General features: G+C 43.4%; 62 protein-coding genes and 1 other RNA gene (1 of these 63 running past the window's edge). 15 read left to right on the plus strand and 48 right to left on the minus strand.

The features are described from left to right. The 6 genes from P6N53_RS11520 to P6N53_RS11545 form a co-directional block, all read right to left on the minus strand. A partial coding sequence (locus P6N53_RS11520; protein WP_304543276.1) for a hypothetical protein occupies nt 1–631 on the minus strand: 631 nt, incomplete at its 3' end. A 300-nt stretch (nt 632–931) separates the two neighbouring features. Then, nucleotides 932–1,816 (minus strand): hypothetical protein, encoded by an 885-nt coding sequence (locus tag P6N53_RS11525; RefSeq protein WP_304543277.1) that lies wholly within the window; start codon nt 1,814–1,816, stop codon nt 932–934. Continuing rightward, the gene (locus P6N53_RS11530; RefSeq protein ID WP_304543278.1) at nt 1,813–2,949 is read right to left on the minus strand and encodes an AAA family ATPase; all 1,137 of its coding nucleotides are present in this window, start codon (nt 2,947–2,949) and stop codon (nt 1,813–1,815) included. Before P6N53_RS11530 ends, P6N53_RS11525 begins: the two co-directional genes overlap by 4 nt. Beyond that, entirely contained in the window at nt 2,942–4,132 is a 1,191-nt protein-coding gene (locus P6N53_RS11535) for a DUF262 domain-containing protein (protein WP_304543280.1), read from the minus strand. Before P6N53_RS11535 ends, P6N53_RS11530 begins: the two co-directional genes overlap by 8 nt. Nucleotides 4,133–4,732: 600 nt before the next feature. Further along, the gene (locus P6N53_RS11540; protein WP_304543282.1) at nt 4,733–5,002 is read right to left on the minus strand and encodes a hypothetical protein; all 270 of its coding nucleotides are present in this window, start codon (nt 5,000–5,002) and stop codon (nt 4,733–4,735) included. Nucleotides 5,003–5,217: 215 nt separating this feature from the next. Beyond that, on the minus strand, nt 5,218–5,637 hold the full coding sequence (locus P6N53_RS11545; RefSeq protein WP_304543284.1) for an SWIM zinc finger family protein: 420 nt from the start codon (nt 5,635–5,637) through the stop codon (nt 5,218–5,220). A gap of 25 nt (nt 5,638–5,662) precedes the next feature. Between P6N53_RS11545 and P6N53_RS11550 the strand changes: the two genes are divergently transcribed. Continuing rightward, a complete protein-coding gene (locus P6N53_RS11550) occupies nt 5,663–5,902 on the plus strand; it encodes a hypothetical protein (protein WP_304543286.1) in 240 nt (79 codons plus the stop codon). Between the two features lie 171 nt (nt 5,903–6,073). Here P6N53_RS11550 and P6N53_RS11555 read toward each other — a convergent pair whose 3' ends face one another. The 7 genes from P6N53_RS11555 to P6N53_RS11585 all read right to left on the minus strand — a co-directional run bounded on the left by P6N53_RS11555 (nt 6,074) and on the right by P6N53_RS11585 (nt 19,234). Continuing rightward, nucleotides 6,074–6,223: a hypothetical protein gene (locus tag P6N53_RS11555; RefSeq protein WP_304543288.1), complete on the minus strand. Its 150-nt coding sequence runs from the start codon at nt 6,221–6,223 to the stop codon at nt 6,074–6,076. 376 nt (nt 6,224–6,599) lie between these two features. Beyond that, nucleotides 6,600–7,730, minus strand: a complete 1,131-nt coding sequence (locus tag P6N53_RS11560; RefSeq protein WP_304543289.1) for a competence protein CoiA — start codon at nt 7,728–7,730, stop codon at nt 6,600–6,602. A 224-nt stretch (nt 7,731–7,954) separates the two neighbouring features. Continuing rightward, nucleotides 7,955–9,106: an XRE family transcriptional regulator gene (locus P6N53_RS11565; RefSeq protein WP_304543292.1), complete on the minus strand. Its 1,152-nt coding sequence runs from the start codon at nt 9,104–9,106 to the stop codon at nt 7,955–7,957. Next, nucleotides 9,096–9,734, minus strand: a complete 639-nt coding sequence (locus P6N53_RS11570; RefSeq protein WP_304543293.1) for a hypothetical protein — start codon at nt 9,732–9,734, stop codon at nt 9,096–9,098. The genes P6N53_RS11565 and P6N53_RS11570 overlap by 11 nt, the downstream gene beginning before the upstream one ends. Nucleotides 9,735–10,025: 291 nt before the next feature. Further along, the gene (locus tag P6N53_RS11575; RefSeq protein ID WP_304543295.1) at nt 10,026–13,193 is read right to left on the minus strand and encodes a DEAD/DEAH box helicase family protein; all 3,168 of its coding nucleotides are present in this window, start codon (nt 13,191–13,193) and stop codon (nt 10,026–10,028) included. An 11-nt stretch (nt 13,194–13,204) separates the two neighbouring features. Next, the gene (locus tag P6N53_RS11580; protein ID WP_304543297.1) at nt 13,205–16,324 is read right to left on the minus strand and encodes a site-specific DNA-methyltransferase; all 3,120 of its coding nucleotides are present in this window, start codon (nt 16,322–16,324) and stop codon (nt 13,205–13,207) included. A 51-nt stretch (nt 16,325–16,375) separates the two neighbouring features. Continuing rightward, complete coding sequence (locus tag P6N53_RS11585) at nt 16,376–19,234, minus strand: SNF2-related protein (RefSeq protein WP_304543298.1); 2,859 nt, start codon at nt 19,232–19,234, stop codon at nt 16,376–16,378. Nucleotides 19,235–19,676: 442 nt separating this feature from the next. Here P6N53_RS11585 and P6N53_RS11590 point away from each other — a divergent pair, with 442 nt between their 5' ends. The 8 genes from P6N53_RS11590 to P6N53_RS11625 all read left to right on the plus strand — a co-directional run bounded on the left by P6N53_RS11590 (nt 19,677) and on the right by P6N53_RS11625 (nt 24,924). Continuing rightward, a complete protein-coding gene (locus P6N53_RS11590) occupies nt 19,677–19,898 on the plus strand; it encodes a DUF1659 domain-containing protein (protein ID WP_304543301.1) in 222 nt (73 codons plus the stop codon). A gap of 47 nt (nt 19,899–19,945) precedes the next feature. After that, nucleotides 19,946–20,167 carry a DUF2922 domain-containing protein gene (locus tag P6N53_RS11595; protein WP_304543303.1) on the plus strand — a complete coding sequence of 74 codons (222 nt, stop codon included), beginning with the start codon at nt 19,946–19,948 and terminating at the stop codon, nt 20,165–20,167. A 70-nt stretch (nt 20,168–20,237) separates the two neighbouring features. Then, nucleotides 20,238–20,423, plus strand: coding sequence for a YvrJ family protein (locus P6N53_RS11600; RefSeq protein ID WP_304543305.1), 186 nt, complete (start codon nt 20,238–20,240; stop codon nt 20,421–20,423). 2 nt (nt 20,424–20,425) lie between these two features. Then, complete coding sequence (locus P6N53_RS11605; RefSeq protein ID WP_304543307.1) at nt 20,426–20,797, plus strand: YcbK family protein; 372 nt, start codon at nt 20,426–20,428, stop codon at nt 20,795–20,797. Between the two features lie 296 nt (nt 20,798–21,093). Beyond that, the gene (locus tag P6N53_RS11610; protein ID WP_304543309.1) at nt 21,094–22,887 is read left to right on the plus strand and encodes a DUF4365 domain-containing protein; all 1,794 of its coding nucleotides are present in this window, start codon (nt 21,094–21,096) and stop codon (nt 22,885–22,887) included. A gap of 67 nt (nt 22,888–22,954) precedes the next feature. After that, nucleotides 22,955–23,632 carry a hypothetical protein gene (locus P6N53_RS11615; protein ID WP_304543310.1) on the plus strand — a complete coding sequence of 226 codons (678 nt, stop codon included), beginning with the start codon at nt 22,955–22,957 and terminating at the stop codon, nt 23,630–23,632. Between the two features lie 420 nt (nt 23,633–24,052). After that, entirely contained in the window at nt 24,053–24,364 is a 312-nt protein-coding gene (locus tag P6N53_RS11620; protein WP_304543312.1) for a hypothetical protein, read from the plus strand. 242 nt (nt 24,365–24,606) lie between these two features. After that, a complete protein-coding gene (locus P6N53_RS11625) occupies nt 24,607–24,924 on the plus strand; it encodes an SWIM zinc finger family protein (RefSeq protein ID WP_304543314.1) in 318 nt (105 codons plus the stop codon). A gap of 378 nt (nt 24,925–25,302) precedes the next feature. Here P6N53_RS11625 and P6N53_RS11630 read toward each other — a convergent pair whose 3' ends face one another. From P6N53_RS11630 to P6N53_RS11695, 14 genes are all read right to left on the minus strand, one after another. Continuing rightward, entirely contained in the window at nt 25,303–25,443 is a 141-nt protein-coding gene (locus tag P6N53_RS11630) for a hypothetical protein (RefSeq protein ID WP_304543316.1), read from the minus strand. 413 nt (nt 25,444–25,856) lie between these two features. Beyond that, on the minus strand, nt 25,857–26,150 hold the full coding sequence (locus P6N53_RS11635; RefSeq protein WP_304543318.1) for a hypothetical protein: 294 nt from the start codon (nt 26,148–26,150) through the stop codon (nt 25,857–25,859). A gap of 179 nt (nt 26,151–26,329) precedes the next feature. Then, nucleotides 26,330–26,602, minus strand: a complete 273-nt coding sequence (locus P6N53_RS11640; RefSeq protein ID WP_304543320.1) for a hypothetical protein — start codon at nt 26,600–26,602, stop codon at nt 26,330–26,332. Continuing rightward, nucleotides 26,602–26,928, minus strand: a complete 327-nt coding sequence (locus tag P6N53_RS11645; RefSeq protein ID WP_304543322.1) for a hypothetical protein — start codon at nt 26,926–26,928, stop codon at nt 26,602–26,604. The genes P6N53_RS11640 and P6N53_RS11645 overlap by 1 nt, the downstream gene beginning before the upstream one ends. A gap of 41 nt (nt 26,929–26,969) precedes the next feature. Beyond that, nucleotides 26,970–27,368, minus strand: coding sequence for a RusA family crossover junction endodeoxyribonuclease (locus P6N53_RS11650; RefSeq protein ID WP_304543324.1), 399 nt, complete (start codon nt 27,366–27,368; stop codon nt 26,970–26,972). Then, a complete protein-coding gene (locus P6N53_RS11655; protein ID WP_304543326.1) occupies nt 27,347–28,105 on the minus strand; it encodes an ATP-binding protein in 759 nt (252 codons plus the stop codon). The genes P6N53_RS11650 and P6N53_RS11655 overlap by 22 nt, the downstream gene beginning before the upstream one ends. Then, nucleotides 28,035–28,934 (minus strand): replication protein, encoded by a 900-nt coding sequence (locus tag P6N53_RS11660; protein ID WP_304543328.1) that lies wholly within the window; start codon nt 28,932–28,934, stop codon nt 28,035–28,037. Before P6N53_RS11660 ends, P6N53_RS11655 begins: the two co-directional genes overlap by 71 nt. A 95-nt stretch (nt 28,935–29,029) precedes the next feature. After that, the gene (locus P6N53_RS11665) at nt 29,030–30,988 is read right to left on the minus strand and encodes an AAA family ATPase (RefSeq protein WP_304543330.1); all 1,959 of its coding nucleotides are present in this window, start codon (nt 30,986–30,988) and stop codon (nt 29,030–29,032) included. 77 nt (nt 30,989–31,065) lie between these two features. Continuing rightward, nucleotides 31,066–31,284 carry a hypothetical protein gene (locus tag P6N53_RS11670; protein WP_304543332.1) on the minus strand — a complete coding sequence of 73 codons (219 nt, stop codon included), beginning with the start codon at nt 31,282–31,284 and terminating at the stop codon, nt 31,066–31,068. Next, nucleotides 31,285–32,277 carry an ATP-binding protein gene (locus tag P6N53_RS11675; RefSeq protein WP_304543334.1) on the minus strand — a complete coding sequence of 331 codons (993 nt, stop codon included), beginning with the start codon at nt 32,275–32,277 and terminating at the stop codon, nt 31,285–31,287. It lies immediately after the preceding gene. Nucleotides 32,278–32,299: 22 nt separating this feature from the next. After that, a complete protein-coding gene (locus P6N53_RS11680; protein ID WP_304543336.1) occupies nt 32,300–32,572 on the minus strand; it encodes a hypothetical protein in 273 nt (90 codons plus the stop codon). Then, nucleotides 32,573–32,743 (minus strand): hypothetical protein, encoded by a 171-nt coding sequence (locus P6N53_RS11685; RefSeq protein WP_304543338.1) that lies wholly within the window; start codon nt 32,741–32,743, stop codon nt 32,573–32,575. A 57-nt stretch (nt 32,744–32,800) separates the two neighbouring features. Beyond that, entirely contained in the window at nt 32,801–33,022 is a 222-nt protein-coding gene (locus tag P6N53_RS11690) for a hypothetical protein (protein ID WP_304543340.1), read from the minus strand. 44 nt (nt 33,023–33,066) lie between these two features. Next, nucleotides 33,067–33,291, minus strand: coding sequence for a helix-turn-helix transcriptional regulator (locus P6N53_RS11695; protein ID WP_304543342.1), 225 nt, complete (start codon nt 33,289–33,291; stop codon nt 33,067–33,069). 176 nt (nt 33,292–33,467) lie between these two features. Between P6N53_RS11695 and P6N53_RS11700 the strand changes: the two genes are divergently transcribed. From P6N53_RS11700 to P6N53_RS11715, 4 genes are read left to right on the plus strand one after another with little or no spacing between them, the layout of a single operon-like run. Next, nucleotides 33,468–33,875, plus strand: a complete 408-nt coding sequence (locus tag P6N53_RS11700) for a helix-turn-helix domain-containing protein (protein WP_304543344.1) — start codon at nt 33,468–33,470, stop codon at nt 33,873–33,875. A gap of 14 nt (nt 33,876–33,889) precedes the next feature. Then, nucleotides 33,890–34,297, plus strand: a complete 408-nt coding sequence (locus P6N53_RS11705) for an ImmA/IrrE family metallo-endopeptidase (RefSeq protein WP_304543346.1) — start codon at nt 33,890–33,892, stop codon at nt 34,295–34,297. Between the two features lie 33 nt (nt 34,298–34,330). Then, nucleotides 34,331–35,050 (plus strand): recombinase family protein, encoded by a 720-nt coding sequence (locus P6N53_RS11710; protein WP_304543348.1) that lies wholly within the window; start codon nt 34,331–34,333, stop codon nt 35,048–35,050. Then, nucleotides 35,023–35,859 carry a recombinase zinc beta ribbon domain-containing protein gene (locus tag P6N53_RS11715; protein WP_502550521.1) on the plus strand — a complete coding sequence of 279 codons (837 nt, stop codon included), beginning with the start codon at nt 35,023–35,025 and terminating at the stop codon, nt 35,857–35,859. Before P6N53_RS11710 ends, P6N53_RS11715 begins: the two co-directional genes overlap by 28 nt. Here P6N53_RS11715 and ssrA read toward each other — a convergent pair. Further along, nucleotides 35,838–36,188, minus strand: a transfer-messenger RNA (tmRNA) gene (gene ssrA / locus P6N53_RS11720). The genes P6N53_RS11715 and ssrA overlap by 22 nt on opposite strands. A gap of 297 nt (nt 36,189–36,485) precedes the next feature. On the opposite strand from ssrA, the gene P6N53_RS11725 reads away from it, so the two are divergent. Further along, nucleotides 36,486–37,130, plus strand: coding sequence for a DNA-3-methyladenine glycosylase family protein (locus P6N53_RS11725; RefSeq protein WP_304543352.1), 645 nt, complete (start codon nt 36,486–36,488; stop codon nt 37,128–37,130). A gap of 49 nt (nt 37,131–37,179) precedes the next feature. Here P6N53_RS11725 and smpB read toward each other — a convergent pair whose 3' ends face one another. The 13 genes from smpB to whiA form a co-directional block, all read right to left on the minus strand. Continuing rightward, nucleotides 37,180–37,668, minus strand: a complete 489-nt coding sequence (smpB, locus tag P6N53_RS11730; protein ID WP_304543354.1) for an SsrA-binding protein SmpB — start codon at nt 37,666–37,668, stop codon at nt 37,180–37,182. 121 nt (nt 37,669–37,789) lie between these two features. Next, nucleotides 37,790–38,341, minus strand: a complete 552-nt coding sequence (locus tag P6N53_RS11735) for an HDIG domain-containing metalloprotein (RefSeq protein ID WP_304543356.1) — start codon at nt 38,339–38,341, stop codon at nt 37,790–37,792. Then, complete coding sequence (locus tag P6N53_RS11740; protein ID WP_304543358.1) at nt 38,292–38,771, minus strand: PaaI family thioesterase; 480 nt, start codon at nt 38,769–38,771, stop codon at nt 38,292–38,294. The genes P6N53_RS11735 and P6N53_RS11740 overlap by 50 nt, the downstream gene beginning before the upstream one ends. A 187-nt stretch (nt 38,772–38,958) precedes the next feature. Continuing rightward, on the minus strand, nt 38,959–41,055 hold the full coding sequence (locus tag P6N53_RS11745) for a sodium-translocating pyrophosphatase (RefSeq protein WP_304543360.1): 2,097 nt from the start codon (nt 41,053–41,055) through the stop codon (nt 38,959–38,961). Between the two features lie 46 nt (nt 41,056–41,101). Then, nucleotides 41,102–41,326, minus strand: coding sequence for a preprotein translocase subunit SecG (secG, locus tag P6N53_RS11750; RefSeq protein ID WP_304543362.1), 225 nt, complete (start codon nt 41,324–41,326; stop codon nt 41,102–41,104). A gap of 178 nt (nt 41,327–41,504) precedes the next feature. Beyond that, a complete protein-coding gene (gene eno, locus P6N53_RS11755) occupies nt 41,505–42,794 on the minus strand; it encodes a phosphopyruvate hydratase (protein ID WP_304543365.1) in 1,290 nt (429 codons plus the stop codon). Between the two features lie 60 nt (nt 42,795–42,854). Next, entirely contained in the window at nt 42,855–44,402 is a 1,548-nt protein-coding gene (gpmI, locus tag P6N53_RS11760; RefSeq protein ID WP_304543367.1) for a 2,3-bisphosphoglycerate-independent phosphoglycerate mutase, read from the minus strand. A gap of 21 nt (nt 44,403–44,423) precedes the next feature. Continuing rightward, entirely contained in the window at nt 44,424–45,182 is a 759-nt protein-coding gene (tpiA, locus tag P6N53_RS11765; RefSeq protein ID WP_304543369.1) for a triose-phosphate isomerase, read from the minus strand. 93 nt (nt 45,183–45,275) lie between these two features. After that, the gene (locus tag P6N53_RS11770) at nt 45,276–46,457 is read right to left on the minus strand and encodes a phosphoglycerate kinase (RefSeq protein ID WP_304543371.1); all 1,182 of its coding nucleotides are present in this window, start codon (nt 46,455–46,457) and stop codon (nt 45,276–45,278) included. A 3-nt stretch (nt 46,458–46,460) separates the two neighbouring features. Further along, complete coding sequence (gene gap, locus P6N53_RS11775; RefSeq protein WP_304543373.1) at nt 46,461–47,504, minus strand: type I glyceraldehyde-3-phosphate dehydrogenase; 1,044 nt, start codon at nt 47,502–47,504, stop codon at nt 46,461–46,463. Nucleotides 47,505–47,629: 125 nt separating this feature from the next. After that, nucleotides 47,630–49,045, minus strand: coding sequence for an RNA polymerase factor sigma-54 (gene rpoN / locus P6N53_RS11780; RefSeq protein WP_304543375.1), 1,416 nt, complete (start codon nt 49,043–49,045; stop codon nt 47,630–47,632). A 55-nt stretch (nt 49,046–49,100) separates the two neighbouring features. After that, the gene (locus tag P6N53_RS11785) at nt 49,101–50,105 is read right to left on the minus strand and encodes an MBL fold metallo-hydrolase (RefSeq protein WP_304543377.1); all 1,005 of its coding nucleotides are present in this window, start codon (nt 50,103–50,105) and stop codon (nt 49,101–49,103) included. Next, complete coding sequence (whiA, locus tag P6N53_RS11790) at nt 50,095–51,054, minus strand: DNA-binding protein WhiA (protein ID WP_304543379.1); 960 nt, start codon at nt 51,052–51,054, stop codon at nt 50,095–50,097. Before whiA ends, P6N53_RS11785 begins: the two co-directional genes overlap by 11 nt. A 181-nt stretch (nt 51,055–51,235) precedes the next feature. Here whiA and P6N53_RS11795 point away from each other — a divergent pair, with 181 nt between their 5' ends. Continuing rightward, the gene (locus tag P6N53_RS11795) at nt 51,236–52,030 is read left to right on the plus strand and encodes a polysaccharide deacetylase family protein (RefSeq protein WP_304543381.1); all 795 of its coding nucleotides are present in this window, start codon (nt 51,236–51,238) and stop codon (nt 52,028–52,030) included. 161 nt (nt 52,031–52,191) lie between these two features. Here the strand turns inward: P6N53_RS11795 and P6N53_RS11800 are convergent, their stop codons facing one another. From P6N53_RS11800 to uvrC, 7 genes are all read right to left on the minus strand, one after another. After that, on the minus strand, nt 52,192–52,998 hold the full coding sequence (locus tag P6N53_RS11800) for a polysaccharide deacetylase family protein (RefSeq protein WP_373323038.1): 807 nt from the start codon (nt 52,996–52,998) through the stop codon (nt 52,192–52,194). Between the two features lie 73 nt (nt 52,999–53,071). After that, nucleotides 53,072–54,403, minus strand: a complete 1,332-nt coding sequence (locus P6N53_RS11805; protein ID WP_304543383.1) for a gluconeogenesis factor YvcK family protein — start codon at nt 54,401–54,403, stop codon at nt 53,072–53,074. Nucleotides 54,404–54,415: 12 nt separating this feature from the next. Continuing rightward, on the minus strand, nt 54,416–55,285 hold the full coding sequence (gene rapZ, locus P6N53_RS11810; protein ID WP_304543385.1) for an RNase adapter RapZ: 870 nt from the start codon (nt 55,283–55,285) through the stop codon (nt 54,416–54,418). 203 nt (nt 55,286–55,488) lie between these two features. Continuing rightward, a complete protein-coding gene (locus tag P6N53_RS11815) occupies nt 55,489–56,433 on the minus strand; it encodes an ROK family protein (protein WP_304543387.1) in 945 nt (314 codons plus the stop codon). Between the two features lie 14 nt (nt 56,434–56,447). Further along, nucleotides 56,448–56,696, minus strand: coding sequence for an HPr family phosphocarrier protein (locus tag P6N53_RS11820; protein WP_304543388.1), 249 nt, complete (start codon nt 56,694–56,696; stop codon nt 56,448–56,450). A 65-nt stretch (nt 56,697–56,761) separates the two neighbouring features. Continuing rightward, the gene (locus tag P6N53_RS11825) at nt 56,762–57,559 is read right to left on the minus strand and encodes a Cof-type HAD-IIB family hydrolase (RefSeq protein ID WP_304543390.1); all 798 of its coding nucleotides are present in this window, start codon (nt 57,557–57,559) and stop codon (nt 56,762–56,764) included. A 48-nt stretch (nt 57,560–57,607) separates the two neighbouring features. Next, nucleotides 57,608–57,671 carry the 3' end of an excinuclease ABC subunit UvrC gene (gene uvrC, locus P6N53_RS11830; protein WP_304543392.1) on the minus strand. It continues 1,790 nt past the right edge of the window, so 64 of the gene's 1,854 nt are visible here — the last part of the coding sequence; the start codon falls outside the window, past its right edge — the gene reads right to left on this strand; it ends in the stop codon at nt 57,608–57,610.

Consider the following 57,671-nt stretch of genomic DNA (forward strand, 5'->3'; position numbering starts at 1 on the left):
CTTCAGTTACTGTAGGTGAAATCACTGTTATATTTGCTTCTTTACCACTAGAGGATACCTCAGATACGTTAAGAAGATATTCTTTAAACCTTTCGTATAAACCGATATCATCTAAGATTTTATTAATTAAATAACTTCCCAAACTAACAGCGAAAAAGGTTAATACTTCAAACCCTGCATGACGTCTGATTCTAGTACAGTAAATTGGGATATTAAGTAGCTTGCTCATTTCTTTAGAATCTAAATATAACTTAATTTCATTTGTTCTGTAGGCATCGAACAAAATCTCCATAGGGGGTAAATTTGTTCCGTCAGACTCATTTATGGAAAATCCTCCATCAGAATAAGTTGCGCTAAAACCGCCATCCTCTATATACTGTCTTATCTCCGTTTCGTTATTATCTTGTTTCAATTCAATAATTGCCATTACAGATAAACAATCTAGCTCCGATTCGTAAACTATTTCTGTGTCACTAACTACTCCAATAGGTTCCTTAGTTATGTCGTGGTCTTTAAATAAAGGTTTACCTTTAGAATTTTCTGCAACAATAATAAGTTCCTCTATTTTAGCACTATACCCATATGTATTTTCTTGGGTTGTCATGATTCTAGCTTTAAAAATTTTACTCATATCCCATGCCTCGTTTCATTCCATAGACCTTTCGTCTCTTTTCCACTTGAATCTATAAATTTTCAAACCTTTAGGAAAGTAGTATTAATTTTATTCCTGTGAACCAAATAAAGATTGTGTGTGATGTAAGATAATGTTGCAAAGAGGAAATCTGCTGTACTTTTATGACGAGGTTAATGTAGGTTTATTCTTTGTAAGAAAAATTTTTAGGTTCTTTTATTTAGAAAGTCGAGCCAACCAAAAACAACTGACCATATCTATATACACTTTATAAGAAACGTTCCTGATAATTGTTAGTTATTATAGATGTTTACCAATATGCGCTATTAATATTTTGCCATCAGCAATATTATCAGAACCAGGATGAAAATATATTCTATCAAATCGAAATTTACTGTCTCCAGGTAAACCAGTCCTGTCAATTTTTGTGTGAGGCTCACATTTCAGTCTTACAGTTTCTCCATTATTAGACTCGAAGTCAAAAGTAAATCTTTTTCTTGCCGATTCGGAGTCACCCTCTAATGTACAGGCTATCTTTGAAAAGGATGAAAATACTTCCAAGACCTTATTTAGTCCTTCTCTTCTATAGGCCGCAAAAATTTCATTAAATTCATCATTCAAGGCAGATAGGTGTCTATCTATTTCAATAATATATCTATTCACAGGTGCACTTAATGTTTTTAAAGATTCTATTAGCTTAGGGTGAAAATATAAATTAGGGTAACATACCTGTACAAATTCTAAAAATTCTTCGGGGGTTCTTACTCGCATTATATAGAAACGGTATGATTTTAATAAATCATTGTAATTTGTAATATGTAATTCAACACTATCACTGATAAGGCAAACCAATGCCTGTGGTGTTGGGGCCTGTAAATTTTTAACATTTTGTATAATGTCAATATATCTTTCATCACTAATACTAGAAGCTTGATCGATTAACTTCCGAAGAATTAGCCTTTCATCTTTGTATTTAGAAGAATTGTCATTATATAACCATTCCCATAGTTTTTTTTCATTCAAAAAACTCATTTCGTATATTTGATCATTTCTATATATTTTTTCTTTGTTTTCTATAATCTTTTCTCTGACATATTCCAGTTCATATATCCTATCATAAAAATTACTGTCATCTATCAGTTCAACATTAAATGAGCTATTTTCTAAAAAAAGTTCTAAAATCATTTCTTTTTTTCTCTCCTAATCAAGAATAATTCCTTTGAATCTAGTTGTTCTTGATCAAAAAATCCTACTGGCCACTCTGAAAGTTCTCCGAACTGATTAACTAACAAAGGTTTAACATTAATTCCTTGATCGTTTTGCGAAAAGAAGTTAATCTTTACTTGGTCTGCCACATTATTTGCAGCCATCTGAAGTCGTGCTCCGTTTACAACATGCTCACTGTGCGTTTCTATAATTATTTGTACCCCACACTGTGATAATAAGGCTAGAAACCGGCCTATCCTAGATTGGCTCATTGGATGAAGATGTGCTTCAGGGTTTTCTATTATCATAGTTGATCTGTTTTTTGTTGATAAGAGTAACCCCTCTACTATTATGGGTAGAACATAACTGATTCCAAAGCCGGTGTTAGGTGGGGGAAAGAAATTTGTATCGAGTGAATTGTTCTTATACTCCATAGAAACAGCATTAAGCTCTTCTATAACTCTATATCCAACTTCTTGATGTGGAAGAATAAAGTTTAACCAAGCTTGTACTTGGTGAGAAAAGCGATTTGACTGTTGTTCAATTTTAAGTAACTCATTTACTTCAATTCTTGTGGTATCAGCTTGAAATATAACAAATGAAACATATTCCCCTTGATAACCTACTGTTAAACTTGATGAGGTACACATTTCTAGTGACTTTCTTGGTCCCAACCTTTCTGCATGAATATAACTAAGTTCGTTAGACACGGGAATTGAATCAAACTTATCAGTGGAGATATAATCGATGGAACCCTTTAGCAAATGAGAGGCATATTTTGCATCATAATTAAATTTAAGCACAATTTCATCTGAAATACCTCTTAACCTAAGCAAAATGTTGTCTGAGATTGGGTTACTCGAAAATACATTTAAAGCTTTTCCGAGTTGCATCATATATAAACCATTAATTCTTAAGTCAAAAAACTCGTATTTACGCTCTAACATATTCCTGCTAATAATTGTTTCGATAGATTGCCTAGCTAGAAGAATTGCTTGTATAATTGTTGACTTTCCCGAAGCATTTCCACCAACTAATAAAGTTAATGGTGCAAAGTCTATTCTATGATTATTAAAACATTTAAAATTCATAAGATGCAGCTCACTAATCATTAGTCATTAACCCCTCAATAATTTTTTTCATCACTGAGAATTGAACTTTTATACGTGAAGGATCCCCCGTACCTTTTGATAGGGACTCATTAAATACATTGTTCTTATCTATTTCTGTTGCTAATCTCTTTTTAGCTATATCTCTCCAATCATGATTTGAAAGTTTATCATAATCGTAGTCTGCTAAAATAACACTCATACACGTAAATAGTGACTTATTTATAGGCTTTCTTTTGTTGTCACGTATAGAGACTCGTCGAAAAGCGTCATCCCCAAAAAGTAAATAAGCCGTTTTCATGGCATTTAGGAATTTTCGTCTGTAGTATTTTAACTTTTGTACACGTGCATTATCTATGTTATCACATGCCTGATCCAGAAAAGTATCCATCCCTTTTTTATATTTAACTTCTCCAGTCTCAGGATTATACGCTTCAAAGAAGGCGATAAACCTTAATACTAACTCTTGTGCCTGCATTCGTAAATCGCTCATATTGTTTGTTGCAACTTTAAATTCATCGGAAGTTACTAAGCTTGATAAATACTTCCTTGTGTTTTCTTGTATCGTTGAATTTCTTATCTCTTGAGCATTTAAAGGCATACCACCAGTATTAATTCTTCTAAAGATATCATACTTTACTTGAACTGGTGTCAATGAGTCGATGACATTCACATACAAAGTTGTTGTTGTTATTCTGTTTTTATACTTATGATCGATTATGTCGTAATTATATTTGTTTAGCCCAGGCCTACCAAACTTTTTGCCATTACTGTGTTTTAAGTATTCCAATCCAGTAAGAGAAAACTCATCATAAATAAACTCATAAATAGTATTCATTCTTTGAAGGCCATCAACAACATGCCACACAGAAAATTGATCCTCATAAACATAAAATACTGGTAGTGGAATTCGAAGCATTAATGATTCTATCAAAAGTGATTTTCTTTTCTTATCAGTCCATACTTTACGTCTTTGGAATCCCGGGTTCAGATTTAATTGCTCACTATCTATCATTTCTACCATTTGTTTTATGGATATTGGTTTGTAGTCAACACGTATTCTATCAGCATCAAATGGTTTTTCCTCTTCTTCTTGTGCACCGTTTGTTTGTGGGTTATCGTCACTATCTTCAAATTCTTCTTCCAGATCATCATTAGTTATTTCTTCCCAGTCAATATATTTCACAAACCAACCACCTTTCACAAGAATTAATTCAAAATTTAAATTACACATTTCACTCATTCGTTGTAAATATTTAAATTCCTTTGTTAAATTATTAATTGATTAATGTGTAACACTCTTTCCCAAAGAAGGACAATGTCCTATATGTTATTGGTTTTATTACAAAACTTTATTATTCTATAAAGAACTACCACCCTTTCATAAGAGGGATATTTTAATATAGTCCTCCACTTAGCAAAATACTGCCGAAGCCACGGCCCAACCAATAACTTAACTTATTTGGATGCACACAAATAGAAACAGAGTTAAGACCCATCCCCTTCCAAGAGTGATACTACGGCTTTTTCTATAGCTCTTACTTCCAATTACACATAGCAAATCAGAAAAAAGCACTGGCGAACCTTGCTGTATCGTCAAATTGTCCTCTTTTCGATAGCCACCCGTGCACAGTTTTTTCAAAGATCCGCTAGCCCTTGCCACTCCTGGAATAAAGTGTGTTGTCAGATGACTTTGGGGCAGTGGCCGGAGTTGGAAGAACTATGCGGCAACCGCCGCCCATTGGTCCACCGGTTCATGAAGCTAAAGTGGCTGCAACTGAAGCCACTACTTGGAAGAAGCTGTGCCAAACAGCAACCGCTCACCCAAGGCCCTTGCCATAATCCCACGAAGGTCAGCGAGCACGTTGCCTGCCGGGGGAGTGCCTAAAGGAAAGTCCATTAATCCGGCAGGCAAGGTGCGGCCTAATGCTACGGAGAACCGACCCTGGCAGGGCTGGAGCTTTCCCGCTGAGCGGGAGATCGGAAGACCATAACCATTAAGCTGGCAGTCACCGGGCAGCCCAAGGCAAGTGGGCACAGCTAATAAGTGGGCCATATGGTGTCTGCCGACAGTGAAGAACTTTAATCCGTGGCCAACGGCAGCGGTCCAACAGGTGAGCCGGACCTGAAATTGGGCCGGTGGCGGTGGCTTCCAATGGCCCTAGTAGGCGGAAATTCGCCCCAAAGATGCAACGGCGCTTATAGGCGGTTGCACACACCCGGCCGTGGCTGACCAAAAAAATATCCCGGCCCGAAGCCGGGATATTCTGGCTATACAATTGGCCGTGCCTCCTGAACCTGCCTGTGTGCGCTGCGCTCTGCTGCGTAGTGAGCAAGCTCGGCCATAGCCACGAAGGCAATGTGCTTGCAGATGACTTCACGCCGCATGTAATCTTCGCAGGTGCAGGTATAAACACTGCCACTTTTAATATGAACAGTGTACTTCTTACTGCCATAGCGAACATGGCCACCAATCTTTACACCGGACTTACCAAATACGCGAATACCAACCTCAAACTGCCAACTGGCCTGCAAACCAGCCAGCGCTCTGCTGAACCTACCATCTTCAACCTTGCCCAAAAGCTTTCTTAACATGCCCTTCAACCTCCCATTTTCTTCAACAAATACGGAGCCGGTGCCTGGTCTGTCAAGGATGGAGGCGGCAGCCGGAAAGTGAAAAAATTTTTTCACTATTTCCCCATCTTTTACCCCAGGGGTGAAAATTTTTGCAACGGCCCTTGATAGGCCAGGCATTGCCTCTTCCCATCAGGGACAACTAACACAAGATTTCCCGATGCCGAGAGAGAATGCCCATAACAGGGGCTGCGGGAAATCTCAGCAGAGCAGCAGCCGCCGCCCTGACCACCGGTGCTTGGAGCGGGGAGCAGCGGCAAAGGCGCAGTACAATGGGGGGAAATGGGAGGCGGACCCTAAAGCATGCTGCGAATCGGCATAACGGGTAGCTAAGGAAGGTAGTTGAAAAAGCCCTCCGGCCCCATGATTGGGGTTGGGGGGCTGGGGTTGAAGGACCGTAATTGCAAGGCAGCTAGTAGGCCCTTCCATAAGAACAGGCCCAAACATGGCCTATTAGCTGCCTGACATGCAATAAGACCCGAATGTAGGGCAGTTACCGGCGACCCAAAATACCGGCAGTACAAGTGCCGGTATCTGCCGACCAAATAAAGGACCCGCAAACCTGACAAGCACTTTGCCAGCAGGCCGTAGACCCAGGACTTCTACCCGAAAGCGGCTGTTGGCAATGTGCGGCCCACGACATGCAGCATAGCCCCTTAAGGCCGGAGCAGTCGCAAGAGCAGTGCGATTGCCGGGGCAAGGACCTACAGAGGCTAGCCAGTTACCGGGGGGCTATGTTCCCGAGAGAAATACCTTGGGCCGCCCTGGTATCTGGCTGACCCGATTATTTTGCTTAAAATCAAAGCAACCAGTAGCAACTGCCGACCGGTAACGGGGCTTATAAGCTGGCTGTTGGTACCGGTTGCTTCCGATACAACCACCCGTGAGAGTTGCAGCTACCATACTAATTTGTCATTATCTATGGTAATATCAGCAATTAAATCTTCTACATAAAAATGAAAGCCCCGAAAAGATCAGGGCTCGTTAGTTGATTTAATGTAGTATTATATTTTAAATAACTACCCCCTCCGCTTCATACATTCACGGCAGATTCCTTCTTTCGAAAGTTTATAATAGGTGACCATGTCTCTCTCATAAAACTCCCCACCACAGTTAGTGCAACAATATTTACCCGCTCCCATCGGTGGATAATTTTGTACTTTTTTCTCTGAAAGGCCTATTATAGGCGAAACGTGTGGTTTAGGGTAGCGTTCCCTTGGTAACCATGGTTGATGTTGATTTGGTTTGCTTCCCTGTCTGATTCTACTCTCTACAAAGACCTTATTCTGTCCCTTTTGCTTTTCCCTAGTAGCTTTCAGTTCTGCCAGAACTCTTTCCGCTTCCGCATATTTATCCTTCCAGTCCTTTTCTTGCTCAAAGAACCAGACGTTTCTTTTTTCTGATATGCAGACTTCCTCTATTTTTCCTTCCAACAGATCACCTGGTAAATAAACTGTAACGTGGTCGGTTTCCTTAAGGGCTCTGGCCATAACAATTTTATTCTCAGAAGTAAAAAAATAATTAATTGACCCTTTTGTTGTTCCATTCTTAGGTAACTCAAAAACTATTTTATTTTCTACAATGTTTTGATACCACTTGTTGGCATAAAACCTATCAATCCCTGTATCTTTAATGAGATTACGATCAATACTCTTCACCTTAAGTCGGTTTTCAGATGGAATTATTTTGTACCTCTCCCCGGAAACCAACCATAAATCATCAATTTTTTTCTGGCGGTAATAGTCTAATTTTTCCCTTAAGGTTGCTACTTTGATATGACCACAATAAAACTCTACTGCCCAACATCTTCCGTCCGGGTACTTTATCAAAATATCACAGGGACTACTCAACCCAGGTAATAATGCTTCAATTTCAACTTCCGCCTTATCTTTGAACCTACTCTGTAAAAATGAAAAAAGCAATGCTTTTCCCTTCATGTGCTCTTCTGTTTCCTGATTACCAGGACAATTGGCACGATTGCTATGGGCAAAATGGTGAATCTTTACATGGCCAAATTTACAGATTACTGGCTCAAAACAAATAGGACACAAGGCTTGATTGTTACACATCTCCCTTAATTCTTCCTTGCGGTTCTCCCATGCTAAATCTGTAGCTAATATTTTATTTCCATTTAACAGGGCTGTTAGCATTTTAATCACCATGCCTTAATTGCATTACGTTTGACTACAATTAATAATATTGAGTGTTTAAACAGTGCACACCTTGAAAAAAACCTTGCTAAATTTCGCAACATTCTCACATCTAAAATCTCGAAAAACAGCTCCTAAAGTTTATCCAATCGTTGCCCCATATTCAATTTTAACGGTTCAGTCACTACCCAAACCCTATAAAACCCACCTTTACAGGTGGGCATTTAAGTTTTACTCCTTTTGAGATTTAGTGGAATCACCTTTCCTTCTGAGGCTAACATCCCTTCCGGTAAATTGCATAATTGTTCTATCTCATGTTGCGGCAGCTTTAGTGCATCGAGGATGTCTGCCGGTGATTGCACACCATTATCTATTAGCATTTTTACCCCTTGCCTTAAAATGCTAGGAAATTCTGGTACAAGAATATCGTCAAATGGTTCCCTTGTTTTCCACTTTCTAAAATTAATCTGCCTAAAAAGGTAGCTATATTGGTTTTCAGATAATATACCGAGATCTCGACAGCGCATGATCATTGCTTGAATGGATACCTTCCAACGTCTTTTGAGAGTTAAGAAATGTTCGAGAGAAGTAGATAGAACTTCCTGACCAAAGGTATCTTCGGGCATTAAGAATGCTGAGGCAAAATGATGCGCCTCCATTTCTATCTTCTTTAATGATTTTGGGTCAATTAGTTGCGAATGGTCGACCCACATATGAAGAAGGAGGTGCGCTAACTCATGAGCAGCATCAAACCTGGAGCGTACTGCAGACTCTTTGTCATTGCTTAAGAAAATGAAAGGTCTATCCCCACGCCATTGTGAACACGCATCAGTTCTTTGATCACTAAATGTTGCTCTTGACACAACAATTCCATGCTTTTCCAGTACCAATATCAGGTTATTGATTGGACCTAGACCTACCCCGAGTTCCTTACGGACCTGTCTAGCTAGTTCCTCAATTTCTTCAAGCTCCAGATGATCATTAGTCTTAAGCTTCGGTAAGTTTACCGTTGGAAAATTGATAAATTCATTGAGGTACAAATAAATATCTTCAAGCCATCCGGCTCTAACCAATAGCATATCCCTAGATTTTTTAGTGGCAGAAGTTAGCTTTCTAAAGAATGTAGCACCAGCAGGTGCATAATTCTTAGTGGGGTTAGAAAAAAATGATAAAGGAAAATCTAACACCTCTATCATTTTTCTAAATACCTCGGCACTTGGGACTGTGTGGCCAAGTTCAAATTGAGATATCGCTTGCCGCGATACCCCAATCACTTCAGCCAATTCCACAATGGATAATCCTTTCGACAGCCTAGCCTCCCTTAATCTCTCAGGCACAGGCGCAGCTAAACGCTGCCAGTTGTTACTACGATCCAATTTTCAGCACTCCCTGACTTGTCACATGTTCTTTAAAGCTAAGCTGAATTTCTTCGGTAACTATATCTTCTTGGGTTAAGTCTACAAGATGAGGTTCATTAAGTAAATTGATATATGCAAGCCACCCTTTAATCATAGGTTGAGGAACACCTAATCCAATAAAATCCGGCACACTGCCTTTATATCCATGTGTAAGTAACATATAGTAAGGCGCATCTCTAGTATAAGAATTTGCATTGTCAAAATCAAATGATAGTTGATTTAAACTGAGATTGTTGCGAAAGATCGCAAATCTAGGTATAGCATATTCAGAAACAACCTGACTAATTGTAATCACACACTGATTGGTAATCAGCTCAAGATGACTACAATTCTTTCTGGCATTTGGTGCTATCCTGTAAGCCAGAGGGAATTTTCCAGTATCAATCAATCTTTTTAACTCAAAATCCACCGCTACTCGCCTTAAATCTCTTAATAGATCATAGCCTACTTCCCAGTTTAGCAGTTCTTGTTGCTGGTACAACTGTTCAACTAATGAATAGGCCCGTTTAATGACAGGAACCAACTGAGAACGAATCTGAATGGGCATCTCCTGTTCTAACAATGTCCTGGCATGTCGTACTATCATTCGTACCTCCTGCTTGACAAAATATGGTTGAAAGTATTTTTACATTATTTTTATTATTTGTCAAGTAAAACAACGTTGATTTCTACTTTGTAAACTAAATTTAGCTTAAGCTATTCCCTCCAGGAGGAAATAACTGCTACTAACAAAAAATAAAGCCGCCCTGTTGGACAGCCGATATCAAATAAGACTATCGTGTTAAAATCAAAATTTTAAAATTCCGGGGCTTGGGTAATAAGAAACCTTAAGCACAGTTAACCTGTCTATCTATCCTTTCATTACCCACTATCCCGGTTAAGTGGTCACCTTCCTTATTATCATCTCAATATACTTCCAGTCTCCCTCAGCGGGAAATATAATATGACTCTTATTAAAGTCTTCCTCCGTGATTTCATCTTTCCACCAGCTTATTTGATTGTATGGTGTTTGTGAAATAATGAAAGAATTCAAAATTACTTTAGCATCACCCAAGCGGGTTTCTATCTCTTTTATGGTCTTATAAAACTCTACCTTCGGATCTTTAAATCCATCCGTGTTCCGAAGCCCTTTAGGGTCAACAAAGGTTATATATTGCTTACCCCCTATAATTAACCACAAGATAAAGTCCGGGTGAAAGTTATTGGCCTCGAAGAAACCTGTACCCCGCCCTCGGCCTTGATTCCGTAACAGGTATAATTCTTTGTCTTCAAAGAATTTTGGATTATTACTATAATATTTACGAAGTGCCAAAACAAAGTCCTTTTCCCCTTTGTTTAGGGGGACTGGGGTCACTTCTACAATTTCTCCGGTGAGGTGAATTAATGGCTTATACAGATGACGGTCAAAAATAATAGAGTCTACCCTGTCAAATGAGAAGTCATGAAAAACTCCGTCATTGAATGCCTTTTTTAGTTCACTTAACTTATGAATTAAATCTTCTTGGTCCTGATTGATACGGAATTTGTATTCGTCAAAGAAATTTCCTGACTTCCCCTCGGCAGCCAGTTTACTGCGATACTCCTCCAAATCCACCAGTTCCATTCTTTCCCCTTCCCAGGCACCTTTGTGGTATTTATAGTAACGTTCACAATATTTTTTCAACAGGGCAACAGCAATCTCTTGCCAACGCCTTACCCGGGTAAAGTCAGTAAATTCTAATTCAACCTTGGGGATATATAACACATACCATTCTTCTTTTTGATGAAACAGGTCTTGTATTTGTTGCCGTGAAAGGCTTAAATTATACCAACCTTGCTGGTTTTTGTAGTGATGGAGCTCAAAGAAAATATTATCCCAGTTAAGAAAGCTCAAATGCCCAGAAGTAAGCTTGTCGGTGTGTTTTACTATACTATTAGCATTACTTGTAGACTTACCACTACTTATGGCCTGCAGCTTGGGGTAATAATCCACAACTACCGGCCTTTTTAACAGCACCTTATTGGGTCTTCCTAATACCGGATTAGGCCCATTTTTCTTGAAATCCAAACCATCTTTGAGCTTTAGAAATTTTAAGTTGCGCCCCGGTGTTAACCTAATAACCGGAAGTGTGACTTCTACCTTTTTATCATCCGCCGGTAAGCCCTCTTCCTCCAGATACTCCTGAAATTGTCTCATATAGTCGGCCCGGATGCCAAATACATTCAGGTTCTCTACCTTATTGATATAGTCCGGTGTACCAGGGCCCAATACGGTCCGCTTCAAGCTGAAATCCTTCCCCTTTAGGCGAACTCCCCGGCCAAAGAGCTGGATAATTTCGGAGCCTTCATTTTTCCCCACGTTCATTAATCCCATTGTGCTGACCCGCCAACTATTCCAACCTTCGGAAAACTTCTTTGAGCCAATCAATATATTAACTTTGCAATTCTTGTCATTTAGGGATCTGAACAGGGAATCACTGAAGTCAAGGGATGTCGTGTGTAACCCCTTCTCTTCACACAACTTAGTTAGTTCACTGTCATCTCCCACATTAATAACTCCAAAGTATTCATTATTTGCTATCCGGAGCCCAATCTCACCGGTTTGTTTAAAACGCTCCACACGTAAAGTGCCAGGAATCAGGGCATTGAAAAGAGACTTTAACATATCTTGATACAAAGTTTCCGGGGTAAAACCCTGCTTAATTAGATAGCTGAAGGCCCCGGCAAAAATATCCCGTCCTTTATGATCCGGTAAATCAGGGTGATTTTCTAACAGACGTTTTAGGTGGCGTTGGGTTAAATAAGGTTTACTGATAAACTCATTTAAAAATATTAAAATTTCAACCACGTCTGAAACCTTGTTTTTACTTTCCGTCCGCACTGCGGTAACCTTGCTGCCAACAAAAACCAAAAGCGGCTTTTCCAACAGATAGGGAGCATAATCCTGCTTTTTATCCTGATAGAGTCTTAATTGTTGGTAAAAGGTCACTAGACATGCCGTTAGATATCGCAGGCGGATTTCATCATCACTGTCATCGGCCAGATTTAAAATTTGATAATCCTTGCCATAGCCGTCCTTATAAAAATATTTATATGAGTAATCAAACAGAATACATTTGGCGTATTCCTGTGTCAGTAAAGTCTTATTGGCGGCTTTCATGGCCTGGCCAAAGGTGGCGGAGTATTCAAAGGAAAAACCCTCGGCACACAGCTTATCGCGCTTGGCTTTCCAATCCTCGCCGCTGGATCCCCGGTGCCCCTCATCTACCAGCACCAGGTTGTTACCCTCGAAGGCCTCCACTGCCACGGTTTTTTCGCCCATTTCATCCTTTAACTTGTGGATGTCAATGATTTCAATATATTGACCTTTATATAATCCAGCACCATCCTTGGTAAATACTTGGGCCGGTAGACCGGACAAGGCAAATTCTGCTTCGTGCTGGATTGATAATCCTTCATTCGGGGTCAATAGAATTATTCGACTTAGTTCTTTCTCCCTGCCATGCAATGCCAGGTAATGGCGGTATTGCAGAATGTTTGCATGCATTAACAGGGTTTTACCGGAGCCGGTGGCATTCCAAAAAGCCAATTTTCTTAAGTCTTCAAGAGTATGGGAGCTAATCTTGTCAGCTTTAGCTACCCCAGCATTAAACTTCTCAACCCAGTCATTTAGGTCAAACAACAGTTTCTCAGGATTACGAAAAAACCGGTCTAGATATATTTCTGTAAAGAGTAGGGATAGGTATTGAAAGTATTTCCAGGTGACCGTTCTTTCCCTCTTGCCTCTAATAGTTAGTGTATGACGAACAATATTCTGGTCATAGCTTAAAAGAAGGTCCTTAGGTAACTGAACACGATCATAAAGACGGTTAGTCAGGTGATGATGAAAGCGAGAGACATTGTCTTCGTCCAAACCCTCCCATTCAGGACCCTTCATACCCTGGGCTAGATCCTCCAGTTTGTTTACCTCAAAGAGACTTAGCAGGTACTGATTTAAAACCAACCTTTGATCAAAGCGTAAAGGCGGGGGAGTGGTGACAGTCTGGGTTGCTGTTCTTCTTGGCATTGTTTTACCCCCTATACATCCTGAACATCGAACATTAAACGTTTAAACTCTTCTTCAATCAGCAATACCTTCCACTGGCTACCCTCATCTACTGACAAGTTAGCCAAATTGTTATCGCCATTAACATAGATACGGTCAAATTCGTTATCCTTTGTATTGTATCCCTTACGGGCAAAGTAGGCATTTAGGGCAGCATTATCACGGGCTATATCACCTGTGAGATTCCGCCAGATAACCATCACTCTTTCTCCAGCGGGGTTAAGCCCTTCCACAATTTTAAAGATGTATTCTCCTTGGCCATTCTTAACCATTCTTAGTTTAACGGTTCCTGGTTTGTCGGCACCTTCGTCCGGAATGGCGTTAAAGGTTTCTCTGGTCTCTATATGTTGAACCTGTAAACCAAGTAAATAGTTAAAGGTCTCCACCAAATCGATTACTTCCTCTTTGGTTTCCTGGTTACGGGTGACTTTTAGTTTGTAGTTAAACGGATCTTTGAAATAATCCAGATTCAGTAGTGATGCACTACCATTACTTTCAATATCCAGCATATAGGATAGAATGTACTCTTCCCGCAGATTTGCATGCTGGGCAAAGAGACTATCATGTTCGGCAGGTCGTTTTAGCACCAGGTTATTCATGGTATCTTCGTAGGATTCCAGGCGGATATACTTAAATAGATTGCTGGTTCCTTGCCTAGAAACTGGTTTGCCGTCTTTCCAATCCTTAGAGTAGATTGCCTTTTGGATACGGGGTTTAAGTACAGTATCGAAATACTCGCCCATCTCCACAAGAATATACTTACGGTTACCGTCATCCTCACGATTGAGATTTATAACTGCATGTCCAGTAGTGCCCGAGCCTGCAAAGTAGTCGAGAATTATTGAGTCTTCTTTAGAAATAAGGAATAAGGCATCATATACTGTGTATAATGATTTTGGATAACTAAAATGGTTTCCTAGTCCAAACATATTTCTTAAAAGCATTATCCCATGACTTGATGCATCATATTTTGAATCGAACCAAATCGTCTTGGGCTTTTTCCCAGCACCTTCTAATCTTCTTTTCTTAAATACTTTATAATCTAGTCCATCCTCTTTGACGATTAATTCGGTCTTACATCTTTCTAGAAATGTTTCCTTCCCCCAACGCCAAGTCTTTTCTTCCCCTTTAGAGTTTATGGGAAGTAATTCTATACAGCCATCTTTTTTATCTAAAGATATTTCTTCAGATTTTGGATTATAATATATTGGATAGAATAAATTTGGCCTTTCAAAACGATATGAATTATTTCCTGTTCTAATATATGGTACGGTACTATAATTCGAAATTCCATCTGTCTTATTATAAGCAGAAACATCGCTTTCACTTAGCTCAAATAAACCTATCTCAGCTGTATTAATATTTTTAGCAAACACTGTCATGTACTCATGGGAAGTACCAAAAAACTTATCATCATTTCTTCCTCTTGGATTATGCACTATTCCTATATTAGCAATAAAATTATCTTCCCCGAAAACAGTTTCAAATAATAACAATGTGTGTTTTAGTTCATAATCATCAATTGCAAATTCAATAATTCCGTCTTCTGACATGATTACCTTGGTTTTTAATAATCCATTTAAAATCATTGAGTTCCAAGATGAATGTTTGAACCCATTTTTATACATAATCTCACTTGACTTTGCATTATAAGGCGGGTCGATATAAACACACTTAATTCTCTCTTTATACCTCTCCTGCAACAAATTCAATGCCTGAAAATTCTCACTCCAAACCAATAGCCCATCAATTTGCTCTTCGAGATTTTCAATAGTGGCCAAAAGCCTTTCTTTAAAATCCTGTCCAAAGAAAGCAGTATCCAGTATTAAATAGGGATGGGCCTTCAAAAACTTCACCGACAAAGGCTCACTGAAGCCAGGTTTATCACCATCGGCTACAATTTCATTTATTGCAAAGAGTTTTTCCCATTCCTCCGTCTGGGCTCTGTTCACCGAGATTTCCGGATAAAATTCCTCCTTTACCCTATCAAGGGTAATACAGTAGTTGGTCTCCACCACAAACTTTTTTTTAAGCCAAAGTTTCTTCTGGAAATTCTCCAATTGCTCCAAAAATTTAATAATCTTATGGCCTACCTCTTTTATAGCCCGAATTTTAGCTATATACTGCTCTAATTTCATTTCTTTTGAGGTACCTAAATCGTCCAAAAACATAACTTCATTTTTAATATAAAAGTCTAGTTCCCGGCGCAAGAAGCCCCCCAAATCCTTGTGGATAAAATAGTCAAAGGTATTTTTGGAAGTGTAATCGTTCAAGTGTTTTTCAAGTAATGTTCGTTTTTTATTTTTCTCGGTGGGCATCAATGTGCACAATTCCTGCCATCGGGCTTTAATTATAGTATCCCTAAATAAAACTGACAAAGAGTTATTGTTTAACTCCGCTTGTTTTACTTTCTTTTCCTGAGGGATGAAGTTAAAACTTATATAGAGCTCGCCATTTTCTTCTACCACCGACTTTTCTTCATCCAACACAAACCGCCGTTCTTTGCCGTTAGGAGCCTTGTTGTTGTTTTGCTCGGTGCTGGCCTCCACCAGCTTAAAATGTACTCTCCTTCCCGAGGGCAGTGTAAAAAGGTAATCCCGCAGGTATTCTGAGGTTTTAATATAATATTGGTCAGCGTTGGCCCAGTGTAGTTTAACTTCTTCCCCTTCATAGGGCAGGGCATAGACGTCCTTTTTATAGCGGCGCAGGGACAAAAAATCTCCTTCGTGGTAATAGCGACGGAAGAAATTAACCAGATGGGAATAAACATCACTTTCCAGGGCAGCTAAATCCGGGGACTGTTCCAACTGATTTTTCTTTTCAATATATTTTGCAGAGGTTTCCGGGTCTACGCCCAGTTGTTCTAACTGTTTTCTTAAATTTTCTAATTCTTCCTGTAACTTGGCCCTATCTTGTGCTTCATAACTGCCAAAGGCCTTTTTTACATTGGGCAGTAAATCTTGGTCTAAAAAACGTTCAACCTCGGCCCGCCTCTGGTTCATAATGCGGTAGATGCCAAAATCCAGATCTGCCTGATCAAATTGAAACATCTGCCTTATTATCTTCTTAAACTCTTCCAACTTTGTACTCAAGTAATGACAACCTCCTGATTTTTATTGCTTCCATTTATATCCATAATTAAGCTATCTCACCATCCAGCGAAGGGTAAATAAGGTTTCTTGTTCGGTACGCTGTGTAAGACGTTTCTCAAGGTTCTGAATCAATTCGTCACGCTTCTCCAATATTTCATCTTCCACTTCAAAGATGCGCTGGCGCTGACGACGTTGTAACTTAGTCAGTTCCTGCAGTTTCACCTGAATTTGGTGCTGTTCTTCGGTGGAAGTGGCCAGCCTAGACTGGCGATTAAGGGTCTTAATTTTGGCCTTGGTTTCCTTCAGTTCTTTTTCTACTGCCAGCACCAGGTCGTCGGCCCATTTTTCCAAGCGTTCCCTTTCTTCTTGAAAAGTACGATTGCTTTCCTCCAGGACCCGATTTATGGTAGCCGCAGCATAGCGTTCAGCTTCCCTTTTCAATATTGCCGGGTAGGGTGCTGGTATTTCCCCCAGAGGTGCCACTTCTGCTCTGCACTGGAAAAGTTTTTCACAGATTTCCTGGTCCAGTTCCTGCCCTGCATCTGTTATGGCGTTAAAAAGTAGGTACTCTTCCCGGTCAAAGGTTTCGATGGACAGTTTTGTGAGAATGAGATAACCACTTTGCCCTTTAAGATTTTCAATTACGCTGATCTTTACCGGGTGTTCGGAAATGTTAAAGATTAGCTCAGCCGGAGGGGTGGGCCTGCCCTTGGCCTCTTGAAGTACATATTCACCCAATGGATGGGATAATCGGTACAGATAGCCCCTTTTGGTCTGCGTTTCTAGTCCAGTTACATTTTGTTTGTCCAACAGACCCCTGCGCTGATATAGATAATAGCTACCCTCGGGGATAGCAGGTACAGGGGATCTATTTAAATCAAACTCCAGGGTTTGATCGTTAAAGGTTGCCTGGCGGGCTAGGGTATTTTTGGTTAGACCCCAGAATATTTGGCTAATGCGATCTAGTTGCCGCCTGGCTTCATCATGCTGAAATTTTAACCGGTGGTGAACGTCCTCATCAAAGTTCTCAAGCAATACCTTTCTGGTATCTTCCAGACGGCTTTTAATGGTATGCTCCATTTCGTCCTGAAGGGCTTTAAAGGCTGCTTCTATCTCCTGGGGTGTACGGCACTGTTGGTAAATACTTAAAATACGACGTTCAAAGTCAACCCCGGATTCAACAGTACCCAACACCTCGTCCGAGGACCCAAGCACACCATTAAACAGGTTGAATTTTTCCTGCAGTAGTTCGTAGACCCTCTGGTCCGCTTCGTTGCGCTCGTTTAGAAAGTTTATTACCACCACATCATGCTGTTGTCCGTAGCGATGACAGCGGCCAATACGCTGCTCAATGCGTTGGGGATTCCAGGGAAGATCATAATTCACTACTAATGAACAGAATTGTAGATTTACACCTTCAGCGGCAGATTCAGTAGCAATCATGATTTCTGCCCGGTCACGGAAGAATTCTACTAGGGATGCCCGCTGGTCGGCTGTCCGGGAGCCACTGATGCGGTCGGTTCCCTGGTTTTGCTGTAGCCAATCTGCATAAATTGCTTTAGAAACCGGGTCTGTGTTGGTCCCATTAAAAAGTACAATCTTATCTTGATAACCGTTGGCGGATAGAAACTGAAACAAGTAGTCCTGTGTTCGACGTGATTCTGTAAAGATTAAAGCTTTTCTTTTGGCACCCATTTTCTCTAATTCCTGAAAGCCTATTTCCAAGGATTGTAACAGGGTTTTAGATTTGGTATCTATATCAATGGAGCGGGCCCAATTAATATATCGTGTTAATTCTGCTATTTCTCTTTTTAGTTTTTGAATGTCAATTTTAGTTGATCTGGTGTCATTGCTACTTTCACAAGTTTGGTCTTCTTCCCTGTCCTCATCTTCTTCAAGAATATCTCCGGTAATTTCATCATCTTCTATTAGTTGGTCAACATCCAGAAGAGTGTCCAGGGGGTTGTCGGCATTTTCTTGTTCATTTTCAACCACCTCGGCTAATATTTTCTCTAGCCGTTGTTTAATAGTTTCTAGTGTAGCCGCCACCGCTTGGGAGGATGAGGCCAAAAGCTTACGAATAATAAGAGTAGTCAACTCTCTTTGCCGTGAGGGAATGGCATAGGTATCCTCTCTCTGCAACAGTGATGAAATGGCCTGGTAAATTTCTTGTTCCTGGTCTGTTGGCCGGAAAGGCCGAGTGATAGCTTTTCTCTCAGTGTACTTTATGTATTCCAGCACTTGACGTCGTAAAGTGCGATGACAAAATTTCTGCAAGCGTTTCTTTAACCCGGCCATGTCACCCTCATGGACATACTGGGTGCGATAGGCCGCTAAGCTACCGAAAAGGTGGTCATCGATTATAGTGGATAGTCCGTATAACTCCAGTAGTGAATTTTGTAGCGGTGTGGCCGTAAGCAACAATTTTTTGCTGTCTTCCACAGCCCAACGGATACCCTGGCCAATTTTATTGCCTGTTTTATAAGCATTGCGAAGCTTATGGGCTTCATCAATAACGACTAAGTCCCATGGAACCAGACGGATTTCGTTTTTGTGACGGTTAGCAAAGTTATATGATGTGATAATAATGGATGCTTGCTCAAAGGGATTATCTATACCTTGTTTGAGGGCTTCCCGGTAATTCTTAGACTCTAAAATAAGGCTTGGAAGATTAAATTTTTCCTGTAGCTCTAGGCTCCACTGTTTTCTTAGGGAAGCGGGGCATATTATCATCAGTTTTCGGCGCCGTTCGGCCCAATATTGGCATAGCACCAGACCTGCCTCGATGGTTTTACCAAGTCCCACCTCGTCGGCTAGGAGAACCCCTTTGGAAAGGGGAGAACGGAACGCAAACATAGCCGCTTCCACCTGGTGAGGATTTAAATCCACACATGCATCAAAGAGGGACATAGATATTTTCCCGATACTGTTAGCTGCTGACCTGAGCATTATTTCATTGGCAAAATATTTTGCGTGGTAGTTAGTATTTATATCAGATCACCTACTGCTTCTGTTTTTATGCTAATTTCTATAACGTTTCGTTTTTCTCCTGTTATTTTAGCACTATTCCTAAATAAGCCTTATACTTGCTCTAATCTGAGAGAATTTTAGCTTTTTGTTTAAAGATGCAAGCAAATAGGTCAAACACTTACCTACCTGTAAGATACAAATTAATCCCTATAATAATTTATAATTTATATAAATATAGGTTTGACATATTATAACTTTTTATCATATAATTACCTTAGCCGGTACAAGGATTTGTGCCGGCTTTTCCTTTTATAGCGGGTTCTTGTACCGGCAGGAGCCCGCACGTGAGGGTTCCATAATTATAAATAAGGGAGGTATACTTATGGCCGTTGCTGCTGAAGCGCAAAGTAAAGTTTTTAGACTTAGAATTAATCTAGGTAGTGACTACAGTGGTAATCCCATATTCAAAAGCAATTCCTTTAAAACCAAGTTTAGTGCTGCTGATAACGACATCTATGACATTGCATTAGCATTGCATAGTCTGCGTACCGGCGTCCTGGTTGGGATTTATAAGGAAGAAACTTACGAATTAATTGAGGAATAGCACTAATATCATTTCACCAATAAAGATTTATGAGGGAGGGAAGTTAAATGGCTGCAACTTTGGAGCTAGTATTCGTAAATGAGGTAGGTAGTAAAGTTACTTTACGTGTACCCGATTGCCGCGAGGATTTGCAACCGAATGAGGTTAAAACCGTTATGCAAAATATTATTGCTAAGAATATCTTTAATAGTACCGGTGGCGACCTAATTGGACTTGCTGGTGCCCGTGTTGTTACCCGGGATGTTAGCGAGATTAATGTTCTCGTCTAAGCAAATTAAATTAAGCTTGTAGAAGGGGGTGGAGGTGTCCACCCTCTCTTTCATTAAGGAGGTTTTTTGAATGGAAGAAATTTTAAAGATGGTCGGTAATTACGGTTTTCCGATTGTTGTTGCCGGTTACCTTCTGGTACGCTTGGAACCTATTATTCGTGACCTGCAAAGAAGTATTGATATGCAGACACTAATTATCGCTAAGTACATGAATGTTGATGTGGATGAGATTAAACATCTCGTAAAGAAGGTGTAATCATGGACATCATTAAGGCAAGGCCATGGGTGAAACTAGCACCTCACTTTGCCGAAAGTGAGTTTGCCTGCCGCTGCTGCGGCATGGTAATGATAAGCATGGAGCTTATATCAAGGCTAGAGAAACTAAGGCAATACATTGGCAGACCGGTAATAGTCTCATCTGGTTATCGTTGCCCACGGCATAATCAGGTCGTTGGTGGTGCAGTAAACTCTTTTCATATGAAAGGGCTGGCAGCTGATATTTATATAGTGGGTTATTCAGCAGAAAAACTGGCCACAGTTGCTGAGTGGTTTGGCTTTGATGGCCTGGGGGTATACCGGCAGGGGAACTTTATTCATGTTGACGTTAGAGGGTATCGTGCTAGGTGGTAGAAATTTGTTGCAAAAGCAGGTTCAATTAAACATTATACAAGTTGAGTATTCTGTCCCGTTCCTAGGTTATTAAGAAGGTCGGATCTGTTAAGGATCCGACCTTCTCATATTGTAATGAATATTTTGTCTTTATATTTTTTGGGGGAGGAATGTACAGAAAATATGCTGAATTATGTTAGTGAAAATAACTGAAGTAGTGATGCATCAGAACTAATGTCTGTCCTGAGGACAGACATATTATAGCCTAAAAACAAAAAACTTCTTAAATATGAATATATTAAATGGGATGTGGATGAATGCCGTATATTAAAGCTCCAAATAGCTATTTTACTGGAACATCCGGTGAAGATATCGTCAAATATTATTTAAAGCAGTGGAAAATAGTATGTACCCCTTTAGAAAAATCTGATTTTGGAGAGGACATTCTATGTGATATTTTTGCATCGTCTGGAGATGGTAAAACTAACATTCGTACTAACTTATCGTTTAGGGTACAGGTTAAAACAACTTTGAAGATTGAGGATGAAGGTTATATACGTCGTACAGCTAAAGGATTTTCGGTGTCAATATCGTCTGCACTGTTACAATTGTGGCAAAAAAGTTATTATCCAGTAATTGTTGTAATTTGGGATCTGACAGATAATCGGGGATTCTGGTGCACTCCAGTTGAAGGTATAAAAAATCAAGATATTTTTAGCCAGGATACCAAATCAATTCACATTGATATTTCTAATGATTTTCAATCAGGTGAAGAAGAGATAAAAAAATATGTTAATAATTATTATAACAATTTATTAAAACTAGGAAATTCAAAATATAGATGTTATATCTATCCATTATGGATGCCTCAATATCGCTTATTTACTTCATTTGAGATACTTGGTATTTTGGGAAACAATACCGAAAACTATAAGTGTTTTCTAAACGACTTTCTACCGACATTTATTACTTCGTATAATAATTTAAATTTAGGTGGCTACTTAGCTTGCATTCAATATATCCAAAATGCCAATTCAATAAACGAATATCTAAGCTATTTGAAAGATTATTTAATGAGTCTTTCAATAAGGGTTAAGGATAATTTATGGGTCTCGTTTATAATTAGTCCAATCGAAATTGTAACTACAAATGCTTATAGGGTAGTTAATGAAGTAACAGATTGGACTTGTTTCTCAAAAATAGGGAACATTTTATATACTGATTTTGACTATACCTTTATATTGAGTGATATGTATTTTTATACAGAGAAAATAAGAGCTACTTCGGGAGATCAGAATTTTATTATTCATGAAAGTGGTAGGTTTGCAGTTGAAGTTTTAACTGCAGGTTGTAATTCTTTTGCACAAAAAACAGATAACTCTCTTAGATACAAGATATTGAATCGTTCATTTTGCCTCTGGGATGTATCAAGTTGTAACGAGAATGAAATTCAGCAATTACTTGAATGGTGTAAAAGAAAAGAATGTATTCTTTCGTATTTACATGACAAACCAGGTATTGTATTAATCTCTCACCATTCTTTTGTCGTTGGTAATTCAGGAATTTTTCTTCCAGGAATGGAAACTTGGGAAAAATTCGATAAAATAAACTTTAAATCCGAGAAATTTATTTCTGAAATTCCTAATGGAAAATTACCAGAAGACAATGTATATGACAATATATGTAATAAATATATTTTTTCGCACTCAGAGCCTCCAGATGAAATTCTTACATCCTTTGAAAATGCATTAGCAGGTGAGGCCTTGCGTCATGATGCAAGAATAATTCGATTTATATGTTATATTAAAGCAACAAAACAAAACTTTGAAGTCGAATTTCAGAAAATATCTGTAACAATAGAGAAAAACTTAGAAAGTAAGTTTGTTGAAGTTAAGTTAGATTACTTAAAATACGAGGATTTAAATGAAATTGTGTTAGAAGTTAGACCTTTTTTTAACATATCAACAAAAGAGGTTGTAAATATTACAGAACAACATTTTCTAGAACTCTTGGATTATCTTGGCCCTTTTATAGAAGACTCTACTAACATGGCTTATTATGTAAAATATCTACTTGATCGATGGCTTCCTGAAGAATTGGTCACGAAATAAAAATATATTATTTAGCTGAGCTGTAAGTATCTTGGCTGATACCGCATACGGGAGGATATTAAAATAAATGAATTTTACTCTAGAAGGAATATGGCAACACATGAGGGACCTAGGCTTAGGAGCCCTTGCTCATGCTAATCGACATGCTGCGTACGCTGCAATAGAGAACTCTAAGTGGCCAGCGCTCTCCGTATTACAGGCGGCCCATGCTACAGAGTTGCTCATCAAGGCAAGAATCGCTCAGGAACATCCTTTGTTAATTTTTGAGCAACTTCCTCGCTCCACAAAAGTTGCGGGTACTCATCTTGATGTAAAAAGTTTATTTGAGCAAGGTCGAACAATTCAATGGGTAGATTTACCAGAACGCCTCTGGGCTGCCACGGGCATTTTAATTACTAACAGAGATAAATTTAAAGAATTTGGTAAACTAAGAAACGGTATTCAACACTTTGCACCAGCGCCTGGGGAGGTTAATTTAGGAGAGACTACTTTACGCTTTGTCTTCGATGTTATAGATCCCTTCATTCATGAATGTTGGGGGCTTTTTGCCATAGACTATGACGAAGATTATGATTCTTACGAATATTTTCCAAGTATACTTGCCTCTCATGAAATCCTATTCCTTGTTTCTGAAGAGGCAGCGAAACACTACCAGTATTGGTCAATAGATTGGTCCATTGTCAATAAATCTTACAAGGATGAAATGGAGACCCGTATTAAGAAAGCGTTAGGAACTAATGACTAAAAGGTTTAGTAGTGCTAATTAAATTCTTAATCAGTATTGTTTACATTTATTAGGTTCTTGTTATAAAATGAAGGGCCCAGATTTTCTACCTTAATTATTAAACCTCAAATAAAACCCGAGAACAATTCTTTAATCTTGCCCTCTATTAGTAGTACCTATTTGCTAAGCACTCACGGTATATGACAATAGTTTTAATGAGGTACTCACAGGTCAACAGACACCAGTTCAGCCCTATCTAGCCAATCTTTGGGGTCATGGCTGCCCTGGTGACTGCCAGCTTACGGGTCTTATCCCCGCTGGTCGTCCAAGGTCTATACACCAATCTCACCAATCCTATCAACGATACCCTGCATCTTTAATCACACCGTAACCGTCGACCAGTTGTGTCCACCTTATGGGTCTATGCATGCCGGTGGCCAATTGGCCCATCTTCCAGGCTATACAATAAAGCGGGCCAACTACCCACCTAGCTTACGGGTCCTTGATAGCCAAGCCTATGTGGTCTTGGCCGGCGCAGTCAAGCACCACTGCACCGGCCTATCGGAGCTTAACCCCCAGGTCCTTCAACTCCAGCCCCCCAACCCCCCGCCCCAATCATGGGGCCGGAGGGCTTTATATTTTCTGCTTCTAAGCAGGTGTGACCTCCCACTTCTTCCCATTATACTGCGCCTTTGCCGCTACTTCCCGATTCAAGCACCGGTGGTCAGTGCGGCAGTTGTCGCTCCGAAGTGATTTCCCGCAGCCCCTGTTATGGGCCATTCTCTCTCGGCAGCGGGAAATCTTGTGTTAGTTGCCCTTGATGGGCAGCGTCAATGCCCGGTCCATCAAGGGCCGCTCCGAAAATTTTTCACCCCGGGAACTAATATTGAGGGCAGCGGTTGAAAAATTTTCTCCGCTTTCCGGCTGCCGCCTCCACCCTTGACAGCCCTGGCACCGGCTCCGTAGCGTGCCTAAAAAACGGGAGGTTGAAGGTTATGCTGAGAAAGCTATTGGGTAAGGTCGAGGACGGCAGGTTTTGCAGGGCGATGGCTGGTTTGCAGGCCGGTTGGGAGTTTGAGGTTAGGAGCCGTAAGTTTGCTAAGACGGGTGTTGAAATTGACGGCTTTGTTAAGTACAGTGGCAAAAAGTACAGTGTTCACATTAGGCCGGGCAAGGCATTCTGCAATTGCGAAGATTTCATGCGCCGGCAGGTGCTTTGCAAGCATGTAGCTTTTGTGGCCATGGCTGAGCTGGCCCTTTACGCAGCAGAGCGCAGCGCACACAGGCAGGTTCAGGAGGTACTGCCCACTTAGGTGGGTTTTACCTTTTTTGTTAGCCAGCCTCAAATACTGGGCTGGCTAACATTGCCACCGGCAGCACTGGGAGCGGCAGCGGCCGCTTTAAAGCACCTGCAGTGACACGGACTATTATTTTCTGTAGCGTCAACCGGACATGAAAGCAGCTGCTGTGGTCACTGTAAGCACTGCAATAAAATACCGGCGACTGCCGTGGCGAGCGGTTGTTCTGGTTAACGTCGTCCACCAATTGCAGCTGCCTGATCATGGCGGCCGATGCCGCCTTTAGCATTGCTTCGGGGTACTCCAAGTTATTAGGTAGCGGTAGCATTGATAACAGCCCTGCTCCCTAGACAAATTCAGGGTCCAGGGCTGCTATCAATGCCCTGATTTTATTTAGACTAGGTCGGCAGACACCAGGTCAGCCACAGCGGGCCATCCTTTTAGTTCAGCCGCCCTGGTGACTGCCAGCCTTCGGGGTCTTGGTCCTCCGCTGACCAGATTTTTCGTATCTTTGTATTGTCTTTTATGATGCATATATACAACGAAAAATCCGGACAGCTCCGAACTTCCGGGGTTTGCCTCTGTTGGTTAGGCCGCACATTGCCAGGCGGATTACGGGCTAATTTTTTGGGCACTCCCCCGCCAGGCAAAGTGCTCCCTTGCCTTCGGGGGTCTTTCTGGGTCTGGCTTTGTTGGTCCTTTGCAGGTGCTTTGGCTGGCAGCTGCCATGAAGTACTTACCAGAATGGCCGCAGTTGCGGCCACTGCATCGGCCAGGAATGGCGAACACTGCCTGAGTTTACCTTATAATTAAGTGTCAACATAAGTTTGCTACCTCAGTCCTTTGATAAGCTCGGAAACTTACGGACAGAAATTATTAAACCCCGCACCGTGTCTAGGTAATAGTGACGGTAACGGGATTTTTAAGGGGATTTTTAAGGGAGTTTTTTAAGGCATCTTATTAATGGCATTTACCAACATAGAATATAGCTCTTTGACGATTTCTTCCTTGGTATTATGAATTGAATTCCAGACTGTTTTGACATCATAATTTATGTAGGTATCATCTACTTCTAAGAACCATCTTTTTAGTCTAGTGTCTAGTCTTACTCGGCAGAAAGCATTTACAAACCTCTCAGCATTTTGCCAACCTTCATATTCCATAATAGCTTTGTATAGGGCCGGGTAACCTTTCTGAATATCTTCAAAAAACAAATATTTATCTATAAACCTATCACACATTGGACTACCCCCTTGCTTATCCTGCACCGGGTCCCAACAGGTTACCGGTTTGGCTGTGGCTTACGCCTGGTATCTTTCTGAGTAGGATGGGTGATATGATAATACCCCTCCTGGATGGAGGGGTTCGGTTAAACTACATGTACCTGTGAATGGATAAAGTACACTCAGTCCTTGGGCAACTACTCCTGTAAAGATGGAAACTCAATAACCTTTGACTCATCAATTTCAGCCTGTTTTCTGCGTTTTATTATTTCTTCAAGTGATTTTCTGCCGGATTCGGTAAGCCCCGGGCCAACCTCAAAGGTAATGGAGGATGTTACCAGCAGGAATTCATCTAACTGTTCGTACTTTTTGGCCAGGTTCATCATATTATTTTCTTCATAAAATTTACGGGCTACATTTACTGCGTTGACGATATTTATGAATTCCTCATCGGTCAATTTAATGTTCACTAAAAATCCCACTCCTTTGCAATCATTTCCGGAGGCACATATTCCGGTTCACTTTCAATCAATTGAAAAAGGCCGCCGTCATCGGCTTTATTTTGAGTATCATCAATTGTTTCCGCTTGGATACACTCAGCCAAGGTGACCTGAACCGGTGTAATAAGCACCATCACTGGTTCATTGGGCTTAAATTGTTTTAATTCCAGCAGGTTTTCATCGGTTAGTTCGATGTCATCCAGAATAAGTCTAATGGCCTGGGCCCAGCCGTCAGTCAGAGTGCGGTTAGCAATTTCTATTTTCTTAACACGGGCTTTGAAATCAGCCTTTCTCATGGAAAATTATACCTCCTTTATTTTAACACAAAATTCAAGGTTTAAGTAAAGCATAAGGGGATGGCAGTAACGGTAACTTCCGCTCGTTCAGGCAGGCCCCTTTGTACCGTTAATTTTGCCTTTAGCTCCACCACTTGGCGGTCATCCAGATAAGCAATGCCGTTTAAGCCGTCGCTGATGGATTTGACGTAATTATCTAAATCCCCCGGGCGGGATGCCAGGAAGAGATTAACCTCCAGGGCCACAGGGCCGGCATAGGGTCTGCGGAAAATTGTATGGGCAGTTTTGGCCACTTTTCCCTCATACTCCCGGCAGTTTTTGGGGGTGTAGACAATGCCGCCCTTGCCCATTCTGGGTCTTTGCTTGGGTACCGGTCGCCCTGGGACGGTAAAAGACACTTTCACGGGCAGCACCTTCTTTACTGCAGTCTGTAATTGCATGCCTGACCCTCAACAATAACCGTGTACCCTTTGCCCCGCTCCAGAATGCGGGACCCTGTGGCTTTATCCAGCTCCAGCAGCATATAATCTAAACGCTCACTGTTGATGACGGTGGGAAGCAGATTTAGATAACGGTAGTTAATCACCTCAAAGACCAGCTCCATCACCCAATCAGTGGGTTTATCCCGTCCTTTAAAAAGGTCATCCCAAATTAAAACCTGGGCCTTTTTCATTTTCTCAACCCTGGTGTGAATACCGGTTTCACTTTTTTGCTGGAAGTATTTCAGCAGCTCTTTGATGCCCTCCACATGGGGGAAATATAAAACGGGTATAGTCTTGGCCAATAGGCTGTTGGCCACGGCCATACTTAAGTGGGTTTTACCACAGCCCACCTCCCCCAGATAAACTAACCAGTTGTTTTCCGTTAGTTGAATCTCTTCAAACCTGTTGGCGTAGTCCCTGGCACATTCAAACATATCTTGAATAACCGGTGGCCTTTGGTTGATGCTGAAGTTTTCAAAGGTTTTGGACCGGAAGGCCGGAGTAATTTGGGAGCTTTCCATCAGCCGCTCCATTTTTCTTTGCTGCTGGCAGGGACAAATTTCTGCCAGGTTGTTGCTCACCGGTACAATACCCCGGTCCTGGCAGTTGGCACACTTAAAATTCTCAGCTTCCCTTCCAGAGGAATTTGCTCCTGTCGAGGGTGGGAGTTTGATGGCCTTGGCTAATGGTTCCATTGGTCGAACCTCCTTTTTCTTTAACTAGACGCCGCATGATACCGGCAGTGTAATCCTCCTGTTTACTTTGATATTTGCGCATATGAATCTCTATGGCTTCCATGACAATCCCGGCAGGAAACCGTTCCCAATAGTCCATTTCTTTTGCGACAATGGAAGGTGGAATAGTCCGGTTTTTATGGGCCTGGCCAATCATTTGCCAGTAATTCCGGAGGGTATCCGTCTGCCTGTTGTTATATCTGGGAAACCGCGCCAGGATATCTTCAATTGCTATTGGGGGGGAAGGGGGGGTATAAATATTTTCTTTAATATCTTTAACTTTTCTTTCGGCAGTCCCTGAGTCCTTATCATCACTGGGATGCGGGAGTTGTCCGGTTACTGTTTTGGTAACCTCCAAGTTACTGTTTTGGTAACTTTTTGTTACTGTTTCAGTAACCTCCATTTCACCGAAGTTTTCTTTTAGGTTACTGTTTTGGTAACTACCCAGGTTCCTTTTGATTAATGCCTTAAACCGCTCCTGGTTGGCATTTTTAACCAGGCTTACCCGCCATTCCTCATAATTCTTGTTCAGTGCTACCTGTTCTCCTTGCATGACAAGGACCTTGGCTTGGACCAGATAGTCCAGTTCCCTGCCTATGTGTGTTTTGTAAATCCCCACCAGTTCAAAATCAACCGGACGCAGGATGGCTGTTTTTTTTCCGCAGCCATAGCTCATCCGGATTACAAGGTCGATGATATTCCGCTGCCTTTTGCTAAAATCGGTTTGCATTATGGCATTGTATAGCTCATTGGATATTCTGGTAAATTGACTTGGTTGTGGATTGGCCAAAGGATGGTCCTCCTTTTGGCTTTAGTAAAAATATAAACAGAACACCCCGCTGCCACACCGGTAGCAAAGACCCTGGCAGCGGGATTATTCAGTTGTCACATTTCCTGCACCCGGCCATCCCCCACCCAGAACATCTTCACACCGGGAAAGCCGGGGTTTTGGGGCTGTACATCTCCAACGGTGGTGCATACCAGCACCTGGTCATATTCTTCCGCCAGATCCAGCAACAGTCCCGTTAGTAAATCCCTGTTTTCCTGGTCCAGCATATCTGCTTCATCTATAGCCAGGAAGTTAAGTCCTGCCTTGGCACTCAGTGCATCACTTATGGCAATACCTACCCTTAACTGCTCGGATTTGGACAGCAGTTTAAGGGGTAAGAGGGGACCACCATTGGCCCGGCAGAGGATGGTCATATCTTCAGCCAGGGATATTTGGTATGCACCTTCCGTTAACCGGGCCAGACGTTCATTTACCCTGCCCAGGAAGTTGTCCAATATGCCTCCTAATATATTCTTTCGTAAGCCCTCAGGGCCCAGGGCTTTGACCAGTATTTCCATCTGTTCAACCTCATCTGCCAATAGTCTTTGGTCACTTTTCATTTCTTCTAGTCGTTTGGCCAGGTTTGCGGCTTCCTTGGCCCTGGCCAGTTGTTCCTCTGCCCTTCGGATGCTCTGGTTGACCTCTGCAATTTGCAGGTTATATTGATTTGCTTCTTCATGACTGCTTACAGGTAAAGCAGTTACCTCCTGTTCCACTGCTTCTTTATCGGCAGTTAACTGATCATAAAGTACCCTTTGGGTTTTGATTTCTCCCTGCCAAAGAGTCTGCTGCTTGGTTAATGCCTCATTTTCCTGCTGTCTTTTCTCCAGTGCTGCCAGTTCACTGGTTGTATCCTTAGCCCAGGATGCAATACGGTCCAGTTCTTCCCTGGCGTTATTTTGTTCTTGATTAATGCTGGCCAGAATTTTTTCCACTTGCTTACTGGATAGGCTGCATTGAATTACCGTAGGGGCCAGGGGACATCGCCGGTCTGAAGCAGCCAGGGCTAAGGCTGCTTCATTTAGTGTCTTTAGCCGGTTTTCTACGGTGGCGGCCTGGTTTTGGTGGGAATTAAGTCTTGCTTTAAGTATTCTGATTTGCTCAGCTAATTTTTCCTTATCTTCGCCCTGGTCAAGGGCCTTAATTTTTGCAGCCAATTCAGCACCCTTGGCTTTTACGGAAGATATTTTTTCCCCCAGAGTCAGCAGCATGGCCTGAAGTTTTTCACGTCTAATTACACCATCCTGGCCGCCACTGGCTTTAAGTAGCTCATCCCGCCTTTGCTGTAATTCCTTCAGTTTATCCTGTATTTCTGTCAGGGCTGGTAACGGCCCTGGCATAGGGAGGGTCGGACCAAGTTCTTCTATGGCTGCCTCTAAACGCTGTTTATCCTTTTTTAAATCCCGACGCAGTTCCTTAGCCCTTTTTTCCATCACATCCAACACTTCGGGGCCACCGGTCATTTTCTGGGGGTACCAGGCCCTGGCCTGGTCAACGAGCTTTTTAGCTAAATCCTCCGGGTATCTCTTTTCTGCCAACCAGCTTGTTAGTTGCTCTACCACCGAATCAGCTGTAAAGTTTAAGCCGTAGGTTGCAAAGAGTAAGGCCCGCTGCTCACCTTGACTTAGGGATAAAAAGGTTCCGGCGTTAAGGGAGATACGCAGGCTTTCCTCATCGGTTCTTAGGTTATTTAGGATAGCTGCCTGACCTTCAATAACCCCTGTCAGTTTACCCAACTGTAAGGAGTGGGGTGGCATGGTACGCACAAGGCCACCGATACCCTCAACTTCCAGGGCTACCGCGGCTTGCTTTGCTCCCTGTTGTACCAGGTCGGTAGCACCCCGGCCAGCCTTGTCTGTCCACATACATTTGCCTGTCAGTCCCCATTCAATGGCGGCCAGGATAGAGGTTTTACCGGCATTGTTATGGCCCACAAAGAAGTTAAGTTTATCTAAGGTTAGAGTGCTTTGCCTATGGTTACGAAAGTTTGTCAGGCTTAAGGTATTGATTTTCATTGGCTAAACCTCCATAATTTAATCTAGGATGTTTATTTGTACCACCCGGCAAGGGCTCCTTGCCAGGTGGTTCTTTTTTATTTTATCTGGTTTTCTACCGCCAATCGGTAGAGGATTTTTAGTTCACCTATGGCCAGTTCTATTTCGCTAACTTTACTGTCCCGCTTGGTCAAATCGTGTTTAAATATCTGACCCCTCATGGCTCGTTCCTTTTCCAGGGCTTGCAGTACTTTCCGGTAAGATTCGGCAGCCACTACTACATTGCAGCGGGGGAATAGGCTGTTTTCACGGTACAATTAGAACAGCCTCCTTCTTCCATTTCCCTGGACTGCGGCCTTGGCCGGTGGTGGCTCGATGTCGTTAATCGAGTTCCAAAAGGGATCCTCCTCGGCCTGGTTAGCTTTAGCCTGGCTCTTTTTTTCGCCGGTTTTAGCTGTCGGTTTTGGTCTATCCGGTTTATTTTGTTGGGCTATAGCTTTGGTGTTGTTAGTTCTTGCCTGGGCAGCTGAGGTTTCCCCGGGGTGGTTATTGTTGTCTGGGATTGGGAGTTGACCGGGAGGGAAGTCAATAATTTCGGCGGTTGTTCTTTGGCTTGTTACTGATTCTCTTGCCTCGGTATCCAGCCAGGTCAACAGCTTTTGGCCTATTTCCTGGTTGGGCTTAAATACTTGTCCGTCAAATAGGGATGTACGGTCCTTACTGGCACTGGCCAGGTGGGTTATGTCTAAGTCCAGGAATAAAGTGAATTCATAGTCCATACCATCCCGCTGAATGGGGTTCATACCTACCTTTTTGATGACTGTTTTACCGTTTTCAGTGGTTTGAATGTGCTCCATCTTTGACCTCATGGTGACTATAATGTGACATTTGCTCTGCAGCATGGTGTCCACCAAATCGTTATGCCTGGGGGTTACCTGTCGCCAGGCGGACCAGGAATTGCCACTCTTATCAGCTGCATGGCCCTGGATATCCAAAACACCTCCGCTGCCGGCCCAGGCATGGGTTAGGCTGTCGATAATAATGGTTTGATAACCTGCCTGTTCAGCTGCCTTAATGGCTTCTATATATTTCTCCGGGGTAAAGGGTGCGGTGAGGGTGCAAACATCATAGGGCCCCAGGTGGGCATACAATTCACCGGATCCCCGCTCGGTATCAATCATGGCCACCGGACCACCAAGACCAAAGGCAATCAAAAGGGCTGAATAGGTTTTACCGGCTCCTGCAGGACCAGCCAGGGCCAGGCGGAGTTTCGCCCTTTTTCTTTCAGCCCGCTTGAATTGTACTGACATTAACTTCAACCTCCTTGGTTAGTTAAATAAGATATTTAAAATCATAGAAAAGGCAAATCTTAATGTTATCCTGTTGAATGGTTATCCAGGAAAAAGCACCGGGCTTATGGCTATAACGCCTCAGCTTGTTGTCCTCAATTACTTTAGTGCCAAACCCGCTCATTATAATTTCCCTGGCTAATAATAAGCACTGTAGAGGTGCTAACCGATGGTAGTTGATAGCTACATCAGTGCGTTCCCCGCTCTCCAGTAAAGCTTCATTCAAACTTGCCAGTGCCTGGTTAAGTTTTTGCAACTATACCGCCTCCTTATTTAGGTCTGTAGTATCTACCCGGGCAGAACCTTTGGATAAACTAAAGTTTGTCCAGTGGTGGATTGTTATCAAGCTAAGGTTGACCCAGCTGCGCATGGTATTTAGAAATGTCCTAAAGTCCCTTACACTACCCATGAATACCGCTTTTTTCACTCCCTTTCACCTCCTATTCCCAAGAGCTTGGTTCCTCTCTTTACTTCAAAAGGTTCCTTATCTGAATGGCTTGATTACGCTTGCCAGGTATTCAACAGCGGGGGCTATGTATTCATCCAGACTTTTTCTGGCTGTCCGCTCGTTAATTAGGTACCTTTTCTTTTCCTCTCCGGTTTTTCTATCTATTACAATGACCAAGGTTTCTTCAATAACCCTATAATTGCAATAATCCCTTGCACAAGTTCCACAGTTGTTAAAGGTCAAATAGCTATTTTTCACTTTTAACCTACTTTCCCTTAAATCAAGTGATACTTAACTACATCCTAGGTTTCGGCTTGGTTACCAAGTTTGCTAACTGTGAATCTAACTGGCAAAAAAATATCCTCTATTCCCACATCCAATATTTCAGCTATTTTTTCTGCTATTTCATAGGGAATGGTCCTCTGGGAATTTTCATGCTGATTATAGGTTGAAACACCAATTCCAAGCATTTTAGCCATTTGTTCTTGGGTTATTCCCTTACTTATCCTAAGTTTGGATAAACTCATCAAGCTTAGTCACCTCTCTTATAGTGTTTTTTGCTATGTGTGAAACTGCTTTTCTTTAGTATAAATTTGCTAGTAGCAAAATGTCAATATAATGTTTTTCTATTTGTGAATAGATATTTTCATTTTGCAAATTTTATTATATTATATTCTCAGTTAGAGAAAGTGGGTGTTTCATTATGAGTGTGCTAGGCAAGAGAATTAAGCATCTACGTGAAGAAAAAGGACTTAATCAAATTGAGCTTGCTAAATTGCTTAATATTAGCAACACAACCTTGTCCCAATATGAAAATGGACAACGTGTGCCTAGCGATGAAATAAAAATAAAGCTGGCTGAAGTTTTCGATACAACCACTGATTTCCTTTTAGGCCGCACGGACAACCCGATAGGCACAACAGAAAGCATCCCCTCCTGGGCTACATACAAGGATAAGCGCGACTTCAGAAAAATGTTAGAAGAAGATCCAGAAGTAATGTTTGACGGCGTTCCATTGGATGAAGAAGATAGGGAAAAGATTAAACGAGTTATGGAAGCTCTGTTTTGGGATGCCAAGAAAAGAAATAAAAGAAAGCCCATTGATGATTAGCCAGGGGTGACCGGATGGACATTCTTATAAAAAAGTTAGTGAAGAAATATAAGACCAACTGTCCTTTTGAATTGGCTGAACACTTAAACATCATTGTTAAATTTGAGGACTTAGGAAAAATAACAAAAGGCTTCTTTCATAGGAGATTAAGACGAAATTACATAGTACTGCATTGTGATGAGACTTACCTGCGGCAGCGTTTTACATGCGCCCATGAGTTAGGCCATTATATTTTTGACCGTGGAACATCCTATTTCATGATCCAGCGAAACACTCTTTCACTACCCGGAAAACTTGAAAGACGGGCGGACCACTTTGCTATAAAGTTACTCACCTTTCAAAAATATACCAGATCCGGGGAATCAGTTGAGGAATTTTTTCGGCGACTAGGTATTCCTACTGATATGTGTAAGTACTACTAGCTGGGTTTTATCCCATTAATAAGGGGTGATTTAATGCTAAAGGGTGTAATCTATGCACGTTACAGTTCGGACAACCAACGGGAGGAAAGTATAACCGCCCAGATTCACGAAATAAGGGAATATGCTAAGGCCAATGACATTGCTATAGTAAACATATACACAGATGAAGCCAGGTCAGCTACTACTGATAACCGACCTGGCTTCATTGATATGATTGATGATGCTAAAAAAGGTATGTTTGAGGTCCTTTTGGTGCATAAGTTGGACAGGTTTGCCCGGAATAGGTATGACAGTGCCTTTTATAAGCGGGAATTAAAACTGGCCGGTGTTAGATTAATTTCCGTTACTGAAAAGTTAGACGGCAGCCCTGAAAGCATTATTTTGGAAAGTGTCATCGAAGGTATGGCAGAGTACTACTCAAAAAACTTAGCTAGGGAGGCCATGAAAGGCTTAAGGGAGAATGCCAGGAACTGCAAACATAACGGCGGTCGTCCCCCCCTGGGCCTTGACGTGGATCCGATAACAAAGCAGTATAAACCAAGCAGCAACCAAAAGGAAATCGATGCCGTTAGACTGATATTTGATATGTTTGACAAGGGTAAAGGCTATGGCGAAATTATTTTTGAGTGCAACCTGCGGGGATATTTAACTAAGACAGGAAAGCCATTTGCTAAGAATGGACTTCACGAAATATTAAGGAATGAAAAGTATATCGGCACTTATACATACAATCGCAGTGCCGTAAAGACTTAAATGGTAAAAGGAATAATCATAAAAGAAAATCCGATAAGGATATTATTAGGTTTGAGGATGCTTTCCCAGCAATAATTAGTAAGGAGTTGTTTTGGAAAGTGCAGGCTAAGATGGATGGAAATAAAAAGCTAGCGGCGAGGTACAAAGCTAAAGTTAGTTATTTACTTACAGGCTTAATCTACTGTGCCCAGTGCGGCTCAGCGTTAGTGGGTGACTCAAGTTCCTATAAAACAAAAGAAGGTATTGTTAAAAACTACTATTATGATTGCAATAGAAAGGACCGGCAGCAGGCTTGTGACAACCCGAAAACCAGAAAAGATTTAGTGGAAAATATGGTTCTGGATAAGTTGCACAAGGAGATTTTTCGACCCGAAAGAATTGCAGTTATCTGTCAAAAGATAAATGATTTTAACCAATCACAAGCAAAGGAAGTTAATGAAGAATTGAACCATTATAAGAAGGAACTATCTGATTCAATTAATCAATTAGACAACCTTGTAATGGCCGTTGCCAATGGTGCCCCCTATGAGCTCTTTGATGAGAAGATTAAAGACCTGCAAAATAAAAAAGTCCACCTTGAATCTAAGATACTAAAGGTGGAATTATTATCCCGCAGGGAATTAATTACTGAGGAAATGATTAGTAACTACTTAAATGAACATCGCCAGGCAGTTGAGGAAAAGGATATTGATGCCTGTAAAAAGTTTATCCACAATTACGTTGAAAAAGTAATTGTGGATAAAGATGATATTACTATTAAAATACATTTTCAGTACTGTGGTTATGGTGGTGGAGGCGGGGGGAGTTGAACCCACCGTCCGAAAGAACGACCACAACAGGCTCTACGAGCGTAGACTATGATTTAGATTTCACTTCATTGGCGGCCGTAGTCAACCTCCAATGTCGCTATCCCGGTAGTCTTAGCTATAGTCCTCCGCGAATCAGACTATAGAGCGTCCCGCTAAATTGACCCCCTATCCCTCACCGCGGGCGCAGAGAGTAGAAGGTTAGACAGCAACTAAGCTGCTAAAGCGTATTCTTCGTTGGCAATTAAATTGCGTTCACTGTTTAACGGGTAAGTGAGATCCCGGCTCGCTCCTCTTGCCACCGCTTCCCCCGTCGAAGCCATTTCGCCCCCATATTAAAATATCAAGGTACCAACGATTATTGTGTTTGTTCATTTGAACAATCACTTTCAAACAAGTAAAGCAATTATACTACAAGTGATCTCTTAAATCAATGTTAGTATAACCCAGCTTTAGTTTTAATATCAAGTGAGACAATCATTTTTTCATTCTTAATTATACTATTTTTTACCCAACTAATAATCTTAACAGTTTTTATATCTAAATAATGAATCTATTAAAAGGTTTTTTGGTAATAATGCAAAAGATACACACCTTAAGGATCTTTATTTCAGAAGGAATGGTGAACTATGAAAGACACATTGAATTTTAATAACTCTAATCCTGCAATATTAGCACTGTCAACGTCTGATCAAGGGCTCGGTTCTTTAATTAAACTAATAGGAAGCTTTAATCTTCCTTTACGAACAGACTTCTTTGCTTCGTTAGTGCGGGCAATTATAGGTCAACAGCTTTCAGTTAAGGTGGCCGAGACTATCTGGGACAGACTTTACAAAGTTTGTGAAGAAATAAAACCTGAAGTATTAATTTCAATGGATGATGACGTTCTGAGAAGTGTGGGCCTTTCAAAATCAAAAATTATCTATATCAAGGATTTATCCGGTAAGGTTTTAAGTAAGGAAATAGACTTCATGGAAATTCAGTCCCTTGATGATCAGCAAATTATTGAGGTCTTAACTAGTGTTAAGGGCATTGGCAGGTGGACTGCCCAGATGTTCCTTATATTCTCACTGGGAAGACCAGATGTATTTGCAGTGGATGATCTTGGCTTACAAAGGGCCATTAAGTGGCTTTACGACCTTGAGCAGTCACCCGGCAAAGCTGCCATGAAAACCTTTGGTGATAGGTGGCGGCCTTATCGAAGTACTGCTTCCCTTTATTTATGGGAGGCAATAAATAAAGGGTATGTAACCAAAGAAAAGCCTCTGGCATAGATAAAAATTGAATATTTGAAGAAATACGCAGAAGCACAGATTTAATAGTTTATACCTTCTGCCTCTCCCTCATGGCACGATCCATATCCCGTTTGGCATCTCTTGCGGCTATGTCTTGACGTTTGTCAAAGGATTTCTTACCCTGGGCAAGGGCAATCTCTACCTTTACCTTACCCCTGGGGTTAAAGTAAACCTTTAGCGGAATTAAAGCAAGTCCCTTTTCCCTGACCTTACCATAGAGCCTCATAATCTCTTGCTTATGCATTAATAGCCTTCTTGTTCGCTTAGGCTCGTGGTTAAATCTGTTACCCTGCTCATAGGGGCTAATGTGCATATTATGCAGCATCATTTCCCCGTTATCAACCCGGGCATAACTATCCTGCAGGTTGGATTTACCGGCTCGCAGAGACTTTACCTCGGTACCACTCAAGGAGATACCAGCCTCATAGGTTTCCAGGATATGATACTCGTGTCTGGCACGTCGGTTTTCCGATATTGTTTTATATACCTTCGTAGAAGGGGTAGGTTTTGCAGTCATTATATACACCTCTGGACAGATAAAGCCCTCTCTTAGGAGATTGGGCTTTTTAAAAACATATTATCTTTCTTAATAAGTAGGTCTATTATAACATTCCTAATATTTATGTCAAGGCAATATTTTACAGTCCAAGTTCTCCAGATGCGTCCTGCATTGCTTCAAGGCTTAATCCTAAAAACTCTTCCAAGGTAAGACCCAAATCGGAGCAGCTGCGAATTTGTTCCCGATTTGCCCCCCTGGCAAAGGACTTCTCGTTCATCCTGTTGACTAGGAATGGAACATCTATTGCTGCCAGTTTCTTCTCTGGTTTTATGAGGGCACCGGCTACAATTAAACCCGTGGTGGGGTCAGTGGCATAGAGAGCCTTATCCATAAGACTATCCCGGCTTAATCCGTGACGCTCATTATGGACCTTAACGGCATATACAACATCCTCCGGCAGACCAATTTCCTCCAGCATTTTTGCACCCATTATGCTGTGCCGATCGGGATCGTCCTTGGTCTGATCATAATCAATATCATGTAATAAGCCTGCCAGACCCCATTTTTCCTCATCCTCGCCAAAGTGTTTAGCTAAACGTCTCATTACCACTTCTGCGGCCACACAGTGATTTACTAAATTTTTATTCTTCAGGTGGCTCTTTAGTGTCTGTAGCGCTACTTCCCGGTTCAATTTGCAAACCCCTCTCAGTCTTAATAAATTTTGCTACTGCTTTGGCCACCTGAGTTCCATCAGCCAATGTAACCTCAGCTTCCATGGTTGCCATCCTACCCCTATCCAACTGCTGCCGGGCGGTGACTACTATGGGCTCACCAATTGGCACAGGCTTCAAATATCGGGCTGTCATTTCAACTGTCATAGCCGGAGTGCCCCTGCCCCATAGCCAGTGGGCCATTACTTCGTCCATGATTGTAGAAAGGAGTCCTCCATGCATTACATTTAGCCAGCCGGAATGATCAACCCTTGGGGTAAAAGTGGTGTAGCAGATATCATCCTTATGCTTGATACTAAGCTTTAACCCAATGGGGTTATTCCGACCGCAAGCAAAACACTTGTTAACCTCTTGCCACTGCTCACCATACAAGTCTTTATAATTTTGCAATCAATACACCCCCAGAAGTATTTATTGTAATATTTTACTAAACTTTTGGAGTCCTTGCAAGGAAGGTGACTCTGAGACTGTCATCGGAACCGTCCCCTTGACATACCGAGACTGTCATCGGAACCGTCCCCTTGGGAGAAAAAAAGTAAGCCGGGGGGTTAGGCCCGGCTTACTTGGATGATTAATCTTACAGTTTGGTAAGAAGGGGACCAAGGATCAGGGAGATGGTACCAGCAACCTTGATCAGTGGGTTCATAGCAGGACCGGAGGTGTCTTTGCAGGGGTCACCTACAGTGTCACCAACAACAGCCGCTTTGTGAGCGTCGGAACCTTTACCACCGATGTTGCCTTTTTCAATCCACTTCTTAGCGTTATCCCAAGCACCGCCTGCGTTGGACAGGAACAGAGCTAGAAGAACACCTGTTACAGTTAAGCCGGTTAAGAAACCAGCCAGAGCCTTAGCACCGAGAAGGAAACCAACCAGAACTGGAGAGGTAACAGCAACGATACCAGGTGCAATCATCTTAGCGATAGCAGAGCGGGTAGCGATGTCTACACAACGAGCGTAGTCAGCCTTAACACCAGGCTTGCCTTCCAGCAGGCCAGGGATTTCACGGAACTGACGACGAACTTCTTCAACCATACCGAAGGCAGCTTCACCAACGGCACGCATGGTTTGTGCACCAACCAGGAAGGGAATTGCACCACCGATGAATACGCCAACCAGAACCATAGGCTCGGTCAGGTTAACGATAAATTCACCGTTAGGAAGAACATCATGGAACTTGTGCTTAACGCCGTCTACATAAGCGCTGAACAGAGCCAGAGCGGTTAGAGCAGCGGAGCCGATAGCAAAGCCCTTAGCGATAGCAGCGGTGGTGTTACCAACTGCATCAAGCTTATCGGTTTTCTCACGAACTTCGGGAGGAAGTTCAGCCATTTCAGCGATACCACCAGCGTTGTCAGCAACAGGACCGAAGGAGTCCATAGCAACAACCATACCAGCGGTGGATAACATACCCATAGCAGCCATAGCGATACCGTAGATGGCCCACAGACCGGCATGCTCCGGAGGAGCTGCGCTGCCTACTGCCCAGAAGGAGAACCAGATAGCGCCAGCAAAGGTCAGCATGGGGAGCAGAGTGGACTCCATACCAACAGCCAGACCATGAATTACGTTAGTAGCAGGACCGGACTTGGAAGCGTCAGCAATACGGTTAACTGCAGCTTTGCCAGTACCGGTATAAACCTCGGTCAAATAACCGATTGCAACGTTAACCAGCAGACCAGCTAATACAGCCATGAATACGCCAAAGCCAATACCTAACTCGCCGAATATGGAGTTAGCTATGAAGTAAACGCCAACGGCAGTTAAGAAGTTGGTGGTCCACAGACCTACGTTCAGGGCAGCCTGGGGGTTACCATCTTCAGTGGTACGTACAAAGAATGTACCGAGAATGGAAGCGATAATACCAACAGCACCTACCAGCAGTGGGAAGATAACACCGGTGAAACCAAACAGAGTGTTACCAATCAGCATAGCAGCAATGGTGGTAGCAGCATAGGATTCGAATAAGTCAGCACCCATACCAGCGGTATCACCAACGTTGTCACCAACGTTGTCAGCAATAACGGCGGGGTTACGTGGGTCATCTTCAGGAATACCAGCTTCAACTTTACCTACCAGGTCAGCACCTACGTCAGCAGCTTTGGTGAAGATACCGCCGCCGATACGGGCGAAGAACGCGATAGCAGAAGCACCGAATGCGAAGGAGTTAATGATAAGTGGGCTTTCAAAGATAATATAAAGACCAGAAACGCCTAACAGACCAAGACCAGCAACGGACAGACCCATAACAGCACCAGCACGGAAGGATACGTTAAGAGCTTTAGCCAGACCATGGCTGCGAGCAGCTTCAGTGGTACGGGCGTTAGCCTTGGTGGTGGAGGTCATGCCGATGTAACCGGCCACTGCGGATAAAATAGCACCAACAGCAAAGGAGATAGCAGAAGGCATACCTACGGGTAGGTGGTCTCCCTCTTTAACTTCTACAAAGAACTGGGCGCCCCAGAGAAGAACAAAAATAATTAGAGCAAAAGGAATAAGAGTTTTGTACTGACGGTTTAAGAATGCCATAGCACCTTCGTGTACGGCTTCAGAGATTTCACGCATTTTGGGTGTACCCATATCTTCTTTAAGTACACTGGCCAGGGTAAACAGCGCAAAGGCCAATGCTATAATACCAGCACCCGCAGCGTAATAAGCAAGCATAATATTTTCCACTTGAAAGTTAACCTCCTTGTCCCCTCATAAAATTAATTAGGACCAATTACCATACCACTAATACCAATGAAGTAATACCAAAGGCAATAGCGATAAAGGCCGTGAGTCTGCCAAGTTTTTCATCTAAGCCTTTCTTTTTGCCAAAGAATGTCTCGGCGCCACCAGCAATTGCTCCGGACAAACCGGCACTTTTGCCAGACTGCAGCAAGACCGTAGCGATTAATCCTAGTGCAATTATTACATGGATGGCAGTCACTAAACCTTTTAACACAGCTCCACCTCCTTTAGAAAATATATGTAAAAAATAAGGACTTGTATACTAAGTAATTATAGCATAACGTGAAATATGTGACAATCTGTATAAACCTAAAAATAGCTTCCCAGGGCTTGCTCGCACAAGCCCCGGCTCCGTATTTCGCGTTATTTGTGATAAAGTTAACAATCTTTTTCTAGCCCTGTAAGTTGTAAAATACTCCCTTACCACGATAGCGAGCGAGGTCTGCCAATTCCTCTTCGATGCGCAGTAGTTGATTGTATTTTGCTACCCGGTCTGTCCTGGAAGGTGCGCCGGTTTTAATTTGACCTGAATTGGTAGCCACAGCCAAGTCTGCAATGGTGGTGTCATCGGTTTCACCGGAGCGGTGTGACACTACCGCTGTATAGCCGGCCCTTTTGGCCATTTCAATGGCGTCCAGGGTTTCCGTCAGTGTACCAATCTGGTTAACCTTAATTAAAATTGAATTGGCCACCCTTTCCTTAATTCCCCTGGAGAGTCTCTCTGTGTTGGTAACAAAGAGATCATCACCCACCAGCTGTACTCTGCTGCCCAGGGCCTGGGTTAGCTTGGCCCAGCCCTCCCAATCATCCTCGGACAGCCCGTCTTCGATAGATATAATGGGATACTTATCCGCCAGTCTGGTATAGAAGGCTATCATTTCATCTGATGTATAGGTGACACCCTCTCCTTCCAATACATACTTTCCATCTTTAAACATTTCTGTAGCTGCCACATCTAAGCCTAAGAATACATCCTGGCCAGGCTTGTACCCTGCTTTTTCAATGGCTTCCATGATCACTGACAGGGCTTCTTCATTACTCTTTAGGCTGGGGGCAAAGCCGCCCTCATCACCTACAGCGGTGTTAAGCCCCTTTGACTTCAGTACAGATTTTAAATTATGGAAGATTTCGGCACCCATACGCAGTCCCTCAGTGAAGTTTGCCGCTCCTACAGGTAGAACCATAAACTCCTGTATATCCACGTTGTTATCCGCATGGGCACCACCGTTTAATATATTCATCATAGGCACCGGTAATTCCTTTGCGTTAACTCCACCAATATACTGATAAAGTGGCATTCCAAAATAATTTGCCGCCGCCCTGGCTGCGGCCAGAGAGACACCCAGGATGGCATTAGCACCCAGTTTACCCTTGTTGGGGGTTCCATCCATTTGAATCATCAGTTCATCGATGCCAATTTGATCTGTCACATCCAAACCGTTTAATTCAGGCCCGATGATTTCATTTACATTGTCAACAGCCTTTAAGACACCTTTGCCAAGATAACGATCCTTATCACCATCCCGCAGTTCCACAGCCTCATAGGCCCCGGTGGAAGCCCCGGAAGGCACTGCAGCCCGGCCCATATCACCACTTTCCAACCAAACTTCCACTTCCAGGGTGGGATTCCCCCGGGAATCAAGAATCTCCCTGGCGAAAACATCGCTGATTAGTGTAGACACTTGTTTCATTCCTCCTGTAGTTGATTTAATTAGGTGATTCATTTTGCAAAGCTCCAGGCTCTACCCCACAACCAAGCTCTTCCCCGTCATTTCAGGGGCTTTGGGTAGGCCTAGAAGTTCTAGGATAGTTGGGGAGATGTCTTGCAGACTACCATCTTCCCTTAGACTTGCCAGCCTGAAGCGCTCATCCACTAGGACGAAGGGGACCGGGTCTGTGGTGTGGGCTGTGAAGATGCCTCCGTCCTCATCCCTCATTTTTTCAGCATTGCCGTGGTCGGCGGTAACTAGTACTATGCCCTTTTTCTTCTGCATGGCTGAAACTATTTTACCGATACACTTGTCCACTGTTTCAACGGCTATCTTAGTGGCTTCCATGTCTCCGGTGTGGCCAACCATGTCCGGATTGGCAAAGTTTGTTATACAAACATCAAAACTGTCTGCCATTAACTGTTCTAGGAAAGCCTCAGTTACCTCGTAGGCGGACATTTCCGGTTTTAAATCATAGGTGGCCACATTGGGGGATGGTATCAGCAGCCGTTCTTCCCCTGGATTTGGGGCCTCCACCCCGCCATTAAAGAAGAAGGTAACATGGGCATATTTCTCAGTTTCTGCTAGTCTAAGCTGCCTAATTCCCTGCTTGCTTAGCCATTCTCCAAGGGTATTAACCAGCTTGGTTGGCGGAAAGGCAACGGGAGCTTCAATGGTTTTATCGTAAATTGTCATACACACAAAATGCACCTTAGGCCTACCGGATCCCCGATCAAAGGAGGGAAAATCATCGTCAACAAAGGCCCTAGTAATCTGCCTGGCCCTATCCGGCCTAAAATTAATAAAAATCACGCTGTCACCCTGACCAACCTTTGCCAGGGGCTGCTTACATTCATCGGTTATAATGGTTGGCTTGATAAATTCATCTGTCTCTCCCCGCTCATAGCCCACATCAACTGCCTCCACCGGGGAATTAGCCCTAAGTCCCTCTGCGTATACCATGGCCCGGTAGGCAAGCTCAGTTCTTTCCCAGCGACGATCCCGATCCATGGCATAATAACGTCCCGAAACGGTGGCCACCTGCCCCACACCCAGCTCCTTCATTTTAGCCAGTAGGGCATTCATATAGAGCTTTGCACTGGATGGTGGCACATCCCTCCCATCAAGAAAGGCATGGTAGTAAACCTTGGAAAGCCCCTGCAATTTTGCCAATTCCAGCACCGCAAACAAATGCCTTATGTGGCTGTGCACTCCACCGTCGGACAGGAGCCCCATTATATGTAAGGAAGTGTTATTCTTCTTTGCCTGTTGAACGGCTTTAATCAATTCGTTGTTTTGGTAGAATTCTCCGTCCCTGATGGACTTGGTTATCCGGGTCAATTCCTGATAGACTACTCTACCGGCACCGATGTTTAGGTGACCCACCTCCGAGTTACCCATTTGTCCCTCGGGCAAGCCCACTGCCTCACCGGAACATCTAAGGGAAGTATAGGGGTACTCAGCCATTATCCTTTTGATATTGGGTGTATCTGCCTGGGCAATGGCATTTCCGTCCTCATTTGTACTCAGACCCCATCCATCCAATACTATCAGGGCCAGGGGCCCTCGCTCAGTGGTCAACTCACCAAACCTCCCATCAACTTAAAGGGAATTTTTAATAATCCCTGCAAAGTCCTCCACCTTCAGGCTTGCTCCCCCAACCAGGGCACCGTCTATGTCCTGCTGAGACATCAACCCCTTGGCGTTTCCGGGCTTTACACTGCCACCGTACTGTATCCTTACAGCCTCTGCTGCATTAGACCCAAATTTTGAGGCGATGACTCGGCGGATAAAATTGTTTACTTGCTGGGCATCGTCATCCGAGGCTGTTCTTCCGGTTCCAATGGCCCACACAGGCTCATAGGCAATAACCAGGTTGGACACCTGCTCGGGACTTAATCCTGCCAGGGCACCCACAGTCTGGGCTTCTACTGTTTTTTCAGTAATCCCAGCCTCCCTCTGTTCCAGGGTTTCACCCACACAAAGGATGGGTATTAGCTGGTTTTCTAGGGCAGACATGACCTTCTTGTTAACATTTTCATCGGTCTCCCCAAAGTACTGGCGCCGCTCAGAATGGCCTAAAACCACATACTTACAACCAATTTCTTTTAGCATGGCCGGTGCAATTTCTCCGGTATAGGCCCCCTGCTTTTCCCAGTGCATATTTTGGGCAGCAAGGGCTATGCTGCTTCCCTTCAACACCTCTGCCACGGGGGCAAGGGCAGTGAATGGGGGACAAACCACAACCTCAACACCAGTACCGACATTGTCCAAACTACTTTTTAATTCCTGAGCAAAGCTTACCGCTTCAGTAATGGTTTTATGCATTTTCCAGTTTCCGGCTATAATCAACTGCCTCAAGGTACTACCCCCTATCATTAAGTTAGAGGTTAGATATACTCTAACCTCTGCCCGTAAGCTCTCAACTTTACGACCTAGTATGCGGGCCTTAGACTATTTATCCTGTAGAGCAGCAACACCGGGGAGCTCTTTACCCTCCAGGAATTCCAGGGACGCCCCTCCCCCTGTTGAAATATGCGTGATTTTATCAGCAACCCCAATTTTATTGACAGCAGCTACCGAATCTCCCCCACCAACAATGGTGGCTGCATTAGATTCAGAAAGGGCCTTTGCCACAGCCTCAGTTCCCTTGGCATAGGGCTCCATTTCAAAGACGCCCATGGGACCGTTCCAAACAACCGTTGCAGCCTTGCGGACAGCAGCCGCAAATTGCTCTGCTGATTCCGGCCCAATATCCAGAACCATCCAATCCTCGGGTATTTCATTAACGGGAACAACCTTCTGCTTGGCCGTTGGCTCCATGGCCAAGGCCACCACCGCATCAGTGGGCAGCAGCAGTTCAACCTTTTGTTCCCTGGCCCGGTCAATAATATCCTTGGCCAGCTCCACCTTGTCCTGCTCCAGGAGAGACTTGCCAACACTAAAGCCCTGGGCCCTAATAAAGGTATTGGCCATACCGCCGCCAATGATCAAAACATCTACCTTGCTCAGCAGGTTTTCTATAACACCTATTTTATCCGAAACCTTTGCTCCACCAATTATGGCTACAAAGGGATGATCCGGGCTGGTAACTACCTTGCCCAGCATCTCCAGTTCCTTCTCCATTAAGAATCCGGCAACTCCGGGTAAAACCTCTGCCACCCCAGTTGTGGAAGCATGGGCCCTGTGGGCTGCCCCAAAGGCATCGTTGACAAATACATCAGCCAATTCAGCCAGCTGTCTGGCATATTTCTCATCGTTCTTAGTTTCCTCGGAGTGGAAACGAACATTCTCCAGGAGCAAAACATCCCCCGCCCCCATGGCCTCAACAAGCTGCTTGGTATCCGGTCCTATGGAATCCCTGGCCATTACGACATCTTTGCCCAGAAGCTCAGAAAGCCTTTTAGCCACCGGGGTGAGTCGGTATTTTTCCACCACTTCCCCCTTGGGACGACCTAGGTGGGATGCCAGGATTACCCTGGCATCCTGTTCCATTAAATACTTTATAGTTGGTAGAGCCTTTTGAATCCTCGTATCATCGGAAATTTTATCTCCATCCAAGGGAACATTAAAGTCAACCCGGACAAATACCCGTTTCCCTTTGACATCAATGTCCTTAACGGATTTCTTTTGCATTATTTACAGCCCCTTTTCAGCAGCCATCAAAGCCAGATCCAGTACACGGTTGGAGTAACCCCACTCATTGTCATACCAGGCCACAACCTTGGCCATGTTTCCATCAATTACCATGGTGGACAGTCCATCAACGATGGAGGAATGTGGATTTCCGTTGAAGTCTTTGGAGACCAGCGGAAGTGGATTAAATTCTAGTATATTCTTCATGGGACCGTCTGCAGCCTCCTTGAGGGCAGCATTAATTTCCTCAGCACTGGAGGGCTTAGCCAGTTCAACCACCAGATCCACAACAGACACGTTAGGAGTAGGCACCCGCATGGCAAAACCATTAAGTTTGCCGTTTAACTCAGGCAGCACCAGGGCCACGGCCTTAGCAGCACCGGTGGTGGTAGGAATAATGGACATTCCGGCAGCCCTTGCCCGGCGCAAATCCTTATGGGGCAGATCTAATATTTGCTGGTCATTGGTATAGGAATGAACGGTGGTCATAAGCCCTTTAACAATGCCAAATTTATCGTTAATTACCTTAGCTACGGGAGCTAAGCAGTTGGTGGTGCAGGAGGCATTGGAAATGATATTGTGGTTAGCAGGGTCGTAAATATCATCATTAACACCCATGACGATGGTGGCGTCCACATCTTTACCCGGTGCGGAAATAATAACCTTTTTTGCCCCTGCTTCTATATGCTTAGCTGCATCTGGACCTTTGGTAAATCTGCCGGTAGATTCGATGACAATGTCAACTCCCAGCTCCTTCCAGGGGAGCTTGGTAGGATCTCCCTCAGCATAGACCCTAATTTCCTTGCCATTAATAATAATGGTATCCTCTGTGGCGGAAATATCGGCATTTAAAATACCATGCACTGAGTCATACTTTAATAGGTGAGCCAGGGTTTGGGCATAGGTTAGATCGTTGATGGCCTTAAAATCAAGTCTGCGGGATTTGTGGTTAACCAACGCCACCTCAAATTCGCCCCTCTCGATGGCGCAGCGCAGAACATTTCTTCCAATTCGCCCGAAACCGTTAATACCAACTTTTACTGTCATTTTATAACCCACTCCTTTGCGGAATTTTAGTATGTCACAATTTGATGTCTTTATTAAATTGTATGTCTCATTTAATAAAAAGTTTCAACATAGTAAGTCATATCCCTGCCTGTAGAGGATCTTTTTTAATATCTTTTTCTTCTATTGGTAGAAGGAATACCTAATTCATCCCGATACTTCGTCACAGTACGGCGAGATATCTTTACCCCCCTTTGGCCAAATATCTCCGCTATTTTTTGATCACTCAAGGGGTTCGCCTGATCCTCATCCTGAATGATCTCCTGAAGCAGCTTCTTAAGGCTCTCGGCTGAAACCTGATCCCCGCCGGTTCCACTCAACCCTGTGGAAAAGAAATACTTCATCTCAAAAACGCCCTGGGGTGTCTGTATGTACTTATTTGAAGTGGCCCTGCTGACCGTTGATTCATGGACACCCACAATATCCGCTACCTTCTTTAGGTTTAGGGGCTTAAGCTGTTTAACCCCAAAATCAAGGAAATCCCTCTGCAGCTCCACCAAACAGTTGGCTACCTTATATAGGGTAAGCCTACGCTGCTCGATGCTGCGTATTAGCCAGGCGGCTGAATTTAGTTTTTCCTCCACAAAGCGCCTAGTATTCTGATCTGCAGAACTGTTTTTTGTTAATACTTCCCGGTAAGTATTATTTATAGTCAAACGCGGGATTGCCACGTCATTTACCAAAATTATGTATTGATCCTCTACCTTCTCCAGCACAACATCCGGGACAATATATCTTGTCTCATCATCATGGCTAAAATTGCGTCCCGGCTTTGGTTCAAGTTTTTTTAAAATGTCGGCTGCTTCCTGTACATCATGGGGGGTAACATTTAACTTCGCAGCTATCTTGGAAATCCTGCCTCCGGCCAAATCCTGTAAAAAATCTAAAATTAGCCTTCTGATAATGGGATTATCTTCCTTCATCAAATCCAGTTGAATATTTAGACATTCCTGTAAATCCCTTGCTCCAACTCCCGGAGGGTCAAAGCCCTGGAGTATTTTTAAGGCTTCGTCTAATCTACCCAGTTCAACACCCAGCTGTTCAGCTACCTCTTCTAAACTAATGCTCAGGTAGCCCCTGGCGTCGATATTGCCAATCAGGTATTGAATCTCAGTTCTAAGCCTTTCCCCAGCTCGGCTAAGGCTTAACTGGAAGCTAAGGTGCTCTGCCAGGGAAGGTGCATGGGTGACAAAATGCTCAAAACCCGAATACTCACTAACTTCCCGCTGACCCCGGTTTGGATAAATGCCCAGATCGCTACTGTCCTGAAAATATTCCACCCAATCGAGATCAAATTCTTTTTTTTCAGCCTGGGGCTCGGGAATTTCCTCCTGGTTACTCTCCTCTGCCCTTTCTCCATCATACTCCTTGGTTTCCAGCAAAGGATTTTCTAAAACCTGCTGCTCCACATATTCAGTAAGCTCAATGGAAGACATCTGTAAAACTGTGATGGCTTGACGAAGTTCAGGGGTCATGATCAACTTTTGAGTCTGTTCAAGATTAAGGCCAAAATCTATTCGCAAGGATCATTCACTCCCCTTAGTTGAAAGCTTTAACTTAAAATTGCGCTTCCTTCTGTTAAAAATTATGCCCTGCCTCCGAAAGTAAAACCTCAATATCATAGGTTGCTCCATCTTCTGCAAAGAGGGTACGTACAGCACTCTTACCCTCAACATAGCCGGCCATGGCGGGCCTCAAATCTTCAGGTCTTAAACAGCAATGGTTAAAATGGGTGATAAAGCACAGCTTAACCCTACCCCCCTTTAACAGATGAGGTAATCCCAGGGTGGTAATATGCCTGTGGGCATAAACATTATGGCTTGTTACATTAGCTATAAGCACGTCCACCTGGCTAAATATATCCTTAATATCCTGACGATAGTCAACCACTTCCAGCATATCCATGATAGGCCCCCGGGGAGTCATCTCCTGAACACCCTCCGGTGTTCGATAACTTCTTATGTAATTGGTATCGCTGGTGTACCCAATTAGCAAATTTCCTGCCCGTAATATAAATCCATAATTTTCAGCAGCATGGTGCACTGGAATTGGTGTAAGTACTGCATTTTTGATTTTTATTTCCCTGTGGGCCTGCAGTGGGATAACTTTAGGTCCGCCCTTATATCCGGCAGGGGTCATATTCTGCCCCTGGTGATAACTACTTAACAGTCTGTCCTGCCCCAACACCTGTTCCGGGGCCATTAGGTGACCCCTCCTTGTGAACATCCCCCAGCACATGCCTTCAATGACCGATTCTGCCCCGGAGTAGTGATCTAAATGCCCATGGGATATAAATATTCCATCAATGACCCCCAGATCAATACCGGCTTCTTCAGCCCGAACCACCGCTCCCGGACCTGGATCCACATATAGGCGTATACCACCCACGACCAGGATAAAGCCCGCCGTTCGCGGCACCTGGCTAAAGATAGCCTCGGGATTGCCACCCGTACCTAAAAAAGTAATCTTTGCCCCAGGTGCAGGTTCACCCGGTTCCTCCCTATGCCGCCACTTGCTAAAAGAATCTGCTGCAGCCCGGCTGGTTTTCTCCCTTAGTTCGGCATCTATTTTATTAAGATCCATTGTTCCCCTTCCTTGACCGAACCTGTTCCGCCAGACGTTCCAGTTTTCTCATGCGATGGTTTACCCCAGATTTTCCGACAGGTGGGTCCCAGAGCTCCCCCAATTCCTTCAGGCTGACATCTGGATACTGAAGCCTTAACTCAGCTGCTTCCCTCAAGGATTTTGGTAGCTTGCTGAGCCCTATGGTTTCTGCCAGATACTTAATATTATCCAATTGTCTGACTGCGGCATTGACCGTTTTATTTAAATTGGCCGTTTCGCAGTTGACCAGGCGGTTGACCTGATTTCTCATATCTTTATATATTCTTACATTTTCAAAATCCAGTAGGGCAGAGTGGGCCCCCATATGGTTAAGACATTCTACAATCTGCTCACTGCCCTTTAAATATACCACATGCCAATTTTTTCGTGGGCTCACCTTGGCAGGCAGACCAAATCTTTGCATTAATCCTGCAATATCCTGGGCGTGGGGAAGGTTATCTGTGATAATTTCCAGATGGTAAGTTCCCTCCGGATTATTCACCGAACCGCCACCTAAAAAGGCTCCCCTTAGGTATGCCCTGCCACAGCAATCCCTTTGCACCAACTCAGGTTTTATTCCCGATTCTGCAGCAGAAAACCCGCCTTCAGCCACACCCATCTTATTTAGTATGTCCCCCACCGCAGGCTGGGGCGGTATCCTTACCAAATAAACATTATTTTTTCTCAAACGTATTTTACGTCTCACCAATATCTCGGTGGAAAGACCAAACAAATTCTTAAGAAGTTTAAATATCTTCCTGGCCACAGCGGCATTTTCAGTAACAATGTTAAGGGAAGTCTGTTTTAATCCGCTTATTTGCACACTGCCGTCCATCTTAATTAAGGCAGCCAATTCTGACAGACGGCAGCAATTCTTAGAGCCTACCACCCGAGCCAATTCATCCTTAGTAATCGCCGAGAAGGACATGGTCACCCCTCCACTCCGTTGATATTATACCACATAATACCAAGACCTAAATAATATATTGTCTTATATAGTACAAAAGGAAAAGAGGTATCTACAAGCGCCTCTTTGATATCTTAATATCAAAATTATTACTTTCAGTCAGTATAAACTAAATAAAGCATTTCCTCAAAGGAGGGTCCTTTTGGTAGTACTAATAGGAAAAAGAACAATCAGGCTATTAATGCTGACATTACTAATCTTAGGATTGGTAATAGGAGCTACATATTATTCAGTCTCCAGGGCGGCAAAAGCCTCGCCGGTGGAAGATTGGCTGCGTAATGGCCATATTGTCAAGCAAATAGCTACAAATAATAAAGTACTGTCTCTAACCTTTGATGACGGTCCCAGCAGTACTTATACCCCGCAAATATTAGATATTTTAGAAAAACAAGGGGTCAAGGCTACCTTCTTTGTGGTGGGCAAAAGGGCCGAAACCCACCCGGAAATAATTAAAAGAATGGCCAAGGCAGGCCACGAACTAGCCAACCACACCTATAATCATCCTTTAACCCAGGTAAAGCCGGATATCCTTGTCAAGGAACTGGCAATGACAAAAAGGATAATATTTGATCTTACCGGCCAAAACACCAATTACTTCCGCCCCCCCGGTGGAAAGTGCACCAAAGCCACCATCGAGCCTGCTTTAAGTAATGGCTACCAAGTAATACTATGGACAGCCAGCGAAGACCCCAAAGATTGGTCGAATCCAGGGGTAGAAAAAATAGTCTCCCGGGTGGTGGACAATGTCAGAAACGGCTCGATAATCATCCTCCATGACTATGGCGGAGACCGCACCCAAACCATAGATGCCCTGCCCATTATATTGAAGGAACTGCAAAGTCAAGGCTACAGATTTGTCACCATCAGTCAATTATTAAAGGAAGGCAAAACCATACCAGCCATCGAGAAGTTTAGGATGGAGAATTGGGTGGAGTGAGGTGATTTGGGGGGCTTTATGGGTCTTGCCTGGGCCACAGGTATATTTCTTTTGGGTCCAAAATAAAAACAAAAGGTCCGTAGGGACCATTCGTTCCTACTGGACCTTCAAAGAATGCTTCTATGACCCAGGCAAGACCTCAAAGCAATTCCCCACAACCCCTAATACTTATGCAGCTCCTCAATAAACTTTTCCTTACTATAATGTCCCGTCACCCGGATGCGGGGGGTTTTGAAGGGGTCTGCATCAAGCTTTGCCAGGCCAAGCTGGGTGGTGACTGCTGCCCGGTAGCCGGCTTCTTTGACCAGGTTTGCCACTGTATCGTTATGGCTGCCGTAGGGATAGCAGAAGAAATCCACTGGTTTTTGGAGGCCATGCTCCAGGGCTCTTTTTGATTCTTCAATTTGATAGCGGGCCGCTTCCATGGAAACCTTAGCCAGGTGAGGATGATCTACGGTGTGGGCCCCGATGACAAAACCGGCCTGGTCTAATTCCCGGATCTCCTTCCAGCCCATGATTTTATTCTCCGGCTGCAGCTTTTTCTCCACATCATAGAAATTTGTGTTGCCAATGGATCTAGACACTACGAAGATAGTCCCGGTAAATCCATACTTTTTCATAATGGGGTAGGCAAAGTCATAATTATCCTTGTAACCGTCATCAAAGGTAATAACAACAGGCTTATCTGGCAGATGCTTACCCTTTTCAAAATGATCCATAACATCGGCCAAAGAAATGGCCTCATAACCGTTCTCCTTTAAATACCTCATCTGCCAGTCAAATTTATCTGGTGGCACCCTCAGTCCCAAGCCACCGGTCCGGGGGTCTGGATTAACCTTATGATACATCAAAATTGGTATGCCCTGTAGTTTTGGATAGTGAGCATCTGAAGGAATGGCCCTATTTTGATATTGGTACCAGAAACCTGCCCCTGCTGCCATCAATGTAAATAATAAAATAACTAACAAAAACTTATTCTTGGACAGGAATCCCACCTCCCCGACTTTACTAACCAGTTAATGTATAAAGTAACGAATATGCTCAGATCCCTTTGTTTTTTCTGGAAGGCTGATATATTTTCATTGGCGCCCTTTCCAGGGCAGCTAGCTTATTACTATCCACTATATCCATGATGGCCCGGGCCAGTTTTTCTGGCTGATGCCGCACAACATTAGTTTGCTGCACCAGGTACTTAGCCCAAATTTTAACACCCAGCGCTGTGATCTCCTCGGGCAATATCCTGACAGGTTCAGCCCCCTGTTCCCGGTACTTTTTAAGGAGCCGCCCCGGAATGGGTTCACTATTAACCAGTATATGCTCAACTACCGGACCGACATGTTCAAAAATTGACATTAGATGATTATAGGCCGAGTAACCCCTGGTCTCCCCAGGCTGTGTCATAATATTGCAAATATATATTTTATGGGCTGAGGACTCCTTTATCGCATCAGCCACACCCTGTACCAATAGGTTTGGTATTACACTGGTGTAAAGGCTGCCCGGCCCTAAAATGATGGCGTCAGCCTCCTGAATGGCAGCCAATGCCTCGGGCATGGGACTACATACTGCCGGCTTTAAAAAAACCCTCTTTATTTTACAGCCGCTGGAGGATATATTGCACTCACCATAGGTCACGCTATTATCAGCCAGCTCAGCACCCAGGACTACATTTTCCAAGGTAGAAGGAAGGACCTGGCCCCTTATAGCCAAAACCTTTGATAGGGCCTGAACAGCCCCATCGAACCCGCCGGATACGTTATTAAGGCCCGCCAGCAGCAAATTGCCTAGATTGTGTCCCGCCAGCTCACCGGTGGTAAAGCGGTACTGTAAAACCTCCTCCATCAAGGTTTCCCTGTCGGCCAGGGCCACTACGCAGTTTCTAATATCTCCCGGGGGCAAAATACCCAGGTTATCCCTCAAACGGCCCGAGCTACCTCCATCGTCGGTTACCGCCACGATGGCCGTAATATTACTGGTGTATTCCTTCAGCCCCTTAAGCAAGCTGGAAAGTCCAGTGCCACCACCGATAACCACTATGCGCGGCCCCCTCTGGAGGGATCTGCGTTGGTAAATCTCTTCCACCAGATGCTGGGAACGCTCCGGTCTCAGCACTGTCATAATGGAATTTACCCCCATCCTAATACCCTGCACAGTCATAAATAAGCCCAGCACCGTACAAACAACTCCAAAAACCCACAGGGGAAATCCTCCCAATTGATTAGCCAACAATTCCATAGCGTCATCCATCAGGCCAATTAAATGACGGTCCAGAAGGGCAAGACCCAGCCCAAGGAGGGCAATGCCTGCCACCGCCAGGGTCAGCCATCTTTTTATTCTCATTCCAGGAGAAAGCCATTTTAATAAAGAGGCCAATTATTCCACCGCCTAAACTCGCATGATATCCCGGTGACGAACGTTAACACGGTAGTTCCTCTCAGTTAAAATATCGCCCAACTTATTTGCAAGAGTCACCGACCTGTGCATCCCGCCTGTACAGCCAATGGCAATCATCAAAGTAGCTTTGCCCTCATTTTGATAATGGGGAATCAGGAAATTAACGAAGTCAAGGAGCTTCTCCATAAATTCCTTAGTAACATCCTGGGACAAAACATGCTTCTGAACAGGTTCATCGTTACCCGTCAGACAGCGGAGCTCAGGAATATAATGGGGATTGGGGAGAAACCTCACATCAATAACCAGATCAGAATCCAAAGGAATGCCATATTTATAGCCAAAGGAAATAACAGTAATCAACAAGCTGTTAGTATCATTCCGGTCCCCACCATACTGGGCCACAATCTGACCCTTCAACTGGCTGTTAGTTAGACTAGAGGTTTCAATAATATTATTGGCTCTGCCTCTAATTTCCCTCAGCAATTCCCTTTCTTCCTGAATCACCTGCAATACTTCCCCATGGTTATCTAGGGGGTGCCGCCGCCGGGATTCTTTATACCTTCTAACCAGGGTCTCATTGGATGCTTCCAAAAACAAAATTTCATACTTGTAGCCCTGCTGGGTAAGATCATTAAGGACCTCGATAACCTGATTAAAGAAGGCCCCGCCACGGATATCAACCACCAACGCCACCCTGTCAACCTTGCCGTTGGCCTGGGATAATAGCTCCGCAAATTTTGGTATGAGGGCCGGGGGCAAATTATCTACACAAAAGTAGCCCAAATCCTCCAGACTTTGTACTGCCTGGGTTTTTCCTGCCCCGGACATACCAGTTACGATTAACAACCTTGGGCCTGCCATAATCATCGCCCCCTAAAAATAGATAAGCCTCTAATCGATCTTAATTGTAATGGGACATCCACAATAAAGCAAATAAAACACTTATCCTTTAAGGGCAGGCATTTCCAGAAATATTTTTATGAAACGAATATTTGATAGCATATAATATTTTTCCGCCTTCCCATAAGTGCCTAAACCTGATACAGGTAATAAAAATTTCATTTTTACCGGAGCCTCCGGGCCAGGGCAACTGCCCCCATTAGGCCGGACCTGCTGCCTAGGGCAGCGGGGACCAGCTTTACCACCTTTTTCGCACCCCGGTGTGCCCTGGTGTTAAATTCCTTTTCCAGGCTGGGCCAAAGTAGATCACTCATATCCATAACTCCACCCCCCAATATTATTCTTGAGGGATTCAATAAATTTACCGCAATGGAAAGACCTAGTCCTAAATACCTGCCGGCCCCTTCAATAATTCTAATGGCGTCAGCATCACCATTTCTGGCTGCTTGTCCCACTGCCTTGGCAGATAAATGCTTATCCACGTAAGGCAGAATACCCTGACCATATCCTGCCTTCACCAGTTCCCTAGCTTGACGGGCGATACTGGTGCCAGAGGCCAGGGCTTCAAGGCAGCCATAATTGCCGCAGGTGCAAAGGGGTCCTTCAGGAAGGATGGTAGTATGACCCAGTTCTCCGGCAGTACCAGACTCACCTGTGAACAATTCCCCCCGGTAAACTATTCCCGCCCCAATCCCTGTACTCACAGTAACATATAGCATATTACTACTCCCCTGTCCCGCACCAAAGACATACTCTCCCAGGGCCGCCAGGTTGGCATCGTTGGCCGTTTCCACCTTACAATTAAAAATCCTGGGCAGTTCCCGGCCCAGGTCAAATTCTTTCCAGCCCAAATTTGGGGCCAAATGAACGATTCCTTTATCTACTGCTCCAGGTACGCCTATCCCCAGGGCCCCAGGCTCCCCCTGGAAGCCTGCCTTGGACATAGCCAAGCTTACTGAACGGCACAAATTGTTTAATATCACAGAGGTTCCTCGCTCTGCCTCAGTTGGCAGGTAAATCTCAGATAGAATATTCCCCTGTCTATCAGCCACAGCCGTAAGTATTTTAGTACCTCCCAGGTCAATGCCTGCTATCAAGTCCTGGTTCACCGGACACCCCCCCATCACTCATCCTCTAAAAGATGGCTTAGCGTTTCCATTGCTTTCAAGGCATCCTCTCCCTCAACGGAAAGGGTAATTACCTCACCACTATGATTAGCCAATTCCATTAAACCCATCATGCTTTTGCCATTAACCCTGTGCCCACCCTTCTCCAAACATATAGCTGCATGAAACTGACTGGCGGCTTTAACAAACTTAGCTGCCGGTTGGGGATCTAAATTGATGACATTTTTCAGGTCCTTTTTTAACATACCTGTCAACCCCTATTCTTTAATTTCTCCCCAAACAGTTACAGTTCTACTGGTAGTTGTGAATATTATAGAATAAACTTTTTGATTACTTCCGCCACCCCATCCTCTTCGTTGGAGTTGGTTACATAGTCTGCCTTGTCCTTAACATCCTGCCTGGCGTTACCCATAATTACTCCAAGACCCGCATATTCGATCATTTCCAAGTCATTATAACTGTCCCCTATGGCGATGACCTGCTCCCGGTTTAAGCCCCAGCCCTTTGCCAGCATATCCAGAGCGTGCCCCTTAGTGGCCTGGGGGTGTGACAATTCTAAAAAGTGGGGTTTTGATTTCGTTATATGCAGGGATTCACCGAAATGCTGGGCCATCTCTCTCCACAAATTATCCAGCAAGGCTTCATCCCCCACCACCAATACCTTGGTCGGATCTTGATTCAAAAATTTTAGTAGATCTCCCACCGGGTGGATAGGTACTCCAGAAATTTGATAATATCTCTCTGCCTCAGGTGTTACCCTTTCCACATAGAGATTATCCTCCACATAAACGTTTATATGCAGTTTCAGTTCCTTAATCCACTTGATAGCCTCCCTGGCTAAATCTAATGGTACCGGACGGTGCAAAAGGACCTCCTCGGATATTGTTTCCTTTACCAGGGCGCCCTGATAGGTAATCAAGGGCAGGTCCAATCCCAATTCCCTGGCATAGGGCTGGGCTGAGCGGAACATCCTGCCCGTGGCCAGGGTTACATGGACCCCGGCTTCCCTGGCCCTGTCTATATACTCTCTACTCAAGGGAGATATTTGCAGCTTACTATTAAGCAGTGTGTCATCCAAATCTATGGCCAGCATGCGGTACTTACTCAAGGTCTAGTCCTCCTTATATTATCAACCATTTATTAATCTATACTCAGTTTAATTTGTGCCTCGAAAATATTTATAAACTGCTTCGGCAGCCGGGGTATTCATGCCGGGAACC

The organism is Desulforamulus aquiferis (assembly GCF_030577015.1).
Lineage (GTDB): Bacteria > Bacillota > Desulfotomaculia > Desulfotomaculales > Desulfotomaculaceae > Desulfotomaculum > Desulfotomaculum aquiferis.

What these genes read in the sequence shown, in the direction of transcription:
- P6N53_RS11525 (WP_304543277.1), bottom strand. Translation starts at nt 1,816, where the DNA reads ATGATTTTAGAACTTTTTTTAGAAAATAGCTCATTTAATGTTGAACTG.
- P6N53_RS11530 (WP_304543278.1), bottom strand. Translation starts at nt 2,949, where the DNA reads ATGATTAGTGAGCTGCATCTTATGAATTTTAAATGTTTTAATAATCAT.
- P6N53_RS11540 (WP_304543282.1), bottom strand. Translation starts at nt 5,002, where the DNA reads ATGGCCCACTTATTAGCTGTGCCCACTTGCCTTGGGCTGCCCGGTGAC.
- P6N53_RS11555 (WP_304543288.1), bottom strand. Translation starts at nt 6,223, where the DNA reads ATGTCGTGGGCCGCACATTGCCAACAGCCGCTTTCGGGTAGAAGTCCT.
- P6N53_RS11560 (WP_304543289.1), bottom strand. Translation starts at nt 7,730, where the DNA reads ATGCTAACAGCCCTGTTAAATGGAAATAAAATATTAGCTACAGATTTA.
- P6N53_RS11570 (WP_304543293.1), bottom strand. Translation starts at nt 9,734, where the DNA reads ATGATAGTACGACATGCCAGGACATTGTTAGAACAGGAGATGCCCATT.
- P6N53_RS11575 (WP_304543295.1), bottom strand. Translation starts at nt 13,193, where the DNA reads ATGCCAAGAAGAACAGCAACCCAGACTGTCACCACTCCCCCGCCTTTA.
- P6N53_RS11585 (WP_304543298.1), bottom strand. Translation starts at nt 19,234, where the DNA reads ATGTCCCTCTTTGATGCATGTGTGGATTTAAATCCTCACCAGGTGGAA.
- P6N53_RS11590 (WP_304543301.1), top strand. Translation starts at nt 19,677, where the DNA reads ATGGCCGTTGCTGCTGAAGCGCAAAGTAAAGTTTTTAGACTTAGAATT.
- P6N53_RS11595 (WP_304543303.1), top strand. Translation starts at nt 19,946, where the DNA reads ATGGCTGCAACTTTGGAGCTAGTATTCGTAAATGAGGTAGGTAGTAAA.
- P6N53_RS11600 (WP_304543305.1), top strand. Translation starts at nt 20,238, where the DNA reads ATGGAAGAAATTTTAAAGATGGTCGGTAATTACGGTTTTCCGATTGTT.
- P6N53_RS11605 (WP_304543307.1), top strand. Translation starts at nt 20,426, where the DNA reads ATGGACATCATTAAGGCAAGGCCATGGGTGAAACTAGCACCTCACTTT.
- P6N53_RS11610 (WP_304543309.1), top strand. Translation starts at nt 21,094, where the DNA reads ATGCCGTATATTAAAGCTCCAAATAGCTATTTTACTGGAACATCCGGT.
- P6N53_RS11615 (WP_304543310.1), top strand. Translation starts at nt 22,955, where the DNA reads ATGAATTTTACTCTAGAAGGAATATGGCAACACATGAGGGACCTAGGC.
- P6N53_RS11625 (WP_304543314.1), top strand. Translation starts at nt 24,607, where the DNA reads ATGCTGAGAAAGCTATTGGGTAAGGTCGAGGACGGCAGGTTTTGCAGG.
- P6N53_RS11630 (WP_304543316.1), bottom strand. Translation starts at nt 25,443, where the DNA reads ATGCATCATAAAAGACAATACAAAGATACGAAAAATCTGGTCAGCGGA.
- P6N53_RS11635 (WP_304543318.1), bottom strand. Translation starts at nt 26,150, where the DNA reads ATGTGTGATAGGTTTATAGATAAATATTTGTTTTTTGAAGATATTCAG.
- P6N53_RS11645 (WP_304543322.1), bottom strand. Translation starts at nt 26,928, where the DNA reads ATGAGAAAGGCTGATTTCAAAGCCCGTGTTAAGAAAATAGAAATTGCT.
- P6N53_RS11650 (WP_304543324.1), bottom strand. Translation starts at nt 27,368, where the DNA reads ATGCAATTACAGACTGCAGTAAAGAAGGTGCTGCCCGTGAAAGTGTCT.
- P6N53_RS11655 (WP_304543326.1), bottom strand. Translation starts at nt 28,105, where the DNA reads ATGGAACCATTAGCCAAGGCCATCAAACTCCCACCCTCGACAGGAGCA.
- P6N53_RS11665 (WP_304543330.1), bottom strand. Translation starts at nt 30,988, where the DNA reads ATGAAAATCAATACCTTAAGCCTGACAAACTTTCGTAACCATAGGCAA.
- P6N53_RS11675 (WP_304543334.1), bottom strand. Translation starts at nt 32,277, where the DNA reads ATGTCAGTACAATTCAAGCGGGCTGAAAGAAAAAGGGCGAAACTCCGC.
- P6N53_RS11695 (WP_304543342.1), bottom strand. Translation starts at nt 33,291, where the DNA reads ATGAGTTTATCCAAACTTAGGATAAGTAAGGGAATAACCCAAGAACAA.
- P6N53_RS11700 (WP_304543344.1), top strand. Translation starts at nt 33,468, where the DNA reads ATGAGTGTGCTAGGCAAGAGAATTAAGCATCTACGTGAAGAAAAAGGA.
- P6N53_RS11705 (WP_304543346.1), top strand. Translation starts at nt 33,890, where the DNA reads ATGGACATTCTTATAAAAAAGTTAGTGAAGAAATATAAGACCAACTGT.
- P6N53_RS11710 (WP_304543348.1), top strand. Translation starts at nt 34,331, where the DNA reads ATGCTAAAGGGTGTAATCTATGCACGTTACAGTTCGGACAACCAACGG.
- P6N53_RS11725 (WP_304543352.1), top strand. Translation starts at nt 36,486, where the DNA reads ATGAAAGACACATTGAATTTTAATAACTCTAATCCTGCAATATTAGCA.
- smpB (WP_304543354.1), bottom strand. Translation starts at nt 37,668, where the DNA reads ATGACTGCAAAACCTACCCCTTCTACGAAGGTATATAAAACAATATCG.
- P6N53_RS11770 (WP_304543371.1), bottom strand. Translation starts at nt 46,457, where the DNA reads ATGCAAAAGAAATCCGTTAAGGACATTGATGTCAAAGGGAAACGGGTA.
- gap (WP_304543373.1), bottom strand. Translation starts at nt 47,504, where the DNA reads ATGACAGTAAAAGTTGGTATTAACGGTTTCGGGCGAATTGGAAGAAAT.
- P6N53_RS11785 (WP_304543377.1), bottom strand. Translation starts at nt 50,105, where the DNA reads ATGGATCTTAATAAAATAGATGCCGAACTAAGGGAGAAAACCAGCCGG.
- whiA (WP_304543379.1), bottom strand. Translation starts at nt 51,054, where the DNA reads ATGTCCTTCTCGGCGATTACTAAGGATGAATTGGCTCGGGTGGTAGGC.
- rapZ (WP_304543385.1), bottom strand. Translation starts at nt 55,285, where the DNA reads ATGGCAGGCCCAAGGTTGTTAATCGTAACTGGTATGTCCGGGGCAGGA.
- P6N53_RS11820 (WP_304543388.1), bottom strand. Translation starts at nt 56,696, where the DNA reads ATGTTAAAAAAGGACCTGAAAAATGTCATCAATTTAGATCCCCAACCG.